At 51.5% G+C, this 56,335-nt stretch carries 60 protein-coding genes and 2 tRNA genes (2 of these 62 only partly in view); 9 read left to right on the top strand and 53 right to left on the bottom strand.

The annotated features are described in order from the left end of the window. Window positions 1-598, bottom strand: partial view of a M23 family metallopeptidase gene (locus HGA34_02500; protein NTW22396.1) — the beginning only. Its footprint begins 632 nt before the window's first position; 598 of the gene's 1,230 nt are visible here — the first part of the coding sequence; the start codon lies at window positions 596-598; its stop codon lies beyond the left edge, outside the window. A gap of 246 nt (window positions 599-844) precedes the next feature. On the opposite strand from HGA34_02500, the gene HGA34_02495 reads away from it, so the two are divergent. Continuing rightward, the gene (locus HGA34_02495; protein NTW22395.1) at window positions 845-1,342 is read left to right on the top strand and encodes a hypothetical protein; all 498 of its coding nucleotides are present in this window, start codon (window positions 845-847) and stop codon (window positions 1,340-1,342) included. Window positions 1,343-1,452: 110 nt separating this feature from the next. On the opposite strand, the gene HGA34_02490 is transcribed toward HGA34_02495, so the two are convergent. From HGA34_02490 to HGA34_02465, 6 genes are all read right to left on the bottom strand, one after another. After that, window positions 1,453-2,949 carry an adenylosuccinate synthase gene (locus HGA34_02490; protein NTW22394.1) on the bottom strand — a complete coding sequence of 499 codons (1,497 nt, stop codon included), beginning with the start codon at window positions 2,947-2,949 and terminating at the stop codon, window positions 1,453-1,455. Between the two features lie 24 nt (window positions 2,950-2,973). Further along, window positions 2,974-4,488 (bottom strand): IMP dehydrogenase, encoded by a 1,515-nt coding sequence (locus HGA34_02485; protein NTW22393.1) that lies wholly within the window; start codon window positions 4,486-4,488, stop codon window positions 2,974-2,976. A gap of 166 nt (window positions 4,489-4,654) precedes the next feature. Beyond that, on the bottom strand, window positions 4,655-5,392 hold the full coding sequence (locus tag HGA34_02480) for a hypothetical protein (GenBank protein NTW22392.1): 738 nt from the start codon (window positions 5,390-5,392) through the stop codon (window positions 4,655-4,657). A gap of 1 nt (window position 5,393) precedes the next feature. Further along, window positions 5,394-6,326: an FAD:protein FMN transferase gene (locus HGA34_02475; protein NTW22391.1), complete on the bottom strand. Its 933-nt coding sequence runs from the start codon at window positions 6,324-6,326 to the stop codon at window positions 5,394-5,396. 73 nt (window positions 6,327-6,399) lie between these two features. Next, window positions 6,400-6,804, bottom strand: a complete 405-nt coding sequence (locus tag HGA34_02470) for a hypothetical protein (protein ID NTW22390.1) — start codon at window positions 6,802-6,804, stop codon at window positions 6,400-6,402. A 12-nt stretch (window positions 6,805-6,816) separates the two neighbouring features. Continuing rightward, entirely contained in the window at window positions 6,817-8,367 is a 1,551-nt protein-coding gene (locus tag HGA34_02465) for a hypothetical protein (GenBank protein ID NTW22389.1), read from the bottom strand. A gap of 261 nt (window positions 8,368-8,628) precedes the next feature. On the opposite strand from HGA34_02465, the gene HGA34_02460 reads away from it, so the two are divergent. Next, window positions 8,629-9,948 (top strand): hypothetical protein, encoded by a 1,320-nt coding sequence (locus HGA34_02460; protein ID NTW22388.1) that lies wholly within the window; start codon window positions 8,629-8,631, stop codon window positions 9,946-9,948. Between the two features lie 106 nt (window positions 9,949-10,054). Continuing rightward, window positions 10,055-10,555: a transcription elongation factor GreB gene (locus HGA34_02455; protein NTW22387.1), complete on the top strand. Its 501-nt coding sequence runs from the start codon at window positions 10,055-10,057 to the stop codon at window positions 10,553-10,555. A gap of 53 nt (window positions 10,556-10,608) precedes the next feature. Here the strand turns inward: HGA34_02455 and HGA34_02450 are convergent, their stop codons facing one another. From HGA34_02450 to HGA34_02440, 3 genes are all read right to left on the bottom strand, one after another. Next, window positions 10,609-11,121: a PAS domain-containing protein gene (locus HGA34_02450; GenBank protein ID NTW22386.1), complete on the bottom strand. Its 513-nt coding sequence runs from the start codon at window positions 11,119-11,121 to the stop codon at window positions 10,609-10,611. A gap of 119 nt (window positions 11,122-11,240) precedes the next feature. Continuing rightward, window positions 11,241-14,108: a hypothetical protein gene (locus HGA34_02445; GenBank protein NTW22385.1), complete on the bottom strand. Its 2,868-nt coding sequence runs from the start codon at window positions 14,106-14,108 to the stop codon at window positions 11,241-11,243. A gap of 163 nt (window positions 14,109-14,271) precedes the next feature. Next, window positions 14,272-14,574 (bottom strand): DUF1905 domain-containing protein, encoded by a 303-nt coding sequence (locus HGA34_02440; GenBank protein NTW22384.1) that lies wholly within the window; start codon window positions 14,572-14,574, stop codon window positions 14,272-14,274. 192 nt (window positions 14,575-14,766) lie between these two features. Here HGA34_02440 and HGA34_02435 point away from each other — a divergent pair, with 192 nt between their 5' ends. The 3 genes from HGA34_02435 to hypE are packed head-to-tail and all read left to right on the top strand — an operon-like array spanning window position 14,767 to window position 16,993. Continuing rightward, entirely contained in the window at window positions 14,767-14,967 is a 201-nt protein-coding gene (locus tag HGA34_02435) for a HypC/HybG/HupF family hydrogenase formation chaperone (protein ID NTW22383.1), read from the top strand. Next, on the top strand, window positions 14,964-16,001 hold the full coding sequence (gene hypD / locus HGA34_02430) for a hydrogenase formation protein HypD (GenBank protein NTW22382.1): 1,038 nt from the start codon (window positions 14,964-14,966) through the stop codon (window positions 15,999-16,001). The genes HGA34_02435 and hypD overlap by 4 nt, the downstream gene beginning before the upstream one ends. A gap of 5 nt (window positions 16,002-16,006) precedes the next feature. Beyond that, window positions 16,007-16,993 carry a hydrogenase expression/formation protein HypE gene (gene hypE / locus HGA34_02425; GenBank protein NTW22381.1) on the top strand — a complete coding sequence of 329 codons (987 nt, stop codon included), beginning with the start codon at window positions 16,007-16,009 and terminating at the stop codon, window positions 16,991-16,993. Here hypE and HGA34_02420 read toward each other — a convergent pair. From HGA34_02420 to HGA34_02370, 11 genes are all read right to left on the bottom strand, one after another. Beyond that, complete coding sequence (locus tag HGA34_02420) at window positions 16,973-18,076, bottom strand: hypothetical protein (protein ID NTW22380.1); 1,104 nt, start codon at window positions 18,074-18,076, stop codon at window positions 16,973-16,975. The genes hypE and HGA34_02420 overlap by 21 nt on opposite strands. A gap of 105 nt (window positions 18,077-18,181) precedes the next feature. After that, window positions 18,182-18,751, bottom strand: a complete 570-nt coding sequence (locus tag HGA34_02415; GenBank protein NTW22379.1) for an exonuclease — start codon at window positions 18,749-18,751, stop codon at window positions 18,182-18,184. A gap of 53 nt (window positions 18,752-18,804) precedes the next feature. After that, a complete protein-coding gene (locus HGA34_02410; GenBank protein ID NTW22378.1) occupies window positions 18,805-19,215 on the bottom strand; it encodes a hypothetical protein in 411 nt (136 codons plus the stop codon). A gap of 149 nt (window positions 19,216-19,364) precedes the next feature. Further along, a complete protein-coding gene (locus HGA34_02405; GenBank protein NTW22377.1) occupies window positions 19,365-19,733 on the bottom strand; it encodes a DUF1428 domain-containing protein in 369 nt (122 codons plus the stop codon). A 61-nt stretch (window positions 19,734-19,794) separates the two neighbouring features. After that, a complete protein-coding gene (locus tag HGA34_02400; protein ID NTW22376.1) occupies window positions 19,795-20,685 on the bottom strand; it encodes a VOC family protein in 891 nt (296 codons plus the stop codon). A gap of 101 nt (window positions 20,686-20,786) precedes the next feature. After that, the gene (locus tag HGA34_02395) at window positions 20,787-20,963 is read right to left on the bottom strand and encodes a hypothetical protein (GenBank protein ID NTW22375.1); all 177 of its coding nucleotides are present in this window, start codon (window positions 20,961-20,963) and stop codon (window positions 20,787-20,789) included. Beyond that, a complete protein-coding gene (locus HGA34_02390) occupies window positions 20,956-21,285 on the bottom strand; it encodes a hypothetical protein (protein ID NTW22374.1) in 330 nt (109 codons plus the stop codon). The genes HGA34_02395 and HGA34_02390 overlap by 8 nt, the downstream gene beginning before the upstream one ends. A 157-nt stretch (window positions 21,286-21,442) precedes the next feature. Beyond that, on the bottom strand, window positions 21,443-21,808 hold the full coding sequence (locus HGA34_02385; protein ID NTW22373.1) for a hypothetical protein: 366 nt from the start codon (window positions 21,806-21,808) through the stop codon (window positions 21,443-21,445). 73 nt (window positions 21,809-21,881) lie between these two features. After that, window positions 21,882-22,478 (bottom strand): isoprenylcysteine carboxylmethyltransferase family protein, encoded by a 597-nt coding sequence (locus HGA34_02380; protein ID NTW22372.1) that lies wholly within the window; start codon window positions 22,476-22,478, stop codon window positions 21,882-21,884. A 317-nt stretch (window positions 22,479-22,795) separates the two neighbouring features. Continuing rightward, window positions 22,796-23,569: a DUF3592 domain-containing protein gene (locus HGA34_02375; protein NTW22371.1), complete on the bottom strand. Its 774-nt coding sequence runs from the start codon at window positions 23,567-23,569 to the stop codon at window positions 22,796-22,798. A gap of 143 nt (window positions 23,570-23,712) precedes the next feature. Further along, a tRNA-Asn gene (locus tag HGA34_02370) sits at window positions 23,713-23,787 on the bottom strand. Between the two features lie 178 nt (window positions 23,788-23,965). Between HGA34_02370 and HGA34_02365 the strand changes: the two genes are divergently transcribed. After that, window positions 23,966-25,237 carry a hypothetical protein gene (locus HGA34_02365; protein ID NTW22370.1) on the top strand — a complete coding sequence of 424 codons (1,272 nt, stop codon included), beginning with the start codon at window positions 23,966-23,968 and terminating at the stop codon, window positions 25,235-25,237. 52 nt (window positions 25,238-25,289) lie between these two features. Here HGA34_02365 and HGA34_02360 read toward each other — a convergent pair whose 3' ends face one another. Genes HGA34_02360 through HGA34_02350 form a run of 3 tightly spaced genes read right to left on the bottom strand, consistent with a single transcriptional unit; the run spans window position 25,290 to window position 29,049 of the window. After that, window positions 25,290-26,636 (bottom strand): sigma-70 family RNA polymerase sigma factor, encoded by a 1,347-nt coding sequence (locus HGA34_02360; protein NTW22369.1) that lies wholly within the window; start codon window positions 26,634-26,636, stop codon window positions 25,290-25,292. 12 nt (window positions 26,637-26,648) lie between these two features. After that, complete coding sequence (locus tag HGA34_02355; protein NTW22368.1) at window positions 26,649-28,649, bottom strand: DNA primase; 2,001 nt, start codon at window positions 28,647-28,649, stop codon at window positions 26,649-26,651. Between the two features lie 34 nt (window positions 28,650-28,683). Further along, window positions 28,684-29,049 carry a hypothetical protein gene (locus tag HGA34_02350; protein ID NTW22367.1) on the bottom strand — a complete coding sequence of 122 codons (366 nt, stop codon included), beginning with the start codon at window positions 29,047-29,049 and terminating at the stop codon, window positions 28,684-28,686. 99 nt (window positions 29,050-29,148) lie between these two features. On the opposite strand from HGA34_02350, the gene HGA34_02345 reads away from it, so the two are divergent. After that, the gene (locus tag HGA34_02345) at window positions 29,149-29,895 is read left to right on the top strand and encodes a ZIP family metal transporter (GenBank protein NTW22366.1); all 747 of its coding nucleotides are present in this window, start codon (window positions 29,149-29,151) and stop codon (window positions 29,893-29,895) included. Window positions 29,896-29,965: 70 nt separating this feature from the next. Here the strand turns inward: HGA34_02345 and HGA34_02340 are convergent, their stop codons facing one another. Continuing rightward, a complete protein-coding gene (locus HGA34_02340; protein ID NTW22365.1) occupies window positions 29,966-30,304 on the bottom strand; it encodes an RNA-binding protein in 339 nt (112 codons plus the stop codon). Window positions 30,305-30,566: 262 nt separating this feature from the next. On the opposite strand from HGA34_02340, the gene HGA34_02335 reads away from it, so the two are divergent. Further along, complete coding sequence (locus tag HGA34_02335; protein NTW22364.1) at window positions 30,567-31,109, top strand: hypothetical protein; 543 nt, start codon at window positions 30,567-30,569, stop codon at window positions 31,107-31,109. Window positions 31,110-31,236: 127 nt separating this feature from the next. Here HGA34_02335 and HGA34_02330 read toward each other — a convergent pair whose 3' ends face one another. The 28 genes from HGA34_02330 to tadA form a co-directional block, all read right to left on the bottom strand. Next, window positions 31,237-31,962 (bottom strand): SDR family oxidoreductase, encoded by a 726-nt coding sequence (locus tag HGA34_02330; protein NTW22363.1) that lies wholly within the window; start codon window positions 31,960-31,962, stop codon window positions 31,237-31,239. 101 nt (window positions 31,963-32,063) lie between these two features. Continuing rightward, a complete protein-coding gene (locus tag HGA34_02325) occupies window positions 32,064-32,660 on the bottom strand; it encodes a dihydrofolate reductase family protein (protein NTW22362.1) in 597 nt (198 codons plus the stop codon). A gap of 289 nt (window positions 32,661-32,949) precedes the next feature. Beyond that, a tRNA-Ser gene (locus tag HGA34_02320) sits at window positions 32,950-33,039 on the bottom strand. Between the two features lie 44 nt (window positions 33,040-33,083). Further along, entirely contained in the window at window positions 33,084-33,878 is a 795-nt protein-coding gene (locus HGA34_02315) for a thioredoxin domain-containing protein (protein NTW22361.1), read from the bottom strand. A gap of 9 nt (window positions 33,879-33,887) precedes the next feature. Continuing rightward, window positions 33,888-35,345, bottom strand: a complete 1,458-nt coding sequence (gene gatA / locus HGA34_02310) for an Asp-tRNA(Asn)/Glu-tRNA(Gln) amidotransferase subunit GatA (protein NTW22360.1) — start codon at window positions 35,343-35,345, stop codon at window positions 33,888-33,890. A 12-nt stretch (window positions 35,346-35,357) separates the two neighbouring features. Next, the gene (gatC, locus tag HGA34_02305) at window positions 35,358-35,651 is read right to left on the bottom strand and encodes an Asp-tRNA(Asn)/Glu-tRNA(Gln) amidotransferase subunit GatC (protein NTW22359.1); all 294 of its coding nucleotides are present in this window, start codon (window positions 35,649-35,651) and stop codon (window positions 35,358-35,360) included. An 11-nt stretch (window positions 35,652-35,662) separates the two neighbouring features. After that, the gene (ligA, locus tag HGA34_02300) at window positions 35,663-37,765 is read right to left on the bottom strand and encodes an NAD-dependent DNA ligase LigA (GenBank protein ID NTW22358.1); all 2,103 of its coding nucleotides are present in this window, start codon (window positions 37,763-37,765) and stop codon (window positions 35,663-35,665) included. Window position 37,766: 1 nt separating this feature from the next. Next, window positions 37,767-38,162, bottom strand: a complete 396-nt coding sequence (locus HGA34_02295) for a hypothetical protein (protein NTW22357.1) — start codon at window positions 38,160-38,162, stop codon at window positions 37,767-37,769. Beyond that, the gene (locus HGA34_02290; protein NTW22356.1) at window positions 38,149-38,754 is read right to left on the bottom strand and encodes a hypothetical protein; all 606 of its coding nucleotides are present in this window, start codon (window positions 38,752-38,754) and stop codon (window positions 38,149-38,151) included. The genes HGA34_02295 and HGA34_02290 overlap by 14 nt, the downstream gene beginning before the upstream one ends. Next, on the bottom strand, window positions 38,741-39,262 hold the full coding sequence (locus HGA34_02285) for a hypothetical protein (GenBank protein ID NTW22355.1): 522 nt from the start codon (window positions 39,260-39,262) through the stop codon (window positions 38,741-38,743). Before HGA34_02285 ends, HGA34_02290 begins: the two co-directional genes overlap by 14 nt. Window position 39,263: 1 nt before the next feature. Further along, window positions 39,264-39,842, bottom strand: coding sequence for a prepilin-type N-terminal cleavage/methylation domain-containing protein (locus tag HGA34_02280; GenBank protein NTW22354.1), 579 nt, complete (start codon window positions 39,840-39,842; stop codon window positions 39,264-39,266). A gap of 80 nt (window positions 39,843-39,922) precedes the next feature. After that, a complete protein-coding gene (locus tag HGA34_02275; protein NTW22353.1) occupies window positions 39,923-41,443 on the bottom strand; it encodes a hypothetical protein in 1,521 nt (506 codons plus the stop codon). Window positions 41,444-41,447: 4 nt separating this feature from the next. Next, window positions 41,448-42,254, bottom strand: a complete 807-nt coding sequence (locus tag HGA34_02270; protein ID NTW22352.1) for a prepilin peptidase — start codon at window positions 42,252-42,254, stop codon at window positions 41,448-41,450. Between the two features lie 8 nt (window positions 42,255-42,262). Then, window positions 42,263-43,129: a class I SAM-dependent methyltransferase gene (locus HGA34_02265; GenBank protein ID NTW22351.1), complete on the bottom strand. Its 867-nt coding sequence runs from the start codon at window positions 43,127-43,129 to the stop codon at window positions 42,263-42,265. Continuing rightward, window positions 43,122-44,264 carry a glycosyltransferase family 4 protein gene (locus HGA34_02260; GenBank protein NTW22350.1) on the bottom strand — a complete coding sequence of 381 codons (1,143 nt, stop codon included), beginning with the start codon at window positions 44,262-44,264 and terminating at the stop codon, window positions 43,122-43,124. The genes HGA34_02265 and HGA34_02260 overlap by 8 nt, the downstream gene beginning before the upstream one ends. Then, window positions 44,261-45,442 (bottom strand): glycosyltransferase family 4 protein, encoded by a 1,182-nt coding sequence (locus tag HGA34_02255; protein NTW22349.1) that lies wholly within the window; start codon window positions 45,440-45,442, stop codon window positions 44,261-44,263. Before HGA34_02255 ends, HGA34_02260 begins: the two co-directional genes overlap by 4 nt. Window position 45,443: 1 nt before the next feature. Next, entirely contained in the window at window positions 45,444-46,277 is an 834-nt protein-coding gene (locus HGA34_02250) for a glycosyltransferase (protein ID NTW22348.1), read from the bottom strand. Beyond that, window positions 46,277-46,726: a GNAT family N-acetyltransferase gene (locus HGA34_02245; protein ID NTW22347.1), complete on the bottom strand. Its 450-nt coding sequence runs from the start codon at window positions 46,724-46,726 to the stop codon at window positions 46,277-46,279. Before HGA34_02245 ends, HGA34_02250 begins: the two co-directional genes overlap by 1 nt. 10 nt (window positions 46,727-46,736) lie before the next feature. Then, window positions 46,737-47,486 (bottom strand): class I SAM-dependent methyltransferase, encoded by a 750-nt coding sequence (locus HGA34_02240; protein ID NTW22346.1) that lies wholly within the window; start codon window positions 47,484-47,486, stop codon window positions 46,737-46,739. A gap of 13 nt (window positions 47,487-47,499) precedes the next feature. Beyond that, window positions 47,500-48,459: a hypothetical protein gene (locus tag HGA34_02235; protein NTW22345.1), complete on the bottom strand. Its 960-nt coding sequence runs from the start codon at window positions 48,457-48,459 to the stop codon at window positions 47,500-47,502. 1 nt (window position 48,460) lies between these two features. After that, entirely contained in the window at window positions 48,461-49,423 is a 963-nt protein-coding gene (locus tag HGA34_02230; protein ID NTW22344.1) for a glycosylase, read from the bottom strand. Window positions 49,424-49,426: 3 nt separating this feature from the next. Beyond that, on the bottom strand, window positions 49,427-50,134 hold the full coding sequence (locus HGA34_02225) for a WbqC family protein (GenBank protein ID NTW22343.1): 708 nt from the start codon (window positions 50,132-50,134) through the stop codon (window positions 49,427-49,429). Further along, window positions 50,128-51,204: a DegT/DnrJ/EryC1/StrS family aminotransferase gene (locus HGA34_02220; GenBank protein NTW22342.1), complete on the bottom strand. Its 1,077-nt coding sequence runs from the start codon at window positions 51,202-51,204 to the stop codon at window positions 50,128-50,130. The genes HGA34_02225 and HGA34_02220 overlap by 7 nt, the downstream gene beginning before the upstream one ends. Further along, window positions 51,201-51,995, bottom strand: coding sequence for a class I SAM-dependent methyltransferase (locus tag HGA34_02215; protein ID NTW22341.1), 795 nt, complete (start codon window positions 51,993-51,995; stop codon window positions 51,201-51,203). The genes HGA34_02220 and HGA34_02215 overlap by 4 nt, the downstream gene beginning before the upstream one ends. Window positions 51,996-52,015: 20 nt before the next feature. Beyond that, window positions 52,016-54,307, bottom strand: coding sequence for a tetratricopeptide repeat protein (locus HGA34_02210; GenBank protein NTW22340.1), 2,292 nt, complete (start codon window positions 54,305-54,307; stop codon window positions 52,016-52,018). 115 nt (window positions 54,308-54,422) lie between these two features. After that, window positions 54,423-54,890: a type II secretion system protein gene (locus HGA34_02205; protein NTW22339.1), complete on the bottom strand. Its 468-nt coding sequence runs from the start codon at window positions 54,888-54,890 to the stop codon at window positions 54,423-54,425. Between the two features lie 127 nt (window positions 54,891-55,017). Then, entirely contained in the window at window positions 55,018-56,220 is a 1,203-nt protein-coding gene (locus tag HGA34_02200) for a type II secretion system F family protein (protein NTW22338.1), read from the bottom strand. Window positions 56,221-56,222: 2 nt separating this feature from the next. Continuing rightward, window positions 56,223-56,335 carry the 3' end of a Flp pilus assembly complex ATPase component TadA gene (gene tadA, locus HGA34_02195; protein NTW22337.1) on the bottom strand. Its footprint extends 937 nt past the window's final position, so 113 of the gene's 1,050 nt are visible here — the last part of the coding sequence; its start codon lies off the right edge, out of view; the stop codon is at window positions 56,223-56,225.

Below are 56,335 nucleotides of genomic sequence, written 5' to 3'. Positions count from 1 at the left end.
CGAACTTATACTTATCGCCGACACGGGGGTCATTCGCGAAATCAATGCTCCACTCCAGTCCTTCGGCGAATTGCAACACGGCTCGCTCATCAGCACCGGCCGCCATGGCCGATTCGTAAAGCGAAGAGTCGATCGTCCCTTCGACGGTTTTTTCCCGCACTTCATAAACGATGTTCTGCATCTTGCCCGACCATCGCCCATCAGCACCCTTCTCGATGAAAAGCTCTCGGTCATTATCGACAGCGTACATCAGCTTATTGATCGATCCGTTATTATCAGAGTAAAAATAAAGTTTGTTGCCGACTCGCAACTTGGCCAAGTCATAGACCTCTTTGACGTCGTCATAAATCGCGTAGCAGGCTGACGCATCCAATCCGCCCCTGGCACCGATCTTGTTGAAAACGTCGCCCTCCTCAACTTCCACCTCGGTCATTTTTTCATCCTTTTTAGCTTCATCTGCATTGACGGCCTGACCGACCGTCATTTTAGAATCTGTTCCATTCTGCGTTACATGCTTGTTGCGCAGATTGAAAAATAAAAAGGCAAAAATCAAGGCTAAAAACGCTAAAATTATGTATTTATAAATTGTTTTATTCATAAAAATATCACTTTTAACCATACCAAAAGCTGAAGAATATGGCAACGCTAACAGCACAGATATAAATATTAGAAGAGCCGCTACTGTCAGTAACAATTTAATCTTATTCTTAATAATTGCCTAATAATTGGCATTTATAGTGACCGAATAAAATCTAAGCAAGCTCGTATTTCACGAATGCCCGACTTCGTTGAGTCGACAACGTAACGGGGCAAGCCGCTAACAAGCTCTAACTTTAATAAACATATGAAAACGCAATTTAAAACTCTTTTTAAAAGGTCTGAATCGAACGGATTATTTTTTAATAAAAATATTCGTAAATCGATCAGGACTATAACTCCCGTTTTTTTAACATTAGCTTTGCTGACAAGCATGCTTGTCGTTCCGATCAGCTCAGCGAACACGGCCAGCTCTAAAGGACCGAAAATAAAGAGCCACGATGCTGCTGCCATCCAGCAAAAAAGAAAAAATCGCATCACCGCGGCCCAGCGAGAAGCTGCTGCAAAACGCTCTGCTGCCGAAAGACAAAAAAAACAGGGCAAACCCGTTAAATCTTCGGCAAAAAATATCGCGCCTTCCGTCAAGCTAGGCGTGGCCGCGCCGCAAACGAGCGCGGCTGTTAAATTGGCCGCGATGCCGGCACCAGGCGGAACGCCGAATTATTTCGGCCCAGAGCCCAATTGGGCGTATAGTCCGATTCTAAGAAAATTCGTTGACACCCTGCCAGGCCTACCTCTCGCTTAAAAACCGCCCGAGTAACCGGGCGGTTTTTTTTACTGGCCAATTTTCGGATAAAAAAAGCCGCCGAGTCAGACTCAGCGGCACTGCATTAGCAGTATGGGTTGAAAGAGCAGTTACAGAATGATCGTAGCATCGCGATCGGCGCCTACCGAGATGATCCTGACACGAACGTCGGTTTGCTTCTCGATGAACGCGACAATCTCCTTGAGGGCGATTGGAAGTTCGTCATATTCCCTGATGGCGCTAATATCGCAGCACCAGCCAGGAAACTCGGCATAGACCGGCTCGCACTTATCCATAACTTCAGCGAACGGAATAGCCACCTTGACCTCATAACCCGTGTCGATGGTGTCGGCGCCGTAGTTAAAGGGCTCGCCGACATATTGATAATGCGAACAGATCTTGATCGTCTCACAGCCAGAGAGAACATCCAGCTTGGTCAGGATCACGTCTCTGCCGCATTGCCTCGTGGCATAGCGCAGCACCGGAAGGTCGAGCCAGCCCACCCGCCGTGGACGGCCGGTGGTAGCTCCGTATTCATCACCCGCCATCCTGATGGCGATTCCCTGCAAGAAGCCTTGCTGCGAATTAACGGTGGCGAACGGATAATTGTCCTTTTCTATCCTTCTGTTAACTCCGCTTTCGGCGCACCAGTCAGCCGAGGCATGGCCGCCGATTTCGGTCGGGAACGGTCCGCCGCCGACGCGCGTCATGTAACACGCCTTGGCGATGTTCAGCACCAAGTCGATGTGCTTGTCCTTCAAGCCGACACCATGGGCCAAACCCTGGTCGGTGCAATCGGATGAGGTGACGTAGGGATAGCTTCCGTGGTCCACCGAGAGCATCGTTCCTTGGGCTCCCTCAAGCAAAACCTTCTTTGTGCCGACGATACGCTTCAGCAGCGTATCGGTATCGCTGATCAGGTCTCTCAGCAAGCGCCCGTACTCGACGTAACGCTCGACAATGGCATCAACATCAAAAATTCCGATGCCGTCCGAAAAGAAAAGCCCTTTTTCCAGATGTTCATGATGCATCAGTTCCTGGATGAGCACCGGATCATACTCCTTGAGCAGGACCATCTTTTCCCGAAGATTCCGCTTGAACTTCTCGCGGAAAGAGGCGGGATTCAGCATGTCGTTGACGATCAGCCCCATCCTGGCGTAATGATCGGCGTAGACCGGTCCGACGCCGCGTCCGGTCGTGCCGATCTTGCCAGTCTTGCTCTCGCGCAAGCGATCAAGCAGGATGTGCTGCGGCAGGATCAGCTTGGCATTCAAAGCGATCATCAGATGATCATAGGACAAGCCAGCTTCGCTGATCATAGCCATCTCCTCGAGAACTACTCGGGGATTGACCGCTACGCCGCTGCCGATGATATTGATCTTGCCCTCACCGTCGTGCAGGATGCCCGACGGGATGAGGTGCATGACATACTTCTTGCCTTGCACCCAGATCGTGTGCCCGGCATTGTCGGCGCCGGTGCCGCGTGCTATGACATCGGCCCACTCGGCCAGAAGATCGACGATCTTCCCTTTGCCGGTGTCGCCCCACTGGCTGCAGATTACCGCTGCCGTATTCACCCCTTGCAACATTCTTTCCAGTTTGTTCATTATTCTGCCTCCTTGTCCTTGATTTTAACGCTGCTGCTTATAGTTGGGCGCTTCTTCAGTGATGATGATGCCATGCGGATGGGACTCTTTGAGACCCGACCCGGAGATGCGGTGGAAATCAGCCTTCTCCTGGAGCTCTTCGACGTTTCTGGCGCCGCAATAACCCATGCCGGCGCGCAGGCCTCCGAGACACTGGACGATGACCTTTTCGACGTCGCCCTTGTATGGCACGACGCCTTCGACGCCTTCAGGCACCAGTTTGTCTTTGAGGCTCATCCCTTGGCCATAGCGCTTGCGCGACTCCATGCTCGATTGCATGGCGCCGAGCGAGCCCATGCCGCGATAGCGCTTCATGGGCATGCCGCTGACCTGGATGATGTCCCCAGGCGCCTGGTCCGTACCCGCCAGCATGCTGCCGAGCATGACCGAGTGGGCGCCGGCCGCCATGGCTATGGTTATATCGCCGGTGTCTTCGATCCCGCCGTCGGCGCAAACAGGCACGTGTATGCCCCTGACCGCCTTGGCGCAGTTATAGACCGCCGTCACTTGCGGACAGCCGATACCGGCCACGACCCGCGTCGTGCAGATCGAGCCCGGACCTTGTCCGATGCGCAGCCCGTCAGCTCCGGCTTCGGCTAAGCGCCGGGCCGATTCTCCTTCGGAGATATTGCCGACTACTACGTCGAGGCCTGGATATAGGCGCTTCAGCTCCTTCAAGGTGGTGACTGCTCCCAGAGTGTCGCCATGGGCCGTATCGATTACGACCACGTCGACCCCCTTGTTGTAAAGCAGCTCCGCCCGTTGCAGGGCCTCTTCGCCTACGCCGATGGCTGCACCGACGCGCAGGTTGCCGTTGGGATCCAGATTATAGATCGGGTCCCCTCCGGTCATGATGCGCTTGACGTCCTTGTAGACATACATGCCGGCGATTTGGCCCTCGCCGTCGACTACGGGTATCACCTTCTTCTTGTTTCCGACCATCATGCGGAAGACTTCCTCGAGGCCGATGCCTTGCTGCGCTTTGATCAGCTCGTGCGACATCACCTGTCTGGCCGTCAACTCGGGATTCAGACAGAACTCGAAGTCGTTGTGCGTCAGGAGTCCGACCAGCTTGCCATCGCTATCAAGGATGGGGAAACTCTGGAAACGTTCCTTGTACCCCTTCTCCTCCATGATGCGTTCGATCTCGCCGATGGTCGCCTCCTCTTGGAAGCAGATCGGCTTCTTGATCAGTCCGTTCAGATAGAACTTGACGCTGGCGACTTCGGCGGCCTGATCCTTGGGATTCAGGCCTTTGTGGATGATGCCGAGCCCGCCCAGCTTGGCCATCTGGATGGCCATCTTGCGTTCGGTGACCGTGTCCATGGGCGAACTGATGATCGGGCAGTTGAGGGGGACGTTCCGTGAAAACAGCGAATTGACTAGGACATCGGACGGCAATACTTCGGAGTAGCCGGTCCGCATCCTGACATCGCCATAAGACAAGGCCAAGCCTTGCGCCTCCATCCTTCTGAAAAACCTGTCCTTGGGCATCTTCATAAGCAGTTTCTCCTTTCGTGGGTTGCGAGCAGCTGTCAACTGTCTCTGTGTGATAGTCAATGAGATACGATTAGATTTCGATCATTCCGTTGTCAAAAAAACAAAAAATAGCCTTCCAAACGAAAGACTAAATTGTCCTTTAAATTAGCATTTTTTGGCCAAAAAGTCAAGGCGTTTTCGGGGCCCTGGCTTTAAGCGGATAAACGGCGAACCTATAGGCCAGCAGGATGGCGAAAATAGCTCCCGTCACCCAGTAAACCAGCTTCATAGCCAATGTGCCCGAGTCGCTGCCGATGAACAGGCCATGGACCAGGGACAGGGCGAACATCGGATACACCAAGAAATGCGTCGCCCGCCAGAATTTAGGCGATTTGAGCCTTAAGAAGATCGAAAATAATACGGTCAGAATCAGAATGTAAAAACCGATGATGCCAAGCCCCAGATAAACCGTCTTGTAATCAGAAACGAACGGCACCAGCAAGTCGGACACCGAAAAATTAATGAACTCATCGAAATAGATAGAGATGACGTGCACGGCCAAAGTCACCCCCAAGGATATGGCCAGATACTGGTGCGTGCTCCAAGCGATGACCGGGTCAAGCAAGCGATAAGCGAAGCCGGTCGTCATGCCGGTCCCGAGAAGGATGACCAGGAACATCACCAAGTAGGAAACAACGGCTGCCGATCGTGAGACATACCAAGGGATGCTAGCGACCTTGTCGGCTGGCACTAGCCCCCAAAGACGCTTCTCGCCCGAGTTCGACTGGCTGACGACTACCGTCGAGGACGGAACGCCTGATCCGCCGCGCACGACGTACTCGACTTCACGGTTCTTGGTCCCGAACATGAAGCCGGCCGACCCTATCAGCAGCAAGAAAATGATTGTGGCAAATACCTTGTACATATCAGAAATAATTAAATGCTCTCTCGGAGAATTTCAATCCCCTGTCTTTGAAAAAAATGATGCAAGCGGAGTCTGGCTGCCCGTCGATGAAACGGAGACCCTCTTCTTCCCCCAGGATTAATACGGTCTTCGCGAGGACGTCAGCCCTGGCCGCGCTCGAGGCGATAGCCGTAACCGCTTGGATATTATTATCGGCTGGCAAGCCTGTCCGCGGGTCGATCAAGTGGTGCCAATCCACACCGCCGCGCTGTCCTCGGCGCTTGAATATGCCGGAGGTGGCGACACCGACCTTTTCCCCTTTGGTAACGACCGAAAAAATCTCCTTCTCCGGCTTGTTCGGGTTCTGGACGCCGACCTTCCAGCCTTTACTCCCTTCGGCGTTGCCCTTGATTACCAAATCTCCACCGGCCGATATCCAGAAATCCTCGACATCCTTAAAGATGCCGTCGGCCAAGCGGTCCACTATATAGCCTTTGCCTAAGCCGCCCAAATCGATTCTCAGGCCGGCTGGTTTTCTTACCAAATTACCGTCGATTACCAGTTCGGACATCCGTGGACGGGCGGCGAACCGTTTGCTGATTTTGCCAGCATCAACCGGCTCAGTCTCCTCATCCTGGGCTCCAGCCACGAAGCTGCGGTCATAACCTATATCTTCGAGGCTGCCGATGATGGTCGGATCGAACAGACCGCCGGTCTCTTCATGGAGGCCTTTCGCCTCACGCAACAAATCAGACATAACCGGACTGGCCTCGAACTCTCCGGCCGCCGAACTGTTCAATTTATAGAGCTCGTTGCCGACAATGAAGCGGCTGAATCTCTTTTCGAAATCATTGATCTCTTTTTCAGCCGAGTCGATCTTATTCTCTTCCCCCGGCTTCAAGGCGGCGCTGATGATTATTTCCGTGCCCAACGCGCTGAATTTTTTCCAAGTCATATGGATTTCATCTTATCTGTTTATTCTGATTATGGGCTCAAAATCATTAGGATTTGATTAAGAAGGCGTGGTTCTAAGAAACCTTGGTTGTCGGCTGCGGTTCGGCGGCTGGCTGTTGTGCCACAGCCGGAACAGACGGCTGGACCGCTGGTGCAGCCGGTACGACAGGGGCTGGGGTCTTGGTCACTTTGCTGCCCAAAACTTGGGTGGTCGCCGGCTTAGCTGGCGGGACGGCTGCTGCCTGGGCTGGTTTTAACGCAACATCTTGAGGAACCGTTGGGGCGCTTGAAGTTGCCGCCTCAGTATTGGCTGTCTGAACCTCGCCCGCTTGAGGCAACCCGCTTTCCCGTGGGGCGGCGGCTGGCGGGATGGCGGCAAACACCTCGATCCGCTCCTTCTTGGAACCGAGCTTGTAACCGCCGATCCCGAAAACCGCGACCAACGCTGTCAATAATAATGTGTCTAATGTTTTTCTCATATGCAAGTTTGTTTAATCGTCGTCATCGTCATTGCTTCTACTCCTGCTGCTGACTGGCGTGGTAGGTGTAGGCGTCGAAGTATTCACGGTGGTAGGCGTCGTGTTTGATGAGGACCCGGAAGCGGCCGGAGCTGACGCCGAGGTAGTTGGAGCCGGCGCTGGCGCAGTAGGCTGGCTGGCCGTAGTCGGGGTGCTCGGAGTGCTCGGCGCAGCGGGAGTACTGGCCGGAGCAGAGGCCGAGGTGACCGGGGTTGGCGCCGTACTTGGGGCAGTCGCTGTAGTCGGTGTGGCAGGTGTGGGGGCTGTGACGGTCGGGGTGGTGTGCGCAGGGGCCGAGGCCGAGGTGACCGGGGTTGGAGCGGACGCTGTTTTGCTGGCGGTTGCGGCTGGCGTAGCCGACTTAGAAACTGCAGCAGCTTCCTTGACCGGCGAGGCATGAGTCACCGGGGCTGGAGTTGGAGCCGTGGTTGCCGTAGCAGCTTTTTTTACCGCTGGCAACTGAACAGCAGCTGCCGTTGTGTTGGCGGCATTTGCTTCCTGGGCAACTTCGGCCAAGGCCAATATTCCGGACCCAGTGCTTGTGCCGGCGGCATCGGCTGCAGCCAAAACATCAGAAACCGGGAGACCGGACTCTGCCATCACCACCGGAACTTCTGCTGCTTGCGCCTCGGGCGACGAATCACTGTTTAACAAGTAGTTGGACAAGCCAAGCTTTTCCAGACTATCGAGCGATGGCGTAGTGCCTGGATTGGCGATCAGATAGAAAGAGCCTAGCATCAAGGCGCCGGAAAAGCCCATGGCATAAGCCACGTTTTTGGTGCCTGCCAAGGCGCCGCTGCCGGTCATCATCGAAAAGCCCTCCATTTCGATCTGGGACGGCTTGACGCCGAGACCGAGCAAATCGCCTTTCATCGCCTTCATGAAAGGCGCCGGGCCGCAGATGAAAAAAGTCTTGCCTTCATGGCCACCGACGAATTCGTTTATAACCTGACCGTCCAGGCGTTTGTTCACCACCCTGCCGGCAACTGGCAGGATGTTCTTGTCAGTTACCGAGAACAGCGCTCGCAAATTCTTATTCTTGGTTTCGAGCGCCTTGATCTCCCGGTAATATAGTGTCCGCTCCAGTGTCCTGTTGCTATATAGCAAAGTCATCCTGTTATCGAGTTTCCTGTCGGTGGCATATTTGAGGGCGCTGTAGAAAGGCGTGATGCCGATGCCGCCAGCCAAGAAGACCGCATTCTTGTGCTTGGCCTCATCGAAGACGAAGTTGCCGAACGGGCCATTGACGATGACCTGGTCACCTGGCTTAAGGCCTAACAACCCTTGGGTGAATTTCCCGCCAACTTTAATGCCAAGCTTGATGTGGTCGGTTTCAGTGGGTGAGCTGGCCAAAGAAAAGGCATGTTTGCGCTCAAGCAAGCCCTTCGCGTTTGTATAGGCAATCATCACATACTGCCCTGGCCTGAACGCAAAAACCGGCCGGCCCAGCCTGTCGGCTAATTCCAAAGCTACGATCTCAGGGGTCGGCTGATGGATTTTACGGACAAAATACCTATATTCCATATATAGTACCGTTAATAATAATGAATAATGCATATATATTACCCCTTGAACCGCCTTTTGTTACATCATTTTTCCTGTGATAACCTTAGCCAAAATAACCCGACAAGGGGCCGTTTGTTCTGGCCCGGGGCAATAAATATGTTGACAAATTAGGCAAAATATGCTAATATAAAATATTGTTTTTTTGAAAATTGCACAATTCAGCCCTGTCAGCTTTCTGCCAACCCCAAGAAGTCCAACCCCCAAGAGGAGAAAAACGCCATGATGAAAACGCTCAAGATGTACCGGAAGAAGAAGGCCCTTGAGAAACAGATCCGAAGCTTAAACCTCTTCCGTCTCAAGGTCGCCCCCTTGGCCATCCACGGCTTCATCCAGGAGTGCATGCAGCTCAAAGTGTCGAATATCTTCGTCGAAAAATGGTTCCGTGAACTGACCGACTGCTACGTCGCCAAGACCATGCTGTTGGTCCACGGGATCGATGATCTCATCGAGATGTTCGAGACAATCACCATGGGACACATCCGGTCCCGCCTGATCGAGAGCTACGCCGCTCGTACCCGTGACCTGCGGAGCATCATCCTGCTCCTGAACCACGTCTGCAAAGGTATCAAAAGCGGAAACGCCAACGAGGACGCCGCCCGCGTCCGAGACCTTCTCCGCAGCCGCGGCGAAGAACTGGCAGCCCAATCCGGCCGCACCATGACGCCCACCAGCATCAAGATGCTCGCCGAAATCGTCGATGACAGCTCGAAAGACGGCACCGATTCCCGTATCGCCGAAGACCTCATCATCAGCTTGGCTATACCCAAGGTTAAGCACGACGTGATTTCGGCCACCGAGATCGCCGACGCCTTCACCCTCCAGACCGCGAAACACCGTTTCCTCCTGGCCTTCCTCGAAGACAACGGCCTCGCCAACACCTGGCAGGCCGGCCGAATCGCCGAATCCATCAGGTCGTCCCACTTCGGCGGCAAAGACGTGGCCCAGAAAATCCTGGACATCGCCGATGAGACCGGACTTGATCTCAATTTCCGGCTCCGGGCCAAGCTCGAGCAGCTGCTCCGTGAGGAAAAACCCGGTCATGGCTCCATGATCGGCGGCCTCCTAGGCAGCCTGCTGCACAGCATCATGGATGATGACTTCGACGGAACCTCCCTGGAGATGATGGGTGCGCTTGCCGGCATGCCAGGCATGCCGTTCGGCTCCATCCACGACCTCATGGAAGACGGCGAAGACACTGACTCTTCCAAGTGCCTTGAATGCCCGGGACTGCCTTCGTGCCCCGACCTTAAAGCGGTCATGATCCGCGAATCCCTGGGCATGGATGCCCTGGAAACCGGCCACCTCCGCCAGCCGAAGATGACCAACATCACCGAAGGCAGCGAGGAAGAAAAGCTCCAGCAGCTCGAAACCGAACTGCGCCGCATCTGCACCGAAAAAACGATCGACGCGACCATCGTCAACGGCATGCCGGCCGAAATCTTCATGATGATGAACTTGGAAAAGTTCTCCCCTGAAACCCAGGGCATTATCATGACCGCCGTCATGAGCGACGACCGGATCGAACGTCTGGCCGACTGAATTGCGCAACCCGCCTGACCGAGGGAAGACTGGAAACGATAACGTTTCGGGTCTTCCCTCTTTTTTTATCCTTGCCATTACCCATCTGAGCCAATATAATAAGCTTATGCAAGTACCAGTCAGAAAACCCGGGAAATACACCCACTTGAAGCCCGATCCTCACATGACAGAGGATAAGTTCAACGAGCTCAAAGCCAAGCTGGAACGCCTGAAAAAAGTCAGCCACCCGCGGGCAGCGGCCGAAGTCAAGAGGTTGGCCGAGATGGGCGATTTTTCAGATAACGCCGCCTACAGCATGGCCAAGGGCCGCTTGCGCGGTATCAACCAGCGAGTCATAGACATGGAAGAGCACCTCAAGCAGGCGGTCATCATCAAGCCTGGACCTAAGACCGGGCTAGTTGAGCTGGGCAGTAAAGTCACGGTCGAGGTCAATGGCAAAGAGAAGACCTTCCTGATCCTGGGCTCTTCCGAAACCGACCCGTTCTCCGACGTCATCTCCCGCAACTCCCCAGTCGGCCGTGCCCTGCTCGGCGGCTCGGTCGGCGAGGTCAAGCGCGTAATCACCGCCAGCAAGAACGTCGAATATAAGATTGTAAGAATCGAATAAGCCTCATATAACAAAACAAGCTCCTTTCGGAGCTTGTTTTGTTATAGGTATGATTATCGTTCTTCGCCGTACTTCTTTTTCAGCCGCTCGATCTCCTCTTTGAGTTCAATCATTTTCTTTTCACGTCCCGACATCATGATGTTCAACTCTTCCAGCTCGGCGTTATCCTTGTTGGTCTTTTCAACGCTGAGCTTGAGTTCGTTCTCATCATAGCAGGAGCCGATGTAGCCCAAAAATGTGCCGTCGTCATCGAAGAATGGGCTGCCGAAATCCAAAAGCCAGTGATAGGTTCCGTCAGCATGCTTCAGCCGGTACTCGAGCTTGAAAGATCGGCGGGCATTGAAGGCTTCGAGATAGTCAGCTACGCAAGCCTGGAGCTCGTCCGGATGCACGCCCTCGACCCAACCATCGCCCATTTCCTGGTCCATGGTGCGTCCGGTAAATTGAAGCCAGGCCTTGTTGAAGAAATTACACTTGGCATCAGTGCCGGCCCGCCAGATCGGATTGGGGAAATTATCCAAAATTCTCAAATAAAGCTCGCTTGGTGTCTTTTTTTTGCCGAACATATAGTTGGTTTGAATTATATCCGCCCATGGTTTTCTTTATCCAAGGGCTGATTCTATTTTAGCACATAAGCCGCAAACAAAAAAAGGCCCCTAGTCGGAGCCTTTTCCATATTATCAAGCTACTTTTTGGAAATACAGGCCCCGTTGGCACAGCCGTCCGGACACTGGATCCTGACAAAGCCCATCAACCCGCCTTTGCAATAATACTCGGTTAAGGCGCTGCCGTTGCAGGTGTCAGCGTAACTGCGCTTGATAGTCTGACCGGTGTAAAGCAGCGAGCCTCGCTGGAATTGGTTCTTGCCGCTATCGGAATCGACGCACTGAGGCACTTGGAAATTCTTGGAAAATCTGACGATCTTCTCCTCCACTCCTTTGCCATTGGCCTGATCGTAAGCGAAAGAGATGATCAGGCTCTTTGAAAAATCACCGGCAAATTTCACATCGGTGGACGGGCTGAAGTTATAGACCGGGCCGTTGCCCCAGCGCCAAGTGCTGCGCTTAACGTTCTTGCCACACTCGATGAAGACATTGACCTCGCGGGTGAAGATGCCGCCTCCAGGAGAAATGTTACAGAACCTCTGGTTCGCGTCAAAAGCTTTGGCGATTTTGACTTGTTTTTCTGCCGCCGATCCTTGAGAATTGGGGCGGTAGCGGTATTTGAGGTTTAGGGTCCTTTTCTTGTCCGCGGCAAACCAGGTCGAGGTGCTGTTCTTGAATTCGATCACCGGTCCCTGGTCCCATTGATAGCTGGCGGCCACGACGTTCTGCCCGCAATTTATAGTGACGTTCCGGCCGCGGAAATGATTGCCTCCATCCGGAGACAGGATGCAGCTTGTCGGGTTGGCCGGAGCAGCGATGCTGAATCTGATATGATAATCGGAAGTGTTGGAAGCGCCGCCGCCGTTCTGGCATTTGACGAAATACTCATAAGACTTGCCCGGCTTCAAACCTGGCACGGTGACCGTATGGGTCACGCCATTAGCCGTGACGAAAGGCTGCCGCTCCATGGCAGGATAACTCTCGTTCGGTTTGAGGCTGTAGCGGCAGCTGGCCGGCTTGTCAGTATTTACCCGCAACGTCGCATGGTCAGCCGTCGCCGGCAAGATGCTGGCCGGATAGCCGCCGGAAATCAGCGGAGCCGTGACATTGAATTCGAAAGTGGTCACAGAGAACGGCTTGAAACTGTAATTGAAATCGCCGCTCACGGACAACGTCTTGTCCTGAGTCGTGATATTTTCCTTATACCCGTCGTCGCGATAAGGATGAGCCTCCATCGAAGACGGAGCAATTTCCGAAACCTTGACGGTGGTATAGTCGATATTGGTCCTGATCGTGGCCAAGATGGCGCTGTCCTGGCTCCGGTTGACCACATTGATATAATTTTTGGTTCCGTTCTTGCTGGAAATTATAGATAAATACGGGATATTCTCGCGCGCCTCGGTCTGGAATTTCTGGGCATTGTAGGTCGGCACGTTCTCGATCTTAGTTTCGACCAAGACATTACCGGTCTTTTCCGACAGCAGCTTGAAGACCGAGAAGATCGGCCAATAGTTCTGGCCCTTGATATCATCGGAAAAATACTTCCAATAGCCGGTCGACAAGTCTTTCCAGATATTGGCCTGAGGAATGGCCTCTTTGATCAATGACTGGATATGCAAGACATCGAACAAGGTGGAGCGCCAATCGTATTGCTGCCCCCAGTTCGGATAGGCCTCGACGCCGTAGCTCCAACCGTATTCGGTGATGAAAATAGGCATCTGGACCTTGTATTTGTCCATCAATGTCCTGATGCCCTTGATCGAGTCTTCAGTCGAAAGATTGGAGGCAAGGAAAGAATAGGTCCAGGCTTTGGTATCGACGAAATCGAGCTTGGTCTCGTCGGAAAAATTATTGACCAAGCTGATATTGGCCGCGAAGATGTTCTTGTCCTGGCGGCTGGTCCAGCCGTAATAATCATCGGCCAAACGGAAGGTTATGGTGTGTGCTCCGGCTTTTACCTCATGTTCCCTGCTTGAATACTTTACCCACTTGCCCCGTTCGGTGTTGGCGACATCGGTCCAGGAGCAGTCCTTGTCGAAACAGACCTGCATGGTCGGAACAGGATCGCTGTTTTCCGGGGCTTGGTCGCCTATGGCGTAGAAGGTGAAACGGTATTTGCCGGCCTTGAGGTTGACCTTCTTCTCGTATTTGTCGCTGTTCATGTACAGCGAGTAGTAATTATAATAACTTTCCGGCTCGTAGAAGTGCGCTACGAAAAAATCGAATTCGCCAGGCTTCAATTTCGAAAGCAGCTGGGCGTTGGTCCAGCTGACAGCCTTCTCGTCGCCGACCACGCCGCACTTGACCCTGCCGTCGACCGCCTTCATGGCAGCGCAGTGAGCCCGGGCATCGCGCAGATAATCATCGACGCTCGTATAGGCCAGGTACTCTTCGTTGCCCATCTCCCAGTTGATGATGTCATAGCCTTTTTCGATATTGGCATACCTGACCCAATCGGCCGAATCCTGGGGAGTCAGATGGATATTCGTGCAAATAGTCGGGGCCGGCAACTCGAGCAGTTTAGCGTACTGATACCACTGATCGATACCTTCCCAATAGATTTTCTGATATGGCCGATAACCCGTCATGGCTTCGTTCTTCCAGTTATAGGTGCGGCAAGTGGCGCCGCCGAAACGGAGATTGGTAAATTTGATGGCCTTGGCCACGTTCAGGGTGTTCTGATCGAAGCCAGCATTCTTGTCCCAAATGTTATCCAGAAAAGGCATCTCGACCCCCTCGCCGAAAATCTTGTCGCTGATCGTGCCCGAATCCTTGGAAAAATCGACCGAAATGATCGGCACTTGGCCAACATCGCCAGCCTTGGCCGGTCCGGCGTCTTTTTTGGACGCAAAAAAATCATCCAAACTGAGAACAACCTGGATAATCACGCTGGCGGCAAAGATCAATGTCGCCGTTATTACGATAACCTTGCTTTTCCAAAGCCTCATTGGTGATTTGCTAACGTTACTTAAAAAATCATAATAATATATCACGAATCCAATGTTTTGTCAATGCCCAGGAGATGAACAAATTTAGCTAAAAATAAACAAAAAAAAGCGCCTCAGCCATTGTGGCTGTGACCCTTCTTTATTATTCGTTTGATATTAGCAGTCAGATCATGATTTCCAGAGCTAGGACCAGCTCATCCCCGGCCTCGATACCTTCCTTTTTTCTGATTTCTGCCTTGAGCGGCAAGATGTAGGTCCCTTTCTTCTTGTCAGGGAAAATCGAAGTCCGCCAAACCGTCTTGCCGATCGTGGCATTGACCGGCAAAGAGCCCCAACCGCGGCTCATGCTACCGAACAGTTCCCTGATCTCATTAGAGATGGCTGGCGGCACTGAGACGAAATACCAGCTGCCCGCTCCTTGATACAACCAGACTTCAGCCTTTATTTCATAACGCAAACCCTTCATATGATTGCCGATTTAATAATCTTCAACTCTGCCGATACTTTCTCAGACAAAGATTAACGCCCCATCAATACTATAATCATAGCAGCAAAATCGCGGATTCCCCAGCTCCCGGAAAGGGCAACGTAAGCATTTGCAAATTAGCTATTTTTGCCTTTTTCCAGTACAATACAGGAATAATAATTTTCTTACCCTATGTGTTTAGCTGTTCCCGGTAAAATACTCGAAGTCACCGGCGAAATCGCCTTGGCCGATTTCAATGGCATCCAAAAGGAAATCAATGTTTCCTTGATAAAAGCCGCGGTCGGCGAATATGTCGTGGTTCACGCAGGCTTCGCTATCGAGAAGACCGATGAGAAATCGGCCAAAGAAGCTTATCAATTCCTGAACCAATGAGCCAGAATCCGCAGCAAATCATCTCCAGCATCGCCGCCAAGGCGCAGAAACTCGATCGGCCCGTCAAGCTGATGGAACTCTGCGGTACGCACTCCCAATCAATCGCGATACACGGCCTCAAGAAACTTTTGCCGGCCAATGTCTCTTTGGTCACCGGACCCGGCTGCCCAGTCTGCGTCACCGACCAATCAGATATCGACGTCATGGTCGAGCTTGCCCTCAACGATGTCCCGGTAGCCATTTACGGCGACACCCTGCGCGTGCCTGGCAACGTCATGAGCCTTGAGGAGGCCCGACGGCGCGGGGCTGACGTCAATATCGTCTACGACACGACACAGGCCCTGGAGCTGTCCAAGTCCAAGCCAAGGCTGGTATTTTTCGGGCTCGGCTTCGAAACTACTACTCCCATGACCGCCTGGGCCATTAAAAAGGGCCTGACCGTCTATTCGGCCCACAAGCTTTTCCCACCAGCCATGGCCGCTCTGTTGGCCAACAAAGATAATCGCCTCGACGGTTTCATCGACCCTGGTCACGTCAGCGCCATCATCGGCACCGCAGTATACAGCCAATTCAAAGTTCCTCAGGTAATCGCCGGCTTCTCGGCCGTGGACGTGCTCAAAGCCATCGACATGCTACTCAGCCAGATCTTGGCCAAAGAGCCGCGAGTTGAAAATGAATACACCCGAGTAGTACGAGCTGAGGGCAACAAACGCGCCCGTGATATCAGCGACGAAGTTTTCCAAGTGACCGATGCCCGGTGGCGCGGTCTAGGGCTGATACCCGGCAGCGGGCTCGAGATCCGGCCAGCCTTCAAGGATCGAGACGCTTCGCAGATATACAAAAAAATTGTCAGCGAAGTCAGACACCGACCAGCCAAACCGACTGCCTGCAAATGCGGCCTGGTGCTCCAGGGACTGATCGAGCCGACGGACTGTGCCCTGTTCGGCAAGGCCTGCAATCCGGACCAGCCCTACGGCGCTTGCATGGTTTCGGTCGAGGGGGCGTGCAATATCCGCTTCCGCTTCAATCAATAAAAAATATGCCAGAAAATATCAAAACTATCGAATTGGACCAGGGCGGCGGCGGCGAAAAGTCGTCGCAGCTGATAAGCATCATCCGCAAGACCCTGGCGGTCAAAGGCGCCTGGAAGAACACCGGCGATGACGGCGCCATATATGACTTGGGCGGCAAGAAGCTGGTCTTCACTACCGACGGTTTCATCGTCGATCCGATATTCTTCCCTGGCGGCGATATCGGCAAGATCGCCATGTGCGGCACCATCAACGACCTATGCGTCATGGGCGCTACGCCGATCGGCATCTCTCTGAGCTTGATCATCGAGGAAGGTTTTCCGGAAAAGGACCTGATTACCATCATCAAATCCATCAACGAAGTCTCGAAACAGACCGGCGTGCCGATCGTCACCGGCGACACCAAGGTTACGGAACGGGGCAAATTAGATAAGATCGAGATCACGACCGCCGGTGTCGGCTTGGCCAGCAAAGTCATCGACAACGCCGGCGCCCGTGTCGGCGACCTGATCATCGCCTCGGGCAATCTGGGCGACCACACCGTCGCCCTGCTGTCCAAGAGGTTCGATTACCGGACCAAGATCAAAAGCGATTGCCGGCCGTTCATCAAAGAACTCGCGAGCGTCGGCAAATATCTGACTTCAGCCAAAGACCCGACCAGAGGCGGCGTGGCCGCCGTCTTGAACGAGATGGCTGACAAGGCCAAAGCCCGATTCGTCCTGGACGAAGCCACTCTGCCTTTCGGCAAAGAAGCCGTCGCCTTGTCCGAGCTTTTAGGCATCGATAAATTCTCTTTTCCTTCAGAAGGCCGCTTCGTGGCGACGGTTAGCCAGCGCGATGCCGGCAAGGTCCTGACCCCCTTGAAGAAATTCAACAAGGAAGCCAAAGTGATCGGCCGCGTCGAGAAAGGCCGCGGTGTTTTCCTCAAGACCTCGCTCGGCAGTGAAAAAAGGATCGAAACGCCCAGAGGCAAATTAATCCCGAGAATCTGCTAGCAAAAAATAGATGACCTGACCGAAACTTATTCCCGCGTCCCCGCGCGGGATTTTCGTACTCAGATATGCGCCCTGGTCGGCCAGGACGGAAGAAATGATTTTGTTATTAGCCATGCCGCCGGCAAAATAGATCGGTGCCTGTCCGGTCTTGGCGATTTCACCGAGGCCGTCGGCGATATACTTTTGCGCGGTGGCGGCCAGGCGGCGCTTGTCCCCATCCAGGCGAGCCGCCAGATAAGCGAACAGCTCGGTAGTTTTCAATATGAGCATGCCATCGTCTTCGGTTACGGCGGGTTTGAGCAGATATGGCGTCGAGGAATTCTCCTCCAGGCAGGCGATTGGTCCATGCTTGCGTTTCCGCTCGTTGGGCGAAAAGCCCAATAGGACGGCGGCGGCATCGAGGATACGGCCGGTGCTTGAAGTCTCATAGCAGTTGAATCGCTGTGATGCTTGGGCAACAAGAAGATCGAATGTCTTTTTAGGATAATATTGCTTGATCAGGCTAAAAACTTCGGCTGGACCAAGAAACTTGCCCAGGACACTGACCAAGACACGGGCCGGTTCCCTGATGGCCAGGTCGCCGCCGATCAGAGTCTGATTCTCCAGATGGCCGATCCGCGTGATTGAAGCCTGTTTTTTAGAGATATTGATTTTAAAGATTTCCCCGCCCCAGATCAGCCCGTCATCGCCCAGGCCTGTACCGTCAGCGGCAATACCGACGAACGAATCCGGATGCGTCTGCCCATCGATCAGCCGATCACCCACCGCCGAAAAGACGTGGGCCAAGTGGTGCTGGACCGTTGCCAGTCGCGCCTTGTTTTTCTTAGCCAGCTCCCTGCCGTATATCGTCGTCAGGAAATCCGGGTGCAGGTCGGTCAAGACGACTGTCGGCACAAGCCCCTCTCGCTTGAGGTATTTCTGCAGGGCTGATTTGAAACTGCGGAAATTTTTTTCTTCAAGTAGGTCGCCGAATGACTCCGAATGATATATCTTGCCATTCGTGCAAACTGAAAAATTGCCATCCGACTCCGGACCCATGGCAACGATGACTTCTGCGGTTTTTAGCGGCAGGCGGTATTCCATAATCTCATGCTATTCAGTCCCTAAAATATAGCCCACTCCGCCCCTGCCGTCAAAATGGCAAAAAAAAGAAGCCCGGTTCACGTCCGGGCTTCGCTTCGGGCCACCTTAGCGGCCGATGACGTTGTCATAATAAAGGGCGGCGAATATCTGTGCTTGCTCGATCGAGTCGTTCAAGGGCGTATGGTCGTGCGGGTGGGCAGAAAGATACTTTTCCGGAATCAATTTGCGCTCGAACTTGAGCCACGACGGATGCTTGAGCATCGACATGGCGTAAGTCTTGACACAGAGGGCTGCGGCGGTGAATGGCCGCTGCCGGGTCAAGGCATAGAGATACCAGTAAATGAACATGAAGTCGAACGACCCCGGATAAGCGACCAGGCCGGCGGGGCCGGGCAAAGACTTGATCCAGGCGAGATACCGACGCATGACATCCTCGGGCGGCTGGGCATTGAGCCGGCATCTCTCCCAGGCGTCCGGGAATTTCTGCCACCAAGCCATTACCTCCTCGTCCTGCACCGCGCCTTCCAGTTCCAGCAGATTAGCTTCGAACGTGCTGATCTGCTCGTAGCCTGAAGCGCCGACCCGGAAAGCCACCGAACCCAGGGAAATCATGGAATTGATACCTGGCACCCGTCCGTCGGCTTCGATATCGGCGCTGATGAATATCTCCGACATGATCTACCTCCTTCGAATTGGGAATGGACTTCTTGCTTCTCTTTTCGCAAGGACTAGGCAGCCAGTGCCTTGATTGTCTTGCGCTTGAGCGTCAGCGAGTTGAGCAGGGCCGAAAAATGCCTGTCATCCATGGCGCTGAACGATTCGATGATCTTCTTGAAAAACCCCGTCCGCGTTCCAAGGTCCTTCGAACAATACAGCCACAGCAGATCAAGCAGTGCGGCCATCAGATCATGGTCCGGAGCCTCTTCGTCGTCCCGGCAGATGAGGTCGACCCACAGGCCAGGCTTGTCTTTGCAGCCGAAAGCGTGGATGCGGTCCAATTTCGGCGCCTTCTCGTTCAGCACGCCAGCACTGACAAGCATCTCGCGCACGGTCATGCCTGGCATCTTGACCAGGTGGGCGCAGAAGTCGCTCCCCGCTACCCGGACGATTACCAATTCATCTCTCAGTCGATGGTCCATTTTCTCCTCCTCGTCGATTGATAGGTCCCGAAGGCCTTAAAACTTTGCCAAACAGCAATAAAAACTGATAATTAATCAGTTTTTATCATCAAAACTTAGCAATATTCGACATTTTAGTCAACTTGCAAGAAACTTGTCCAAAATTCGCACTAACCCTCGACTATGGTTTTGAATCCGCCGTAAACCATGCGCTTCTCATCGAACGGCATCAGCTCGCCCATATAAGTCGGGTCGCTCATGTCCGGGTCCTTCATCACCTTCGCATTGATGCGATCACGATCGGCCCGTGACTTGAAGACCACGAACGAGAATATCACCGTCTCGCTCGGTTTGGCGCCAATCAGGCGCGGAAATTTGACTCCGGGCCACTTCGGGTTAAGGTCATCGCCGGCGCACTCGAAATATTCTAAAGCGCCGTATTTCTTCCAAATCTTGGCCCCCTTTTTGGCCATTTTTAGATAAGCAGGGAGATTCTTCTTTTGAATCGGAAGGACATATCCATCTACATACTTTGCCATATTTTTAACTTAATTATTATATAGTCAACATAATAAGCCGAGATGAATAAATTATTAAGCGTTATTTGCCTTCATATGCTTCTTGCAATTTAGCGATGTCGAACTTCTTCATCTTAAGAAAGGCTTGGGTCACGCGCGCCATCTTTTCCCCGTCACCGCTTTTCATCATCTCCTCCATGGCTGTTGGCACGATCTGCCACGAGAAGCCATACTTATCCTTGAGCCAACCGCATTGCTCCGCCTCCGGAACCGCCGAGAGCTTGTTCCAATAATGATCTATCTCCTCTTGCGTCTCGCAGTGGACGACGAATGAAATCGCTTCGCTAAAATTGAACTCATGCTTCCAGGCGCTGTCCATCGCGGCGAAGTCCAGGCCCGCAAGTTCGAAAGACGCATGTTTTATCGTCCCTTCCTTGTCCGGTTCCTCGCCCTTTCCATAGCGCATGATCCCCCCGATCTTCGAATCGCTGAAAATTGAAGCGTAGAAATTTATCGCCTCCTCCGCCTTGCCAGCTACGTCACCGACGAACATCATGGTCGGAGTTATCTTTCTCGCGGCCTTCATCTCGCCCATGAGCATGATCTGCCACGAGAGTCCGTATTTGTCCTGCAGCCAGCCATACCAGTCGCTGAACGGGTACTTGCCTAACTCCATCAAAGCCGAACCGCCTTCATAAAGCTTGCCCCACAAAGCGTCGACCTCCTCTTTCGTATCGCAGGCGACCAGCAATGAGACCGCCGGCGTGAATTTGAAATACGGACCGGCACTAATCAGGTTGAATACCTGGCCAGCAAGCTCAATATCGACGATATCGGCATCGCCAGAAGGCGTATCATGTATCGTCGTTACGTTATTGATTTTCGAGTCCTTGAAAATCGAGACGTAAAACTCAGCCGCCTCCTTGGCCTCTTTGTCGTACCACAGGTGCGTGGTTATTTTTTGTGTTTTCATATTATTAGTTTATATATCTACCTATATACTAGTATACCTAGCTGATTAAAAATTCATTAACCCCGTAAAATAAGAAAAGTCCCGGCTTGGCAGGACTTTTCTTATTGCCATTCGGCGCTGCTTTCTTTCTTGGCTTTGAGTTTTTTTATCCTGCTTTCCGCCAAAGAAGTCCAGCTAAGGATACCGATGGCCGATTTGATAGCCTCTTTTTCTTCTTCACTAAGAGGATGCTTATCCAATATCCCCATTAAAATGCTGGCTGCCTTTTTGTCATCCATATATTTTGTGCTTAATGAAAACTATCACTATCTCGATGATGATGAGGATGGAAAAGATCCTGACATTGTACTTGGCCAGCCATTCCGGAAGATAAATGTCAAAATTAGCCTTCCGTTCAGAAGTATATTTTTCCGCGATCGTGGTGACTGGGCATTTCCAGCTATTGAAGAGGATGACCAGAATCTCCACGGATAGCAAAGCTGCGGGGACATAGAACCAAGCATCGAACCTGCCCATAAAAGCGAAATAAAAGGCGACGAAGTTAGAGCCGGACATTATCACCCAGATCAAGGTGTGGATTGTTTTTATCAGCTTGAGCATAAATTAATCATATTCCAGCATTGATGGCATACCAGATACTTAAATTATAACAATTTTCGGCATAAAATTCGACTCTGGGCTCGGCCGCAAAGTATAAAAAAACGGCAGACGTTTAGTCTGCCGCGGTGCGATATACGCGTGATTGTCGGTTGTGCCTTTACGGAAGGGCGGCCGATGGGCAGATTGCCTCCATCTCAGCCAGCCGTTCGAAAGCCAGATTCTGCAACCAGACGCTAAGCCTGGTCATGGATTCTCCATCGGACCTGTCCGTAGCCCTGCCCGTAATCGGGGCGGCCACGATTTTCAGGAGCAGAAACATGAAGTCGCCCTTGAGTTCTTCCGGAGAAGACTCGAACTCTTCGATAATCTGCCGCTCCAGTGGGCGTTTGTCGTCTTCATCGCCCATGCGTGAATTGTAATTCTGGCAGACCATACCCCTGTAGCTCTTGAGCGTTTCGGTGAATTTCGCGATCAGCCTGTTTTCTGCTTCGACATCACTACTACTTCTGACTGTACGTGACATGGGCTAGCCCTCCTGTTGTGGTCTGATAAATCGTTGATAATAGTTGCTCTGCTTTTGCTTAATTCCTCCCTGTTCAGTTTGATAGTGTCTGCCATAATCGATAACCCCAGTCGAAGGTGAATGAGTTGCCGGTCAGAGGCCAGTAAATCATTTCATCGATGATGCCGAGGAGATTGCAGATGATGACTAGCACCGCTACGGGCGCCGTGGCGTACATGCTGGTTTCTTGCAGGTAGCGCCGATACTGCCCGCCGAATCTGGCCAGCAGCATTTTTTCTTCCTGCTTGGCTCGAATCAAGTTGAGCGAATGATAGGCGACGGCGTAAAAGATAAACAGCAGATTGCCACTCAGCATTCCGAAGCCAGCAAAAGTCAGGAGATAGCTTGCATAAACGGGGTGGCGGATAACTTTGTATGGACCTGAGGTTATCAACTGGTGGTCGTCATAGACGTTTGCCTTGGCCGACCAATTGCGTCCGAGCGTGCGGTAGGCCAATAATTTCAAAACGAAACCCGTGACGATAATGACACCGCCGATAATTTTCAGCGCGTCGCTAGGTGCAAAAGTTACTGCCGTCCAGACTCGTGCCTGGCCGAAAAATAAGTACGCCAACGCCGACAAAAGCATCAGGGGCGTAAGCAGCCAATCCTTAAGCCAGATTACAGACATTCGCTGCCTTGTAGAACTGCGCTCAGCCTTGGGCCGTCCGTGCTTGAGATGCACATTTAGTATCAACAAATAATGTAAAAGGACAAACAATATTAAGATCAACTTCTCCATGTCAGGACCTCCTTGTCTGATTTAATATAGTTCAAATCAGCCTACTTTAAATGACATCCCTTGTCAATTTGAACAAAAAACTGATTTCATTGTTCAGAATCATTAATTATCTCCAAAAACAAAACGCTGGTTAATAATAACCAGCGCCCAGTAATCTTAGGGGTGCTTGAGGTAATTAAATTTGCTTTATTATCAATTATCGATAATTAATTGGTTGAAACAAAAGTATTGATTATTTTTTTCGGGAGGAATGAAATATCAACAAAATAATTTTCATAATTTGAGCCATCTAAATACACGTCTATTTTTCCGCCCACTTTAATATACTCTTTGGGGTTGCTGCAAATATCATCACTTCTAAATTCATAAGTCTTTCCCGTGGCCTGATCCTGAAACACGCACCAAATAACAAATGGGTTTTTTTTATTAATTCTCACGAGGCTATTAATTACAATTTTTGTCACGGTGCAACTGATTTTATTGCCATTTTGGATGAGCTTCATTCTTGTAAAGATTTTTCTTAGTTGATGAAATGACATGCGCCCACCCACTACTCCGAATATCAAACTAAAAACGATTAAAAACACGCTTGCAAACCAGTTGTCCCAGAAGCTATCGATTCTTGCATTTTGGGGATTATCAGAATCATACAACACGACCACCTTATCGCCAACCGCATACGGAGGGTCGCTCAACCCCGATTTAGATACAAAAACACGCTCATTGCCAATGCCATCAACGAAAGACACCTTGGTGTAATACGACATTGTACTAGGCGATGCATTATTGCGATTACTGGTCGATTTAGACATACGAGCGTCAAAACCAATTACTTTCCCCTCGACTTTTTTGCCAATTTTATTCAAGTTAATAGTTTCCCTCAGCTCTGGCAAGGAAAAAGACCAAAAAACAATAACTCCAACCATAAAAACCAATAAGCCGGCGAACCCCATAGCTTTATCTGATCTTGTAATAATCATAAAACAGCCTATTTAAATTTAATTTAGTGACCGAAGCAAATAATAGAATGTATTTAATTATATTATACCAACATACAGCATAAAATTCGAATTCCACTTTTGGGTACAAAAAAAATAACACCAATGTAAGGCGTTATTTTTCGTGGCTCCCGGGGTCGGATTCGAACCGACGACCAATTCGTTAACAGCGAACTGCGCTACCGCTGCGCTACCCGGGAATATTCTGTTTTTCAAACTAAAACTGCCCTCAGGCAGGTTATTGCTATTTTATGATATTTATAGCTTAGAGTCAATAGTATTTCATATTAGCTAAAATTATTGACAAATAAGCCTGAATATGGCAATAATTAACGATTGCCTGTTCATTCCCAATAACCTTAAAGGAGGGCTTATAGCATGAGGCATCAGATAATTTCAGTCCACCGGGAAACCGACCACGTTGTCGAAGTAGTTGCCACCTATGGCCTGGTACAGATCACTTTCCGCAAAGACGCTTCTGGCACAGTCACTCAGACCAAGAAAAGCCTGGCCTCTCCGGAAAAGACGCTGATCGGCCTTAATCTGCCGAAAGAGGTTTATGCCGAACTCCGAAAGCAGGTCAGTGCCATCTTTTCCGGACACGCCGCCAAGACTCAAGCAAAAACTACTCCCCCTAACCTGCCTCAGCCCAACACTGACAAGGAGCTGAAAATCGCTTGGCCGTACCATCGCCAAGTTTTGGCTTTTGCGGCCTCACAACGGTTGACAGCAGCCGAAGCCGAAAAGCAGCTGTTTCTGGATTCGATTAAGGACCCGGCCTATCGCCTGCCCGATTTTCCCTACTTGCACCCCCGGGAGCAGGCCTGTTTCGAATTGTTGCGCCAAACCGGCATCAAGCCGCTGGTCCAGGGAGTCCTGGGTTTCAGCCGGACCGACCGTTTAGCGGACAAAGAAATAAAGGTAGAATTCAAATCTGCCGACCTCAACGCCGCCATCAGGATGCAACAGCATATCTTGGACCGATATTTAGGGACGGTAGAGAAACTAGCCGGAGAAACCGACCGTCTCGACGACCTCAAGCTGTTGGCCGGACAGATTCACGGCTTGGTCTTGTCCTGGAAAGAACTTACCATCAAAGGCAGACTGACACCGGAAGAGCTGACCGAGCACATCAAGAACTTGGCCGAGGAGATCGGCAGAAATCTGGCTCGCAGCCGCAACCCTCGCAAGAGCTCGGCTCGCAGCCAAGCCAAACATCTGACCGAGCCGCATGACTCGCTCGACAGGACCAATCCTGGTGCCCAAGCTGCCAGAACCGCCGCCCTGCTTAACCGCTTGGCTGAACGCCTCGAAGAGATCGCCTCTATCGTGCCGTTCATCCTCAGGCGCAAGCAAGCACTCGAAACGAAGAAAAAAAACGTTCTCGACGGGCTCAGCGAATCCTTGGACCAACTGAGCGTGGTGATGCAAAGCTGGACCATGAAACAGCTGTCGCCTGAAGCCTTGCGCCTTCTGCTCGGTCAAGTGCTGTTCTCACTGGCCCAAGCTTCGGTCCTGCCCTATCGCGCTCAGGGCATCCAAGCCGAGTTCTATCTCAAAGCCGCCCGACGCCACGCCGAAGACCGCAAGCTGGCCACTAGCCTGATGTCATCGGCCAAAAAAATCCTGGATTGCCGCCCTTTCGACTAACAAAAAGCCCCTCGTACTGAGGGGCGTTTTTTTATCTGAAAAATATTTCTGTTTAGTAGTCGCGCAGCTTCTTGATACCTTCGTGTTTCTGGATGCGCTCGAGAGCCTTGGCCTCGATCTGGCGGATACGCTCGCGGGTAACGTCGAATTCACGGCCGACCTCTTCCAAGGTGTGGGCCACGCCATCGACTAAGCCGAAGCGCATTTCGAGAATCTTCTGCTCGCGCGGGCTCAAGTGCGAGATGACCTCGCGGACATAGTCCTTCAAGAGCTGCAAAGCGGCGGCCCGGTCCGGGGTGACGTTCTTGACGTCCTCGATGAAGTCTTCCAGGGTCGAATCCTCTTCGTCTTCACCGATGGAGGTTTCCAAGGAAATGGTATCCTGGGAGATCTTGATGACGTGCCTGACCTTCTCGATGTCTTCGCCCATTTCCGAAGCGATCTCCTCGGGCATCGGTTCGCGGCCCAGGTCCTGAATCAGCTGGCGCTGGATCTGCTGGAATTTATTGATAGTCTCGACCATGTGGACCGGGATGCGGATGGTGCGGGATTGGTCGGCCAAGGCGCGGGTGATGGCCTGGCGAATCCACCAAGTTGCGTAGGTCGAGAACTTATAGCCTTTGCGATATTCGAATTTTTCGACGGCGCGGAACAGGCCGATGTTGCCTTCTTGGATCAGGTCCAGCAAGGACAAACCCTTGGCGCCGGTGAATTTCTTGGCGATAGATACGACCAAGCGCAGGTTGGCTTCAATCAGGCGGCGCTCGGCCTCCTTATCGCCCTTCTCTTTGCGCTTAGCCAGCTCGATTTCTTCCGAGTTGGTCAAGAGCGGCACTTTGCCGATTTCCTTCAAGTACATCTGGATCGAGTCGGCAGACAGTTCGGAAATATCGAATTTCTTTTTGTCTTTGGCGGTGCCGGTGATTTCGGCGACGCGCTGCTTCTTCTTCTCGTCCAGCTCGAAATCCAAAAATCCTCCCGAATCCTCGATGATCTGGATGCCGTTCTTCTGCAAATCCTCGAGCATGAGCTCGTAGTCGAAGAGGTATTCCTCGACCTGAGGGAAGACAAACAAAATCTCCGTTTCCGTGACGAAGCCGCGGGAACGTCCTTTGACGATCAGGCTCTTGACCTTGACATCGTCCGGTATGATGATCTCGGCCTCGACGGGCTTGGCCGCTTTGGCTGCCGGCTTCTTCGGCTCAGGCTTTTTCACAGCCTTCTTCACCGGAGCAGGCGCTTTCTTGACCGGCTTCTTCGGCTCAGGCTTTTTCACAGCCTTCTTCACCGGAGCAGGCGCTTTCTTGACCGGCTTCTTCGGCTCAGGCTTTTTCACAGCCTTCTTCACCGGAGCAGCCTTCTGAGTTTTTGGAGTTGGCTTGGCTTTTTTGTTTGCCATTATCGTGATTTGCTAATTAATATGATTAAACTCCTTTAGTTCTTCGGACAGGAACTTGAACTCCTCGAGCAGGGGTTGTAGGCGACTGAGGTTGTTCTCGGCCTCAACCTGCTTGATCAGCTGGCTGACGTCCTTCAGCCGTGATTGTAAATACTGCTTCTTGAGCCAGGCGGTCAGGCGAATGATTTCGGCCCGCGCTTCTTCCAGCTCCAGCTGGAAAAATTCCTTTTCTCCCAGCAACGTCAATTCATCCAGCTTGCGCTTGATCCGATCGATTGCCGGTTGGTCAGCCAACAAAGCATGAGCGGCTTCAGGTAAGTTTAGCCACTCTCTAATGATTTGATAACTGAATTGGTTGCTTTCTGGGGCGTTTTGTGGCCTATTTTGGCCATCGCCGATGTCTTCGGCCAAGGTCCCCGAAAGCCAGGTTTCAGTGTTTTTATTATAATAGATTATCAGCCCCTTGTAAAGACCCTGATTGGCCGAACCGATGACCTGATCGAGCTGCAGATTGTTCGCCAAATAACTGAAATAATTGGGCTGGCGCAACGCCAAAGCCAGGAGCAGCTCGGACAATTGCTCGCCTCGGCTCTTGGGGGCCAGCGGTGCCGCCTCTTTTGGCCGCGGTCTCGGGTTGTTCTGCGGGCGGAACTGCGCCTCGGCGGCCGCCAAGTCCTCGCGCAAGGCCGTCTCGGAGATATCCAACCGCTGCGACAAGCGCTTGAGCCAGAAATCCTGTTCACTGCGGTTTTCCCTGCCCAGCTCGACGAGCTTGGGCAAGAGGACTTTCAAGGCCGCCCGCCGATGCTCGATATTGCGGACATCGAGCGTAGCCAGCGCCTTGTCGAAGTAGAATTCCATCACTTGCTTGCCGGAGGCGACCGCTTGCCGCCACTCTTCGGGATTGTTGCGGATGCAATCGTCCGGGTCCTTGCCGTTCGGTATTTCAACCACTTTCAAATGGAAGGTATAGCTCTGTTCCGGATCGACGTAACGGCGCAAGCGGCCGCGCGCGTCTTCCGCCTCCATTTCTTGATAGTCGATGGAGCGGGCCATCTGCTCTCCGCGCTGGATCGCTTCTTGCCCGGCGGAATCGGCGTCGAGCGCCAAGGAAATGTTGGTCGTGTAGCGCTTAATCATGTCCAGCTGATCGGCGGTCAAGGCCGTGCCCGAAGTTGCGATCACGTTCTTGAAGCCATGCTGGTGAGCGGTAATGACATCCATCTGCCCTTCGACCAGGACGGCCGCGTTCTCCTGCCGGATTGCCTGCTTGGCCCGGTTCAACCCGAAAAGTATTTTGCTCTTGTCATATATCGAAGTCTGTGGGCTATTGATGTATTTGCCCATCTTCTCGGTCGCTTCTTTTTCCGGGCTGACGCGGGCCGTAAAAGCGACGACGTCGCCGTTGGCATCGGCGATCGGGAACATGATGCGTCCGCGAAAACGGTTATAGAAACGATTAGCGCCTTCTTTCTTAGTACTTAGTCCGGCTGCGAATATCTCGTTTGGCGTGAAACCGCGGCTGCCTAGAAAATTAACCAGGTCATCCCAGCTGTCCGGACTGTAGCCGATGCGCCACTCGCTGATTGTCTCTTCGCTCAGACCGCGCTGGGCCAGATAATCGCGAGCCGGCTGGGCTTGCTTCGAGGTGGTGAGAATGTGATGATAATATTTGGTGGCGAGTTCCATGGCGTCGAGCGAGCGGCTTCTTTGTGAAGCCAGCTTCGGGTCGGCTTGCTTGAGCTCGACGCCTGCCTTGGGCGCCAGCAGACGCAGCGTCTCGATGAAAGACAGGCCCTCGATGTCCATGACAAAGGTGAACAGGTCGCCGCCCTTGCCGCAACCGAAACAGTGCCAGATCTGCTTGTCCGGACTGACGATGAATGAAGGAGACTTCTCGCGATGGAACGGGCAATTGGCGCGAAAATTCACACCGGCCGGTTTGAGGTCGATGTAGCCGCGGATGACATCCACGAGGTCGAGTTTGGCTTTTACTTCATCTGAGGGATTCATTGTCTATTTGAAACTTGGGATTTAAATTTAAAACCTACCAGAACTTATACCATTTCTTCTCTGATTCCGGCTGCGCCCCTGGAGCTGGCTGGGACAACAATCCCATAACCACCTGCTTCAGCCGCTCTACTTCCCCGGCCACGATCGGTCCGTCATATTCGGCATTGTGCATGTGGCTGCCTTGGTAGCTAGCCCGCTTCTGATCCAGATGCAGGCTGAAAACGACGCTTTGCTGGTCTTCCTTGACGTACATATGTAGGCGCGGGTAGAAATCCCGGGTCATGCGTCGGACATAACTGTCCTTGCCGGTTTTACTGTCATGGATAAAGCCATAACCGGCTCGCCGCAAAATAACATCACCAGACAGATTTATCTTATTTTTGTCAAGAGAAAAGTCCATATTGCCAAATCAGTTATTAGTGCTACCATTATATGGCATTAAACCCCTTAGGTCAAAAGGGGTTTTGTGCTACAATTAAAGTAATTATCAATATAACGAATGTCACTTTACCTCTACATTTTCGGCAGCGTCTTTTTGGTTTCGGCCGCTTCCTTGATTGGGATCTTCTTCCTCTTCTTTTCCGAATCCAAGACCGAACGCGTAATCATGTTTCTGGTCAGCCTGTCAGCCGGCACGATGCTAGGCGACGCCGCCATCCATCTTTTGCCCGAAGCCGCCGAGAAGGCCGACGGCAAACTCCTGATCTGGTACCTCTTCCTGGTTGGCGTTTTGATGTTCTTCGTCTTAGAAAAAATCGTCCACTGGCACCACTGCCACAACCACGAAGAATGCGAGCATAACAAAACCTTGGGCGTAATGAATCTGGTCGGCGACGCCTTGCATAACTTCATCGACGGCGCAGTCATCGCTGGCGCTTTCCTGGTCAGTATCCCTTTGGGGCTGGCCACCTTGATCGCCGTCCTGGCACACGAAGTCCCACAAGAGATTGGCGACCTCGGCGTCCTAATCCACTCCGGCTACACGCGCGCCAAGGCCCTGACATATAATTTTCTTTCTTCTTTGCTTTCAGTCATCGGCGCGGCCCTGACCCTGCTCTTGAGCACCAGGATTCCGAATCTGACCGATTATATCCTGCCGATAACCGCCGGCGGCTTCATTTACATCGCCACTGCCGACCTGATTCCAGAGTTGAAGAAGCACACCGCCCTCTCCAAGACCCTGCAGCAGTTCTGCGGCATCATCTTGGGCATCGTCATCATGTCATTGCTCAAGAATCTCGGCTAGCGCCAATATTTCCGACATACAAAAAAGTCCCGGATTATCCGGGACTTTTTTTATCGTTAACTACTGATGTTTACCAGCTGGAACGACGTTCACGATTGCCGCCGCCGAAACCTCCGCGATCACCGCCACCGCGATTGAAATCACGGCGAGGTGGGCGCTCAGTCATTGGACGAGCCTCGTTAACGGTCAGGGTGCGGCCATCGACTTCTTTGCCGTTCATAGCATCGATTGCCTGCTGTGCCTCGTCGTCATTATCCATTTCGACGAAACCAAAACCCTTAGAGCGGCCAGTCATCTTATCAGTGATGATGCTCACTGAAGTGATAGCACCGAACGGAGCGAAAGCCTCGCGAAGAGACTGCTCAGTGGAGCTATAAGACAAGTTGCCGACGTATAACTTCTTTGCCATACAAGTTTGCAAACTTATATTTTATAAAATGTAAGGCGACCTTCTCTTCGCCTCTACTCTCGCATTTGTATGACAAGAAATAGAAAACTTACTGAGAAACACTTACGCGGGTAATCATAGCAAAAATCAGCCAAAATGTCAATACAAGCGGGAGGCCGATGGATATTGGTGATTTTAATTGACAATAAGGCTATTTTATAGTATGGTGAAGAATCTTTGCTTAGCAAAAACACCAAAAAAACGCCCGAAAGGAGGCTTTGCCATGCATAATGCACTTTATCAATTGCCCATCTGGGGGTTAGCACTCCTGCTCTATCTCTTGACCGGCTTCGTCATCGACGCCGGACGGGAGACGCTCGAAGGCTTTTCCTACAACGTCTCGCACGCCGCCCGCTATGGCGACATCGGTCTGATCGTCATCATCCTGATCGCCGTGACCGTCCTGAAACGGGTGCACATCCTGCCCTCTTGGCTGACCTCCGACCTCTTGCATCTGGCCCTGGCGTTCGTCTGCCTGGGGCTCGGCGTTATTATCGAAGTCGGCGTTCTGGCCAACTCGAACTGGCAGCTCGGCCAAGCAGTGGACATCTACCACAACCTGGCAATCGTGCCGCTGTTTCTCTACCTCCTGGCCATCCTGTTGCCGGTCACCTACCTTTATGGCAGGTCTGGCGAAAAGACGGCCACTATTCTGCTGCTCCTGCTCTGGCTGGCGCTCGTCATCTATGACGCTAGCTCCGGCCGGCTGAACCAGCGCGAATGGCTGGAGAAAAACGGATACTCCGATATCCTCAAGAACCGCTGATTGCGAACGGACTGGACGTCTACGTCTACGACTGGTCGCAATGATCAACACTCTATGCAACACAAGCCACTGGGTAACCGGTGGCTGTTTTTTATTTGAAGAAATTATTGATTTTTTACGACAATGGCTATTCGATCAGAAAATCCTGGCCATTGATTGCGCTAGCTTCGTCTGACGCCAGATATGCTATCTTTTGGGCAACCTCCGCTGGCTCGACCAAGCGATGATTCGGAGTCCGGGCGATGCGCTCTTCCAACTCCTCTTTCGGCGCCGTCAGCCAATAGCCGACGTTGGCTGCGCCGGGAGAAACCGAATTAGCGCGGCCATTCGATGAAGATAATAATTTAGCGTAGGCTTTAGTGACATTCACGATGCCGGCCTTGGCTGCGCCATAGGAAATGGCATCTGCGCTGCCGGAGTGTCCGAGTTCGGAAGCGACATTCACTATCACGCCCCTGCCTTGCCGCTTGAATGCCTCCGCGGCATATTTCGACATATTCATTACTGAGACCAAATTTTGACCCAACGACTCTATCCAGACTTTCGATTCGCCATCCCATTCGTCGCCGTCGATATACCGCCCGGCATTATTAACCAGGACGTCGATTTTGCCGAATTTTTCAAGCGCCTTCTCCGCTACCCGCTTGGCATTGCCTTCTTTGATTAGGTCCGCCTTGATAGCAATGGCCTTTCTTTTCAATTTCCTTATTTCCTTGACTGTGTCTTTGGCGCCCTCCTTATTACTCTTGTACGTAATCACGACGTCCGCTCCTTGCTGAGCGAACAAAATCGCAGCGACTTTGCCGATACCGCTCGAACCGCCGGTTACTAGGACAGTCTTTTCTTTGAACATAGATATTTTGATAAATGCTAACAATTTAAAGTTAGCATGACTTGGCGCGAAACTCAATTTTCATAGCACAAAAGAATCTCAGAGGACAAATTGCTTCTGCATTAAAACGAGCCGGTTTTTACTTCGCCTGCTCGTTTATAAGAAGCGATGATGACTCCGCTGGGTGATGCTTGAGACTCCACGAGAGTGAAGGCCGCGGGGATGACGCCCTCAGCGAACAAACGTTTTCCCGAACCGAGCGTGATGGGAAATATTTTGAGCCACAATTCATCGACCAAATCGTTCTTCAAAAGCGTTTGGATCAAGTTACCGCTCCCATGCACTTGCAACGCCGGCCCGTCCTGCTCTTTGAGCTTTCTTATCTCATTCACGACATCGTCTTTGATAACCACGGTATTCTCCCAGGCAGGGTTCTTAAGGGTTTTAGTGACAACATATTTTGTGATTTGATTGACTTGAGGCCACTCTTCCGTATGCTGCGGCCAATAGCCTGCAAATATTTCGAAAGTTTTTCTTCCAAGAAGAAGGTCGTACTTCCCTTTCATTTGTTCACTCATGACTTTGCCTGCGAACTCATCAAAATATGGGACTGTCCACCCGCCGAATTTGAAACCGCCCGAAGTATCTTCCTTGGGGCCGCCAGGCGCCTGCATGACGCCATCGAGCGTTATAAAAGTCAGAACAATGATTTTTCTCATATGATTATATTAGTTTATGTTTCATCATAAACCACCTGCATTAACAAAATATTAAAAACAGCCCGACAATTTCCGGGCTGCTTTATGTGCGGAGAGAGAGGGATTTGAACCTACCTGCCGGCAGGCAGGCAGGGCGGAAGCCCCTTTGATCATTTCAAAAACCTTTCATTTAATATCTAGACTATCACTATTATTATTTCTGATTGACATCCGCCTATTATCAAGCGAGAATTCTTACCCTCCCGTCTTCACAAAATAAATCAGACCCCATAATGGGGTCTGATTTATTTGGCGGAGAGAGAGGGATTTGAACCCTCGAAGCCTTTTACAGCTTACCCGCTTTCCAAGCGAGCGCACTCGACCACTATGCGATCTCTCCAAATGAAAACGCCCGCCAGAAGCAGGCGTTTTCTATGATACTAATTATTTCTGCAGTTGTCTAGTGATGATATTTTTGAGCCCTTCGATCTTCCGGCCATCGCTGGCAACCAAATCCTCGTAAGGATTAGCTCCCACCACTATCTCGCCATTAATGAAGGTCGTCGGCGTGCCGTTGACGTTAAAGGTCTTGGCCTCTATCATCTCATTTATCACCTTGTCCTTATACTTGCCGGTGTCCAAACACTGGTTGAATTTAGCCTGATCCAGGCCGATCGCCTTGGCATCGTCCTTGAACTGCTTGTCGTACATCCGGCCAGCCTTGTTGTCAGCGAACAGCTTGCCATACATCTCCCAGAACTTGCCCTGTTCGGCCGCGCACTCGCTAGCCTCAGCTGCCTTCAGGGCGTAAGCGTGGATATTTATAAGAGGCGCGTGCCGGAAGACTACGGCCAGCTTGTCGCCGAATTCGGCCTTGGCCTTCTCGACGGTATCATAATAATCCGCGCAGAACGGGCACTCGAAATCATCATAGATGATCATCACCACTTTGGCGCTCAAACTGCCCCAGACGTGATCTTTGTCATCGGCAAGCCGCACTGGCAAAACCTTGCCCAACTTCGACTCATCGAAACTGCCGGTCTTCTGCAGCTCGGCTTCTTTTGCCTGGTCAAGCTGTCCATTATCGGCGGTCGAGGTAGCTATCTGCTCGATCGGGGTGATTGACGGAATCTTCTTCTGGGCGATCCATAGCCCGACAGCCGTGACCAAGACGAGTGCCAAGACGACAATCGTCAGTTTGGCAGTGGCCTGGCCGAGTGGCTTTTCTCCTTGATTCATACTCTTATTTTAAAGTTTAGGTTTGTTCTTGTGCCATGCGGTCGCCTGCTGGTAGTGATGAGCGGCGGACAGCAGGGTCGATTCCTCGAAAGCCCGGCCGATCAGCTGCAAGCCAACCGGCAAGCCGTGAGCCGTGCCGCACGGGATGGCCAAGGCGGGCAACCCGGCCAAAGATGCGCCGGTGACAAAAATATCTTCGAGGTACATTTTCAATGGATCAGCCGCCTGTTCCCCGATCTTGAAAGCCGGGTGGGGCGAAGTCGGGGTCAGCAGGAAGTCGACCTCGGCCAGGACTTTGTCAAACTCTTCTTTTATCTTAGTACGCACCTTCTGTGCCTGGAGATAGTAAGCATCGAAATAGCCGGCCGAGAGCGCGTAGGTGCCGAGCATGATGCGGCGCTTGGCCTCTTGGCCGAAGCCCTGGCCGCGGCTGTTGGTATAGACCTTGTCCAAGCTGTTCTCGTTGGCATGGGTGGAATAACCGTAACGGATGCCGTCATGGCGGGCCAGGTTCGAGCTGACCTCGGATGGGGTAATAATATAATAGACCGGCACCCCGTATTTGGTGTGCGGCAAACTGACTTCGACGACCTCGGCGCCGAGCTTCTTGTATTCCTCGATCGCTTCCTTCACGGCGACGCTGACTTCCGGTTCGATACCGTCGGTAAAATATTCCTTAGGCAAACCGATTTTCTTGCCTTTAAGCGGCGAGCTTAATTCATCTCGATATTCCGGAACCGGGCGATCGACGGTCGTGGCATCATAGCGGTCAAGCCCGGCGATTACCTGTTCGACGATGGCAGCATCCTCGGCCGTCTTGGTCATCGGCCCCGGCACGTCGGTCGAGCTGGTCATGGCGACCAGTCCGAAACGTGAGCTGCGGCCGTAGGTCGGCTTGAGGCCGGTAATGCCGCAGAAGCTGGCCGGGCAGCGGATCGAGCCGCCGGTGTCGGTGCCCAAAGCGAACAGGCACATATCAGCGGCAACAGCCGCGGCTGAGCCCCCTGAGGAACCACCAGGCACGCGCTCCAGGTCATAAGGATTGTGGGTGGTTCCGAAGGCGCTGTTCTCGGTCGAAGCACCATGAGCGAACTCGTCCAGATTGGTCTTGCCCAAGAGCACGGCTCCAGCCTCTTTCAGCCGCACGACTATGGTCGCGTCGTAAGGAGCGATATAGTTTTCCAAAATTTTTGAAGCGGCCGTCGTTTTAATGCCGGCGGTCATTATATTATCCTTGCAAAGGAAAGGGATGCCTAAAAGCGGGCCGGTCTCTCCGGAGGCGCGGCGTTCGTCAGCAGCGCGAGCTGCGGCTAAAGCCTCGTCGGCAGCTACAGTCAGGCAGGCTTTGACCTCGCCATCGACCTCTTCGATGCGGGCCAGGCAAGCCTCAGTCAATTCGACTGATGTCACCTCTCCAGCCTCCAACTTGGTTTGCGCTTCCGCTATTGTCAGTTCGTTCAATTTCATAAAAATTATTGTTTACTCAAGAATCCGCTTTACCTTGATCTGGCCATCTTCCAGTTCCGGGGCCAGTTCAAGAGCGTTCCTAGTCTGAGTCTCGTCCCAGACCTCGACTTGGTCTTCGCGCCAGACGTTTTCCAGGCCGGTGACCTGAGCGGTCGGCTCGACGCCGGCCGTGTCGACCTCGGAAAGCTGATCGATATACGACAAGACGGCGGACAACTGTTCGCCGTATTTAGTAACTTCCTCTTCGGTTAGTTCCAATCTCGCCAACTTGGCGACATGTTCGATTTCCTGTTTGGTTAAATGCATATTTTATAAGACTATGAATTGGCTATTTTCAAAAATTCTTCTTCTGTCAGGATTTTGACGTCAAGTTTTTTTGCGTCTTCCAACTTGCTGCCGGCCTCGACACCAGCGACCACGAAGTCGGTCTTTTTGCTAACGCTACTGCTAATTTTGCCGCCTAATTCTCTTATCTTAGCTTTTGCCTCGTCTCTTGTCAAACTGGACAAGGTGCCGGTCAAGACCAGAGTTTTGCCGCTGAATGCGGCATTTGAGACGATTGATTTTTGATTATTTTTATTTAATTTTAGCCCATTTTTTGCTAATTTTTTCAACAATTCGATATTGTGCTTGGCGTGGAACCATTCGTAGATGCTCTGCCCCACGATCGGTCCGATATCGGGCAGTTCCTGCAGCTCTTCCAGGCTGTAACCGTCCATTATCTCAATCAATCCGCCTATCGATAGCTCGTCGTCTGGTTCTTTGCTTTTGGCAATTTCCTTGGCCAAAAGCAATGCCGTCTCCTCGCCGACGTGCCTGATGCCCAGGGCGACCAGCAGGCGTTCAAGCGGCACGGCCTTCCGTTCGTTGATCGAGTCGATCAGGTTCTCGGCCGATTTCTCGGCGAAACGCTCGAGCGGCAAGAGGTCGCCGACCGTCAAGGCATAAAAATCTGACGGATCGGCCACCAATCCCTCTTTAACCAGCTGATCGATGATTTTCGGTCCCAGTCCGGGGATATCCATGGCGACTTTTGAGGTCCAATGATAAAAGCCCCGCAGATTGGCGGCGTAGCAGCTCTTGTTCGAGCAGCGATAAGCCACCTCGCCTTCAAGGCGGACGACCGGGCTGTCACACATCGGGCACTCTTTAGGCGGCGCGATTTTCTTTTCCTTGCCATTGCGTAGATTTACAAGCGCTTGGATAATTTTGGGTATGACATCGCCGGCCCGCTCTAGAATCACCGTATCGCCCAAGCGCAAGTCCAGCCGCTCAATCTCGTCCATATTATGCAGCGTCGAGCGGCTGACGGTAACGCCGCCGACCCGCACCGGCTCGAGGACAGCAGTCGGAGTCAGGGCGCCGGTACGGCCGACCTGCCAGATCACATCCAAAAGCTTGGTCGTTACTTGCTCGGCCGCAAACTTGTAGGCCATGACGTAACGCGGGCCTTTGCCGACGACGCCCAACTTGGGCCACAGCGTGGTGTCATCCACCAGGATTACCGCGCCGTCACACTCGAACGGCATCTCGTGCTTATGCGCTTCCCAATGGTCATGGAATTTGATGGCCTCATCAAGATTTTTGCAAAGCTTGTTCTCTTTCAGAATTTTAAAACCTAGCAGCTTGGCTAGCTCATGCTCTTCTTCGTGTTTGGTCAGACCGAGTTCGGTCACCAAGGCATAGACATGGAAATCAAGCTGTCGCTCAGCCGTCACCGACGTATCCAGCTGCCGGATCGATCCGGCCGCGCCGTTTCTCGGGTTGGCCAGCAAAGGCTTGCCCTCCTTGGCGTATTTCTTGTTCAGGTTCGCGAAGGTCTTCAGGTTCATGATCGCTTCTCCGCGAACCTCGACCTCGCCATTATTGATCTTATCAAACAACGTATTTATCGAAGCCTGGGTCAGGCCGATCTTTTTCAATTCAGCCAAGGTCGGGACGCGCAAACGTAACGGAATAGACTCGATGGTCCGCAGATTCTGGGTAACGTTTTCCCCGACCCGGCCGTCTCCCCGGGTCGCTCCCTGGACAAAGACACCCTGGCGATAGACCAAGCTCATGGCCAGGCCGTCCATCTTCAGTTCGCAGTAATAGCTGAATTTCTGGCCCGGCAGTATGCGTTCCATCCTAGCCTCCCAGTCCCTCATGTCTTCAGGTGAAAAGGCGTCATACAGCGACAGCATCGGCTGGCTGTGCTCGACCTTGGCGAACTTGGCCAGGACCTCGCCGGCTACGCGCTGGGTCGGCGAATCAGGAGTTATTAATTCGGGATGGGCTTGCTCAAGCCTGAATAGCTCGTGCTTCAAGGAATCAAGCGCCGCCTCGCTGATTTCCTGTTGGTCCAGGACATGATAAAGATAGCGGTGATGGTCTATCTCCGCTTTCAGCTTATCTATCCTTTGCTTGATTTCTTGGCTCATATCAGAATTGGAGTTCGATGCGCCGGCGCGTCTCCTTGAAGTCGCCGTCGCTAAAAAATGAATTAGTTGACGACCCGGTCAGGATATCGGTCGATGAGGCGTAGTCGACGGTGTAAAAACCGCCGTTAGACAAAGTCGAGGTGCCAAAGACATTAGCGCTCGAAGAAGCCACAGGCAAGACCCAGCCGTTCTTTCTGGCCTGGTATAAGGCCTCCTCCGCTCCGGTCTCGGCCACATACAAGGCCACGGTCGAACGTTGCTGCACGCCGCTGATCAGGACGCCGGACAAAGCGACGCTGGCGGCCGACAATCCGACCACCATCAAGCTGCTCAGCACCAGGATGGTCATGAGCAAAGCCGAGCCTCGCTGATTTCTGATCTTATCAATTATGTTCATAGAATCTTGATGAGACTGTAGTCTGTAGTTTGACCACCTGTTTGCCGACCGCCTTGTTCTTGCCTTGCGCCTCGATCACCAAGGTGACGCGCGGCTGGCTCGTGTCGTTGTCATTAATCAGGAAGTCAAACCGGTTGATGGCGATCTGATTGGCTGTGGTTGAGGCGACCATCGTGCCCAAACCGGAGACCCGCTCGACCATCAGCGTATCGCCGCTCAGATAATATTTGACGCATTCGCCGTTTTTGTTCTGGAAGGTCAGCTCTCCAGCCGTAGTCGAAGTCGAATAGATGCGGCCATCGGCCACTTCGACTCCGTCAACCGCCTCGGTACAATCCCTTGTGCCCATAAAATTTTCACGCCGGGCTGAACGCAGTTCTTTCGCCATCACTTCCATGGTGTATGACATATTCTCTCCTATATTCTTGCCGACGATGGCCGCACGCTGGCCATCGACCATCTGAGTGAAGATGCCGCCGATGGCCAGAATCATCAGGTTGAAGACCAGCATGGACATCAGGATCTCCAAAAGGCTGAAGCCCTCCTCGGATTTGAGCCGCGCTGGCAGCTTGATTGTCCTATTTCCAGTCATAAAGGATGGTTTCAACTTTGTAATTCCTGGCCGTCACTCCATCGCTGAACCGCACTTCGCTGGTCACGGTTGTCGAGGCAATGCCGGCAGCGAAGATCGATATGGCTCGCCTGAACTTGGTAGAGGTGCCGGTACTGTCATGGGAATAATAGCCCTGGGTATCCGTATACAGTTTGGAGGCGTCGTCAGTCAGCCCGCCGGTCAGCGGCACGGCCGCGCCTAAAGTATAGTCCATGGCATAGACGCCGTCATTCGCCGAATTGAAGATCGAACTCGGCGTAACCCCTGCCTGCCAATCATTGTCCCGGATATTACGCACCAGCTCGATGCCCTCCTGGGCCAGCTGAGCGGCTATCAGGACGTTACGATTAAACCTCTCTGTCTGGATCGCCTGCAGCGACATGCTGATCAGGGCGACCAGAGCCACATTCACGATGAACATGACGGCCAGAAGCTCGATGAAAGAAAAGCCGTCATTGCTTCGGATTTTTTTTAGCCACTTTCTCATATCAGCGCAGGTCTATCAAACCGAAATAATTAACATCCACCTCTTTGGTCCGTCCGGTCATGGAGTCCATCAGGACGACATTCAAGGATTGGCCGGTCAGGTTGATGCTGGTCTTGGGATCTGGCGGGAAAAACAGCAGACTGACATCGTTGACCGAGACGCTGTCGACCATAAGGCCGTTGACGGGATTGATCCGGACGTCCCTGGGCAGCTTGCCAGTCTTAATAATCGCATCCGGCGTACCGGTGGCGCAAGCAACCTCGTAAGTGCCGATTCCTGAGGCGCAAGTGTCGGCATACAAAGAGTAATTTGCCGGATCGGTCGCGTCCAAATGAACCCCCCAGCCGCCCAACGGTACCTGGCCCTCGTGCTTCTTGGCGCCCAGGGCGTAGCTTTGCATCAGGCGGATATCGCTGACCAGCTGGTCGGCCGCCGTATACAGCCGCTGCTGCCTTTCAGCCGAGCGATAATTAGTCACGAACAAGGTAGCCAACAGGCCGATTATGGTAACGCTGACCGACATTTCTATGAAGGTGAAGCCTGCACCGGACCTTATCGATTTTAAACGATTTTTTATCATATATTCAACTAAATCATAGCACAGGAAATGCCTTTTTTCCAACCAAAAACTGCCCCTCGAGGGGCAGTTTTCATAGTAAGCTATTTGGGATTTTTTTCTTTCCAATCAGGGAGTTTGAGATTGGCATTGAAGGTCTTGGGCGAAGTCGTGCATCGGTAACCGTCGCTGTCGGTCAAAGCCAGGGTTATGGCCGTCAAGCCGTTATTGACCATCTGCACCTTGGGCCGCTCTTCGGTCGAAGCTGCCGGGTTGCCATTGTTGAATATCCAGCTCCAAGCATCACCCGCCGAGGTATCTGGCCTGATGCCGATAGTTTCCTCGCCTGCCGTATCACGATAAACCGCCGTAGTCGATGTCGAGTCTGTCGGCTCGAAGGTCACGATCTCCTCTTTGCTGGGGTTGTCCGGAGTCCAGGTGAAATCGACTCTAGGCACATTATGCCTCGGCATGGTGAAGGTGGTCTGATCGCCGTCCTCGACGATCCAGCCGCCGTCATCCAAACGATTCATCGAAACCCAGCCGGCGGTCTGATCTTTTTCATCCCAAACCCTGACCCAGACATGATATTTCGTTCCCCAAGCAATCTGGCTATCGAAAGTCGCATCATTGCTGCTATAAAAACTGATGCCGGCAGCATTATCAGCCACGCGGAAGGTGGTGGTGCCAACCTCATCAGCGCTCGCCCCAGGCCAACTCGGCTCATCGCCAGCCACGTCAGCTTTCAGCACGAAATCATATTTGGCCATGCGTCCTGGTTTGCAGATCGGGAAACCGGCGAAACGGCTCGAGCAATGATCGTCGTCGCGGCAAGTCCGTAAATTGGTCGCGGTGCCCGCACCGTCATAACAATATTTATAATTATTCTCGTAGTTGAAACTAACTCCGATGGTCTTGGAATCGCCGGAGGCGCAGGCGGCATCATTAGTCCTGAGCGGAGCGACTAAATTGATGGGCATCGGTCCGGTTAGACCGGTGGCATAAACATAGCCTGGGCGTGCCGTGTCGAATTCAAGCCAGCCGACCCCGACCGTGTTCGTGGTATCGCCATCCCAGGCCCAACCGTCGAACCGGACTTGTTTGGTAGCGTCATCAATCGTGCCCCTGATTCCCGGCTGATGGTTGAGCACGCTTCTGGTAAAATCGATCCAGCCCTCATCAACACCCATAGAAATCACCTTGGCCCAGCCGCTGACCCGCCTGTCGCTAAAGTCATAGACCGGCCATTGTCGAGGTGCTGCCGGAGCCGAGCTCGAAGCGATGGCCTCTGGCATCTCCTCGGGCGGTCCGAAATAAATCCAGCCTACATTGCTCGACCAGGCGTAACCGGAGAATTGGCCGGTCACCGCATCGATGCTGACGCCATAACTGTTGCTCGCACAAGTATTGCCATCCGTCTGATTGCAGTTGAAGCTGACCCAGCCGAAGTTGCTCGACCAAGCGTAGCCATGGACATTGCCGCCGTTAGTGGATGATTGGGCACGCACCAGCTCATAGCCGGGGCCGAAAAGATAAAAATAAAGCTGACCCAGAGCAGCCAGCGTCGCCATGCCTAAAAATAATCTTATTGCCAAATCAGTCCCTGTATTCTTTGTTTTTGCCATGATATTAATATAACCAACGCGAAAACCACTGCCAAAGCGGCTGCCCCCAGAATAGGGCGACGATAGTGGCGGGGGCCAAGAAAACTCCGAACGGCAATTTTGAGCCCCACTGCTTCTTGCCAGCCGCGATAAGCGATAGGCCGACGATCGACCCGGAGAAATAAGCTGCAAAAAAAGCGACGATTAAGCCTTGCCAACCGAGGATCAAGCCCATCAGCAGCCCTAGGCGCAAATCTCCTCCGCCTATGCCCCTGCCCTTGGTTGCGATAAATTGCAATAAAAAGAAACTACCACCTATTATACCAGAAATCACCCAATTGCGCCAACTTAAGACTTGGCCGCTACCACCAGCGCCGAACTCAGCTACAAGGTTGAAGATCGCCACCGCTGCCATCGCCGGGAAAGTGACCTTGTCCAAAATCAGATACCAGCGCAAATCATAAATGAAGATTATGACCATTACCGACACGACCAGCCAATCGCGTAAAACGCGAACTGCAAACAGCTGGTCCAGGGCAGGCGCTGCTTGGAGATTAAAAATGAAGGAACCCAGGAAAAGCAGGCCGGTTACCAGCTCGACTGCCGGATACTGCCAAGATATCGACTTGCCGCAGTAGCGGCACTTCCCCTTCAGGGCGACATAGCTTAGGATCGGCACGTTGTCATACCAGGCCAACTGATGGCGGCAATGGGGACAATACGAGCGGCCGAGCACTGTCTCGTCCTTGTGTAAACGCCAAATCAGGCAATTTAAAAACGAACCGATGATCAAACCGAAAAAAAAGATAAAAAATAATAGGGGGTAAACCATATGATGCATTATGACCTTTTAACCGTGGCAACGGCAAACAGGTTGTCGATATTAACCCGGCCGAATGAAGCTTTGAACAAGAACACCGCGAAATAATAATATAGGTTCTTAATCAGCTTCATTGCCGGAGTCCTGCTGCCGGCCACGCTTTGGATCGGCGGCAGATGGACGAATTCCACCTTTGCAAAACCCGCACCGAGGAGCAGACGTGACAAAGAACCTGGCGTATAAATATTAACATGATCCGAAGCTTCGAGGTAGTGACCTTTGGGCCTGACGCCGCGATGGATCAGCCGCTTCAGCCTGGCCTTCAAGAGCTGCATGCCGGCATTCGGCGTATGGACGAAAATGATACCATCTTCAGCCAGCAACGATTTTATGGAATCAAGCATCGGTTTCGGATTGGGCAGGTGTTCGATGACGTCGAACAGGGTCACGATTTCAAAACTGCCATTTTCGAATCCATTATCCTCGACCCGGCCCTTGAATACATGCTTCAAGCGCAAGATATTAGAAGCGTAGTTGGCCGCCGGCTCGGATATTTCGTAACCATAGGCTTCCCAGCCCGGGACGCCCTGGACTGCCTGAAGGAAAAAACCCAGCCCGCAACCCACATCAAGAATCTTGCCCGAGCGTCCTTGCATATACTGCGAGATGAACTTCTGGTACATCAGATGGTGGGACTCACGCCACCAAAAAACATCGAAGTCATCGACATTCTCATTGCCGAAATAGCCATCATAGTCGTCACGGGAACCGGCATCGGAAAAAAGATGTCCGCATTCGCACTTGAAAACGGAGACTCCGAATTCTTCAAAGACTTTCCCGTTCTGGCCACTGCCGCAGACTATGCATTTTGATAATTGATTATTCACAATTTTCCACAAACAACTGCTCAAGCCTTCTGGCTGCCGAAACGGCAGTGTTGTTCTCGCTGGCATAGCTAAGCCCGTTGTCGATTAACCTGTTTCTAAGCTCTTGATCATCCATAATTTTAATTATTGCTTCGGCCAGGCCTTCAGCATCATCGGGTCTGACAAGCAAACCCGTCCGCTCATGTTTGATCGCCTCCGGTGTGCCTCCCAGGTCGGTGCCGATAGTCGGCACTCGAGCCAGCATAGCTTCAACAACCACGGTCGAATAGGGTTCCGGCTCGATCGAGGTCAAACAAAGCAAGTCCAGAGACTTCACTAACGGTGCCACCAGCTTCACGTGTCCTGTGAAGACGACAGTTTCTCCGAGATCAAGATCGGCAACCAGGTCATGCACTGCCGCCTCGTTATTCGGCTCGCTCTGCCCCGAACCGATTATGACGCACTTGATATTGCTCGCGCCCCTATCCTTGAGAAGCTTGATTGCCTTCACTAGGACCTGAGCGCCTTTCCACTCGACCAGCCGGCCGACAAAGCCGACAACAAAATTGTTCGGACCAGCCTTCCAACCTTCCCTGATCTTCTGGATGTCTTCGATACTGACATTTGACAGCCTTTCATCGAACCGGCTCCAGGGATGGATGACCTGGAATTTATTTTTTTTCAAATCGCAACCATAATAACCAGCCACAGCGGCGGAAACGAAAATGATCTTCCGTGGAATTATCTGCAATAATCTGAAAACCGGACGAGGAAATGTATAATCATTAACGTACCAGATTGCCTTGGTTTTTGTCATAAGGCTGACGATAGCGGCCACCAGATCTGCCCGGACAGTATTGCAGAAAATGACGCAGGGCTTTTCTTGGACGACTATCCGTCGCAATTCTTTGACACTGGACCAATACCGCGCAACGGCACGCCAATCAAGCACCTTCATCCTTTCGAAAGGAATCAGGCGATAGGCCACGCCGAGCCGCTCGTATTCAGAGACAAAGCCGAGTTCTTCAGCCTTGTTTGAGTTTACTACGACCGGCTCAAATCTTTCGCGATCAATCTTTTCAAGAAGATCGATGATCGCTAGCTGGGCGCCGCCGACAAAGGGCGTGTGATTCAATATCAATACCTTGTGTTTCATGATTTTGATCTGATAGCTTCTGTATATAGGTCAAAAATTTTCTTCGCCACTGCCTCCTCAGAAAATTCCTTCGACTTGGCAAGATTGACCGCCCCCATCTTTTTAATCAACTCAGGCTGGCTGGCCAACGAAACGATTTTCTGAGCGCAAGCTTCGAAATCAAGCGGATCAACCAGGTAGCCGCCCTGGCCGTCTTCAATCACCTCTTTGGTCCCGCCAAGATTCGAAGCGATGACCGGCTTGCCTTGCTGCATCATCTCAATGATGCCGCGGCTGAAGGGTTCGGCCAGCAAAGAGGGGAAAAAATAAATATCAGCCCCTGCCTGGAGCTTGGCCATCTCAAGATGCTTCACATGGCCCAGGAACTCGACGTTCTTCAAGCCGTGCTGCTCGGCATATCGCTTGGCGAAATCAAGCATCTCTCCGTCGCCGGCGATTTTAAAAAATATCTCCTGATTCAGCACGCCCACTCTTTCAGCAACCTTCATCAAGGTTTCGATGCCTCTGTGGTAGATCATCTTTCCTGCAAACAGCACCGTAAACATGCCGGGGCGCTTGTCGATCGCCGCCATCTCGTTACTGGCTTCGGGAAATAAGTCATAAACTACCGCAACGTTCTTTTCTATGCCCGCGGACAGCATCTTTTCCTTGACGGCACAGCTTACCGCCATATTGGCCTGCACCTCAGCCAAGCGAGTGATTCGTTTTTTAAAATAGCCGTATTTGTAAGCCTCCCAGGGTGCGCGATAAAGGCCGTTGCATTTCAGGCACTTCCCCAAACGCATGCCCTCGCATTGGGTCTTGTTCTGATACAGCAGGTCGCCCTTGAGGCAGCCGAACCAATAATCGCGGTAATGGACCGCGCAAGGAATTTTATTACTCTTGGCCGCCGCCATGGCGCCGTTGCCCGTGAACCGCAAATCGGAGCTATGGATTATATCGATATCATATCTCTTGATCAAGCGCGAAAAGAAACCCGTCAGATAGGCGTCCCTCGCTTGAAGGATCGGCAAATATCTGACTGGCTTAAAAACATGAGTTTCAAAATCAGGATAGGCCTCGGTCGAAGCGATTATGACCTTATTACCCATTTTTTCCAGTGCACGCGCCAAGTGGTAGGTCGACGTCCCGACGCCACCGCTTTCAAAGGGATAATAGCTGATCAGCAGTATGTTCATATTAGACTTTGATCCTGAGCAAATGCTTGATTAGCTCTTTGAATATAAAATAGTAAGTGCGGACCATGCCGCCCATGATGACGCCTCTGTGCTTTTTCCCAAAATAAATCCCCATCCTTCTATACGCTTCGATTATAGATTTGAACTGATATATTTTCGTCCGCGCAGAGTGAGTGCCCCCGGCATGGACCCGGTATGACGACATTTTTTCCGGCAAATACCCGATCAGGCCGAATTCGGATCGTAGGACATTCATGGGCCAGTCGGTTATCTTCATATCAAGCAACCAATCGGGATAAGACACGCGGCTGTCGTTGCGGAAGACGGTCGAACAGGCGCCGATGAAATTTTTGGACAAGAGATCGACCGTATCGGACTTCGGTTTGATCGGCCAATCAGGAAAAGTCTGGCTTTGATCATGGTCTGTCTCACGATATATCGCCACCGGATGACAGCAGATGGCGCAGTCGTCATTTTCATCCAGAAAAGCGACCTGCTTCGCCAGCTTTCTCTTATCCGTCCAAAAATCATCACCCTCGCAAACAGCGACATATCGCCCCTTACAAGCCGCTAAGGTCCGAAGATAATTCAGGTGCCCGCCCATATTCTTTTCTGTTGTCAGCATGGTAATCTTGTCGGGAAATTTGTCGACGTATGCTTTGACGATTTCCCTAGTGCTATCAGTCGAGGCGTCGTCCCCCACAAACAAGTGCACGCCGAAACCGGCCTCTTGAGCCAGCACTCCCTCGATTGCTTGAGCAATATACTTTGCATGGTTATAAGTAACCATGCAAACGCTGATTGTTATATCTTCCTTCATTTTTTCTTTTTGCATCAGATGAGCTTCATTTCCATAAATATCTTATCGGATTCAGCGATTGACTCGATAAATCCTAGCTTGCCATACAATTTTCTGGCGGGCTGGTTGAGCTTGCTCACTTCCAATTTTGCCAACCTCAAACCAGCCTGTCTGGCCTCATCAAGAAACTGGCCCACCAGGGACTTGGCCAAGCCCAAGCCCCTAAAATCGCTACCAACGCTTACATTTGAGATATAGGCCTCGGCCGTATCGAGGTTAAGATAAGCAGCCAACAAGCCGACCAAGCCGTCATCAGTCCAAGCTTCGAAAGTAGTCGCCTTGTCTGCCAGCTTCTGAGCATAACCTTCGATATCGACCGTCTCGTTCAACGGCGGAATGAAATCGTTCTGGCAAGCCAGCAGATGTTCAGCAATAGCTTGCGCCGAAGCTGTTCCCTTAGCATACCTGACTTGGGCCTTGTCCATATATTTACGCTTATTTTTTATTCCCTTTTTCGCAAAGCAAGAAGATGCTTGAGCAGAGGTCAGGATATTCCAGGCCAAGCTCGTAGCAGCCGTCCAAATACTCCGGCGAGATGATATCGGTCTTAAGTAGCTTGTCCCACTGGAAGTTAGCCAAAGCCTTGAAAAAGATGCCGGAGCGATGGACGATTTCCAAACCGGCAGCGCGCGCATCGCGCTCAAGCGTATCCAGAGAATAGGTCCGCCGATGGCCATGTTCCTGCTCGGCTGGCGTAACGGCCTCATTATGGCTGATCAAACCCATCTTCACTGCCACGCGCCTTGAAGCGGCATTGGCATTAGGGCAGACCAGGAATAACCTGCCTTTGTCAGATAGCCACTCCCGCCTTATCTTCTCAAGCAGCTGCACCGGTTCATCGACATGCTCCAAGACATGGGTCAGGACGATATTATCATACTTGGCCGGCAACGACGCGTCCTCGAAGGTAGAGTTGATGAATTTGACTCGGCTGCCTAGCACCTGCTTCGCTTCGGCCAACGCCTGATCCGAAGCCTCGACGCAGGTTATATCGTCGAACAGAGGGAGAAGCCGCTTCGTGAAATCACCCTTGAAACTGCCCAATTCCAAGAGGTTGCCCTGGATCCAAAACGGAGCGAAGGCACGCAACATGAATGGGTGCATCACGTCGAAATCGAAACCGTAAGCATACTTGTGACTCTCGGCATCGTTCGTCTCGGAGTTATAGTCTCTTTGTGTTTCCATATGTTTTTTGATATTAATCCTCGTTTTCCAGGATGGCCAGACCGAACCCGTATTTGCCGAACTCATTTCCATTATACAGTATGTACACCTGGCCGCCACTTTCGAAAAGGTGCGGATAACACATCATGTCCGAATCCCAGCCCGTAGCTGAAACATCGATTCCCGCCTTGCCGTCGTCCCTAGTCCAGCTTGCGAGATCATCCGAATACGCATAGCCCAGGCGATAGCCTCGGTCGCGGTTCTTTCTGAAATCAGCAGCCTGTCGATAACAGAAATACATATGATACCGGCCAGACAGCTTAATAACAGTCGGCAAGGCCTGGCATTCGTCTGGCCCCAACACGTCCGCAATCAGCTGTCTCCCCTCTTTCTGCCAGTTGATGCCATTGCCGGAAACCGCGTGGCCGATCTTATAAACCCGTTGCGCTCCCTGGTCATGGTCGTAATCGGCCCACTGCGTGCCATAAATATACCACATGTGGTACTGCCCAGCATGGAAAGCGACAAACGGGTCACCAACCAAGAAAGGCTCGTCAAGCGAAGCCGCCAATATCGGCCCCGCGCCGATACGCTCAAAGGTTAAACCGCCATCATGGCTCTCGGAAAGACCGATTGCCGTCTCAACAGACACCGACACTCTCCGACTCCAGCCGCTGATATATCCGAACACCCGACCCTCGTGCTTGAACACGTTCAAAGGGAAAATTCCGTGCTCATCAAAACTACCCAACCCGCCCAGATCCAGTACTGTCTTGTCGGAAACTCTTAGCACTTTGGAAAAGTCCTTGGCCATTTCAACAAAAGCCGGGTGGCTTAGATATTTCCCGGTCTTGTCGACCTGGCGGGTAGAAAAATAAATCCGTACAAAATCGTCAAAAACCAATGCCTGCGGTGATTGCGCAAATTCGCGGCAGCCGTTTGGCAAGACATGTTCTGTCGGATCGAAAATTTTACCCAGCTTTTTCCATTTCATATCAATCGGTTAATGATTCGAGACGGGCCAGGCCGAAACCATGGCGCCCGACCTGGTTACCCAAATAAAGCATATATACTTCCCCGTCCAGTTCGAACACGTGGGGATAGCTGATCATTTCTGAATCCCAGCCGTCATCGGAGATATCGATTCCGGCCGAGTCATCATCCCTTGTCCAATTCATGAGATCATCGGAATAGGCATAACCGATGCGATACCCCTTATCTTTGCCTCGATAACCCTCGCTATAGCGGTAACAGAAAAACATCCGGTATTTTCCCTTGTAAAAAATGACGTCAGGACTGGCCTGAGCCTCATCGGCTTCGATACGACTCTCGATCAAGTCCTTGTTTGCTGGCTGCCAGTTGATTCCATCGGGTGAAGTTGCCATCCTGATCTTGTAGACCGGCTCGGCGCGACCATCGGACACGATCCACTTCCTGCCAGCGATATAATAAAGATAACGCTGGCCGTCAAAATTCCTGATTTTCGGACCACTCAAAACAAAAGGTTCGTCGAGGCTACATGACAACACCGGGCCGGGGCCAGCTTTTTTGAAAGTGACGCCATTGTCGTCGCTCTTGGCCAGACCGATGGCTACGTTAAAGGGTACCGATTCGCACCTGGTCCAGCCGCCGTAATAGGCCCAAACTTGGCCGCCCTCACGAATGACCGACACCGGATAGGTGCCGAACTCATCGAAGGCTCCCAGCCCGCCAAGTTCCAGGATCGGCGCCTTGGCCACATCAAGCACCTTGGTCAGGTCTTTACGGTCAAGATCGACATAAGCAGAGTAGCTGATGTACTGCCCGTTCTGATCGGGCGAAGGCCGGCAGGAAAAATAGACTCTGACGCGGTCATCGAAAATCAGAGTCGCCGGCGCTTGAGCGAACTCCTTAAGCCACTCCCGCCCAGCGATGTCTTGGGGGTTGAAAATCCTGCCTAATTTTTTCCATTTGAACATAAATCAGATCAAGTTGAATTTTTTCTCCAGCATCTCCCGGATATTCTCCTTGGAATTGAACATCATCACGTCGATAATCGAAAGTGACGGCACGAATTCTTGGCCGAATTGGCGATAGCGCACATCATCCGTTTTAATGAAGCTCAGGCCGATGCCGTCATTTTCGAACCGCTCTTTGCAATACAGCTCCAAGCCGCCGATGGGGTTGATATAGGATTTAGCGCACCTTGCCGCGCAGATAGAAACGACTCGATCTTCGGCTTTGAGTTCGTGGTCTGCCTGAATGGTCGATGACACCACCAAGGGCGTCGTGATGCCAAGATAATCTTTGGTAACCAGCAAGGAATTATGAAGAAAGTTGAACAGATTGCGGTCATCATGACCCACGACTCTTTCGACTACGCCGTAAGACTCGTCAAAATGCGGGGCTTTGCCATAAGCGCCGTGAATACGGTTCAAAATCGTCTTCCTCTCGCTTTCCCAAGAATCGGCCAGATACCGATCCTTGACGTGGAGATGGTCCGAGTCTTTCCTGAGGGGCAAAGTGATCTGGGCATCGCTGCCATTGACCAAGATGCGGTTGCGATTGAACCAACCTCTCTTCGTATATTTAGCATTATCATAAACCACGAACTCGTCGACCAGGTCCATCAATTGGAAATAGCCGATATAGGGCATGAAATATGGCTGCATGATCGCGATTCTCATGATTTTCCGCAAATAATATTAGCGATCCGAATGACGTCGTCATCAGGCAAATCATAATAAAATGGCAAACACAGAATCCTTCTCGATATGTCTTCCGAAACCGGAGCTTCTTGCCGGGTGACATAATCCAAGGTATTCAATGACGGATAGAAGTACCTTCTCGTAAAAACACCTTCATCTGAAAGTCGCGACTGCAAATCAAGCAAGGCTTCTTCCGAAGGCAGAATGACCGGATAAAAGCTGAAGTTATATTCGGCACCTGCCCTTACTAAGGGCTTCGATATGCCAGGCGCTGAGTCAAGCAGGCTGTCATACAATTCGCTGATCACCCTGCGTCGGGCGATTATTCCGTCGATCTGCGGCAGGATGCACAACCCCATGGCTGCGTGGAATTCAGAATTCTTTGCATTGATTCCGACTCCCCAGAATTTCTCAGGGCCTTCTTGGCCGAAATTGCGCATATACGATATGCGGTGTGCCAAATCGTCGTCATTGGTTATTACTGCTCCGCCCTCGACCGTGTGGAAGACTTTGGTGGCATGGAAGCTCAAAGTTGAGATGTCGCCGTAATTCAAAAGTGACTCGCCCTTGTATTTCACCCCGAAGGCGTGGGCAGCATCATAAATCACTGGCAAATCATATTTCTCCGATAGCTCCTTGATCCTTTCAACCTCGCACGGATTGCCATAAACATGCACCCCGAGTATGGCGGAGGTGTTCGGAGTTATCCGTTTCTCTATTTCAATAGGATCGATAGTCAGAGAATTCTTCTGGATATCGGCAAATATCGGCTCGCAGCCCTCCCAAATCAGGCTGGTGGTGGTCGCCAAAAAAGTGAACGGCGAAGTTATGACCTCTCCCTTGAGCGCCAAGGCCTTGATGGCGATTTGCAAAGCGACCGTGCCATTGGCGACCAGGAACAAATGTTTGACCCCGAGATGCTTTTTCAGCTTGTCCTCAAGCTCTTGGACCAAGGGTCCATTGTTGGTCAGCTGATTGTTCTCCCAGATCCGCTTTAACAGTTTTTCATACTCTTCGGCGGGCGGCAGATAAGTTTTGTTTACATTTATCATTTGGTTACGATATAAAGCACCGACCCCGGAGTTATCCGGTTATTTTCAAACGTTTCCTTGCCGAAAAAATCCGCACCGAGCTGGCGCACCTTGAACCCTGATGCTTGAAGCTTTTCCAGATATCCGACCTTCGAATATACTCTGACGTGGTCTGCTTCGCCATAATAGCGCCAATGATCTTCAAGAGACCTGACCGACGGATTCTCATAGTCTTTCTCCAGGGTCGGCAGAACCGGCACCTGCAGGATCGCCTCGCCGCCCGATTTCATTATTCGATATAGCTCGCTCATGGCCGCTCGGTCATCTTCGATATGTTCCAGGACGTGAGTGCAGATAATCAGGTCAAAGGAATTGTCAGCATAAACCGGCATAGCGGTCAGGTCCACCTGGTCATCGACATCTGTTCTGGTCAAATCAGCGCTTCTGTAGTTGACATTCTCATGCTTCTTAATGAGTTTTGCCAAGGGGGCCGAAGGCGCGATGTCCAAAAGCCTTATTTCCCCGCTCAATTCCGGCAGCCTTTTTCCAAGGTAAAGCGCATAAAGCCTGGCCGAATCCGAGGCGTGGCAAAGAGGACACATAAAATCAATCGCATTGAAAGTTTCATAGGCGAACAACGGGTGGATGAAGCGGTGCCTGCTGTACATATCAAGATACCATTCCGGGAATCTTGCATACTTCACTATTTTGCCGCCGCACACTGGGCATCGCAGCTTTCCGAACATTCCGTGACCGATTGCCGATGACTCCATTAAAATATATTTGGCCGCTTTCTTCGTTTTTTTTATCATGGATGACAGCATAGACGCCTTTATTGCAATTTTTTTATAGCCTCCCCAAGCGATTTGTCATCGGGGTTCAGTTTCTGCGCCGACTTGAAATACTCCAATGCTTCCTTGTTCTTTTTCTCTTCAAGATAGATGTTGCCTAGCTGCAATGGCAGCTGATAGTTGCCCCGATTGAACGAGATTGCCCGCTTGTAATACCAGATAGCCTTAGCGGCCTCTTTTTGCTTGTAGTAATTCCAACCGACGTACTGATAGACATTGGCCGCGAAAGGACTCACCTTGAGAATCTTCAAAAAGGCCTCGTTGCTCTTCTTGTAGTCTGAGATGTTCAAATAGGCCATGCCCAGCATAAAATAACGCTGCTCGGAATATTTCATGATCGCTGTCCGATGCTCAAGATTGGCAACTGCGCTATTCGCGTCGGGCAGCAGAGGAAATACTTTCTCAATCTCCCGAGCGGCGTCAGCATAGCGCTTATCATAATAGTACAACAATCCCAGATAATACTGCGGATCGGGCAGCATCGGATACTGCTTTATCAGCTCCTTAGAGGCCTTCTCTGCTTGGGCCAGATACTCGCTACGGCCTTGGCGGACGAAATAGACATAAGCGTTCAGCAGTCTCATCTTTCTGAAATAATTATCAGGCAGTTCCTGATCTTTATCGATTATCGATTTCACCAAATCCATACTGCTGATATTGAAGCGCTCATTCAGCTTGATCCTGTCGGATTCGTAGCTTGTCAATTCCGATAAGTAATAATCGCGATAATATTCCTCGGCCGGATTCAGGGCGATGGCCCGCTGATAATAGTCTAGGGACCCCAGCCTGTCTCCTTTGGCGCCGGCGAATTTCGATTTCACGGCATAATAATCAGCCTGAACTTTGAAGATTTCGCTGACAATCTGTCCCGAAGCGATGGCCGCCACCAGCGCTAGCATCAAGAAGCCGATGGCACGGAACCGGCCGATACGCTCGAACGAGAACTCATTCGCCTTGAAGCCGCTCTGAAGAGCCATGACCAGGACTGCATAAAACCAAAAAAGTGCCTGGGTTTCGGTAATCGAAAAACTGAAAAATATCGCTGCCCCATACCCGAACAAGCTAGCCAGCAAAGCGATAGCTAACAACCGATCCGTGCGGTCCTCAATCGACGGCAGACCCTTAAGAGAAGTCCAAAACAGGTATCCGAAAATCAGCAGCAACCCCAGCAGGGCTGGCACCCCACCGGCCAACGATACATCAAGGTACTCGTTGTGCGCCCGATCAGAAAAGGCATTGATATTTTCTTGCTCGCCCCAAGCCGGGTTGTAATAATCCAAAAAGAGTATGCGTTGCGTTTCGGGACCGTATCCGACAACCGGGCTCTTTTTGATCAAGTCCAAGGCCCCTTGCCAATACTGAAAACGCAGGAATACGCTACCGACCGAAAAATTGAAGCTGCTTTTAAGCCTATCGAATAGCAGATAGTCGGAATTCCGGTTGATAAAAATCGTGCTCGCCCCAAGAATAAAAAAAATGGACAAAGCCGCGATTCCGGCCCTGGCCAGGTTCTTTCTTTTCAAGATGTTCATGCCTCTGTCTCTCAGTAGCAGTGCGGCTCCGGCCATCGCGCCAACCAAAAAGCCGATCCAGGCCCCGCGGCTATACGTCAGGACCAGACACGCAAACTGAGATAGTATCAAGAAGCCGTAAAATATCTTTAGCTTGCTATTTTTAGCAGCATATATCTTATAAGCTGCTAAAAATGTGGTCAGAACCAGGAAATTGCCCAAAAAAACCGGCTGTCCCAGAGTCGAACCAGGCCTGAAGTGTTCCACTTTCTGCAATTTCAAGAAATCCAGATTCAACCAATGAAGAATCCCTATTACGCTGACAAAAAAACTGCCAAGCAACAAACCGGTAATTATTTTTTCCGCCCTGGCCCGCTTGTTGATAGCAAAAACAAGCAATATGGCGAATAAAAGATAAAAAGCATAGGTAATCAACCCTTGCTGGCGCCAATAAAACCCATCAATGCTTGTCGGCTGATCAACCGAGAAGATAGTGCCTACCCCCAAAGCCAAAAAGAACGGTAAGAACAGTAGATACTGCTTCATTGAGCCATATATGACCGCCTTTTTTTCTAAGAATACCTTTATCAAAGTCAGAAGCAGCAGCAGGATAACGAAAATCTTGAATATCACCACCTTATCGATCGCCAAGTTGATAATGAAGCCTGGGGCAGTCTTACTGATGGGCGTAAAGTAGAGCGGCAGCAAAAAAAGCAATCCGCAGAGGACGTATGTTATGATATTATCAATATATTTAGCCATTTTTTCCATATTTACCATAACCAAACTTTACCCTAAATGCTTAAAAAAATAAATAGGGGCGAGTTTCGCCCCTATTTATATATAAAACCCTTAATTGGATCCATTAAGAATTCTACTACTGAGTCATACCGCCAGGAGTGGCAGTGTGGACGTCTTTAGTGATGCCGCCAGTCTCTCCGCCAAGACAATAAGTCAAGGTATAAGAAGTGTAAACCGGGGTAGTACCATCAGATCCCAAAGCTGACGGACCGACAGTAGCGTAGATGTACGGAACGTTCGCAGTGGTGCAAGGCGTATCGAGCTGGGTAGGAGCTGTCGGTACCTGGTTCATGTACTTGGTAGTACCGAACTGGATGGCAGTTCCTGCGCCTACAGCGCTTGCCTCTGGATAACCATTAGCGTCGTTATAATACAGCTCTAATGCGTTCTGCATCTGTTTGACGTCGCCAACGCGCTTGGAGTCACGGGACTTCTGACGAGCATTGTTCAATGAAACTACAGCTAAGGTCGACAAGACGCCGATAATAGCGATAACCACCAACAACTCGATCAAAGTAAAGCCCTTTTCTTTGTTTAATTTCATTTATTCACCCCCTTCCCTGGTGTATGCCTGCCCGGCCGAAAACGGCTTGGCAAACAGACGGATTAATTGCAAATTAACTTATCCACATTATACCACAAAAAACCTAAATATTATATATTTTGTCAATTTATACGCCGGCCGACATGTTATACATCGGCTGCATGATTGCCATAATCACTCCGACTACCGCTACGCCCATAATTATGAGGATGAATGGCTCCATCAAGGTCATGAGGTTGGCGATGATATTGTTTATCTCCCGGCCATAAAAATAAGTTATTCTTTCTAGGACCACGTCCAATTTACCGGTCTTTTCTCCGACCGACATCATCTGCCCCACCATCTTGGGCACCTCGGGGCTCTGGACAAAAACCGAGGATATGGAATTACCGTCTTCGACCTGTTTGACCGTTTCTTCGATCAGCTCTCTATATATCTCATTACCGACCACATCGGCCGATATCTTCAAACTCTTAGTAATAGTGACTCCTCCCAAAAGCAATGTCTGCATCGAACGGGTAAACCTGACCAGATAGATCCGCCGGAAAAGCGTACCGAAAACCGGCAGGTTCAATTTCATTAGATCGATGCTGCGTTTGCCAAAGGGCGTAACCGAATAAAAACGATACCCTATTCCAAGAACTACGGAGCCGACCAGCAGCACCCACCAATAGCTTACCAAAAAGGCGGACAGACCGATCAGCATCTTAGTGGCTAAAGGCAGCTCGGTACCGGTTTCAGTCAGGATGCTCGTCAGTTTCGGCACGACCACGACCATCATCACGATACCTACCACGACCAAAAGCACGAAAATGATTGCCGGATAGATCATGGCGCCCTTGATTTTTGACATCATGTCATAATCCTTCTCCATTTCGTCCGCGAGGTAATTCAAAACTTCTTCAAGCTTGCCCGAGGTTTCTCCGGAGCGGATGACGCTGATAAAAAAATTAGTGAAAACTTTGGGGTGTTTTGCCAAGGCTTCGGACAATCTGGTGCCCGCCTCGACGTCGTCCGCGACTTCATTAAGTATGCTCTTGAGCTTAGGGTTTTCCGTCTGATCAAGCACTATTTTCAAGGATTGGACCATGGCGACATTAGCCGAAATAAGCACGGCGAATTGCCGAGAAAAAATCACGACATCCTTGATCTTGATCCTATTTAAAAAAGGCAAGCTGCTTAGCCGGCTTTGTTTCTCCTCTTTGATGTACAAGACTGACAGGTTTTTTTCGCGCAACAAATCGACGGCCACTTCTTCGCTTGGCGCCTCAACTAGGCCACTGACCGAATTCCTGTTCTTGTCTTGAGCTCGATATTGGAAAATTGGCATATTTAACCGAGTTGAATCTTAATATCCTCGACCTTGATCTCGCCTAGACGCACCAGGTCTTCGATCGCACGATCCATATTGATCATGCCATCTTTCCTGGAAGTCTGGATGGCGC

It is taken from the genome of Candidatus Falkowbacteria bacterium, from assembly GCA_013336275.1.
GTDB lineage: Bacteria > Patescibacteriota > Patescibacteriia > Patescibacteriales > GWE2-39-37 > JAAXUA01.
Note: the sequence above shows the minus strand (reverse complement) of the source record. Positions and strands in the feature narration are given on the sequence as shown.

Excerpts from the sequence above, each read along its gene's own strand:
- HGA34_02485 (NTW22393.1), bottom strand. The coding sequence starts at position 4,488 with ATGAAGATGCCCAAGGACAGGTTTTTCAGAAGGATGGAGGCGCAAGGC.
- HGA34_02260 (NTW22350.1), bottom strand. The coding sequence starts at position 44,264 with ATGAAACACAAGGTATTGATATTGAATCACACGCCCTTTGTCGGCGGC.
- HGA34_02360 (NTW22369.1), bottom strand. The coding sequence starts at position 26,636 with ATGGCAAACAAAAAAGCCAAGCCAACTCCAAAAACTCAGAAGGCTGCT.
- HGA34_02270 (NTW22352.1), bottom strand. The coding sequence starts at position 42,254 with ATGGTTTACCCCCTATTATTTTTTATCTTTTTTTTCGGTTTGATCATC.
- HGA34_02420 (NTW22380.1), bottom strand. The coding sequence starts at position 18,076 with ATGGAATACCGCCTGCCGCTAAAAACCGCAGAAGTCATCGTTGCCATG.
- HGA34_02445 (NTW22385.1), bottom strand. The coding sequence starts at position 14,108 with ATGAGGCTTTGGAAAAGCAAGGTTATCGTAATAACGGCGACATTGATC.
- HGA34_02295 (NTW22357.1), bottom strand. The coding sequence starts at position 38,162 with ATGAACATAATTGATAAGATCAGAAATCAGCGAGGCTCGGCTTTGCTC.
- HGA34_02405 (NTW22377.1), bottom strand. The coding sequence starts at position 19,733 with ATGGCAAAGTATGTAGATGGATATGTCCTTCCGATTCAAAAGAAGAAT.
- HGA34_02325 (NTW22362.1), bottom strand. The coding sequence starts at position 32,660 with ATGAGAAAAATCATTGTTCTGACTTTTATAACGCTCGATGGCGTCATG.
- HGA34_02220 (NTW22342.1), bottom strand. The coding sequence starts at position 51,204 with ATGATAAATGTAAACAAAACTTATCTGCCGCCCGCCGAAGAGTATGAA.
- HGA34_02435 (NTW22383.1), top strand. The coding sequence starts at position 14,767 with ATGTGTTTAGCTGTTCCCGGTAAAATACTCGAAGTCACCGGCGAAATC.
- HGA34_02465 (NTW22389.1), bottom strand. The coding sequence starts at position 8,367 with ATGGAATATAGGTATTTTGTCCGTAAAATCCATCAGCCGACCCCTGAG.
- HGA34_02335 (NTW22364.1), top strand. The coding sequence starts at position 30,567 with ATGCATAATGCACTTTATCAATTGCCCATCTGGGGGTTAGCACTCCTG.
- gatA (NTW22360.1), bottom strand. The coding sequence starts at position 35,345 with ATGAAATTGAACGAACTGACAATAGCGGAAGCGCAAACCAAGTTGGAG.
- HGA34_02200 (NTW22338.1), bottom strand. The coding sequence starts at position 56,220 with ATGCCAATTTTCCAATATCGAGCTCAAGACAAGAACAGGAATTCGGTC.
- HGA34_02250 (NTW22348.1), bottom strand. The coding sequence starts at position 46,277 with ATGCAAAAAGAAAAAATGAAGGAAGATATAACAATCAGCGTTTGCATG.
- HGA34_02400 (NTW22376.1), bottom strand. The coding sequence starts at position 20,685 with ATGAAAACACAAAAAATAACCACGCACCTGTGGTACGACAAAGAGGCC.
- HGA34_02285 (NTW22355.1), bottom strand. The coding sequence starts at position 39,262 with ATGAGAAAGTGGCTAAAAAAAATCCGAAGCAATGACGGCTTTTCTTTC.
- HGA34_02240 (NTW22346.1), bottom strand. The coding sequence starts at position 47,486 with ATGGAAACACAAAGAGACTATAACTCCGAGACGAACGATGCCGAGAGT.
- HGA34_02390 (NTW22374.1), bottom strand. The coding sequence starts at position 21,285 with ATGCTCAAGCTGATAAAAACAATCCACACCTTGATCTGGGTGATAATG.
- HGA34_02215 (NTW22341.1), bottom strand. The coding sequence starts at position 51,995 with ATGATAAAAAAAACGAAGAAAGCGGCCAAATATATTTTAATGGAGTCA.
- HGA34_02345 (NTW22366.1), top strand. The coding sequence starts at position 29,149 with ATGTCACTTTACCTCTACATTTTCGGCAGCGTCTTTTTGGTTTCGGCC.
- HGA34_02365 (NTW22370.1), top strand. The coding sequence starts at position 23,966 with ATGAGGCATCAGATAATTTCAGTCCACCGGGAAACCGACCACGTTGTC.
- HGA34_02315 (NTW22361.1), bottom strand. The coding sequence starts at position 33,878 with ATGAATCAAGGAGAAAAGCCACTCGGCCAGGCCACTGCCAAACTGACG.
- HGA34_02350 (NTW22367.1), bottom strand. The coding sequence starts at position 29,049 with ATGGACTTTTCTCTTGACAAAAATAAGATAAATCTGTCTGGTGATGTT.
- HGA34_02455 (NTW22387.1), top strand. The coding sequence starts at position 10,055 with ATGCAAGTACCAGTCAGAAAACCCGGGAAATACACCCACTTGAAGCCC.
- HGA34_02340 (NTW22365.1), bottom strand. The coding sequence starts at position 30,304 with ATGGCAAAGAAGTTATACGTCGGCAACTTGTCTTATAGCTCCACTGAG.
- HGA34_02290 (NTW22356.1), bottom strand. The coding sequence starts at position 38,754 with ATGACTGGAAATAGGACAATCAAGCTGCCAGCGCGGCTCAAATCCGAG.
- HGA34_02255 (NTW22349.1), bottom strand. The coding sequence starts at position 45,442 with ATGAACATACTGCTGATCAGCTATTATCCCTTTGAAAGCGGTGGCGTC.
- HGA34_02275 (NTW22353.1), bottom strand. The coding sequence starts at position 41,443 with ATGGCAAAAACAAAGAATACAGGGACTGATTTGGCAATAAGATTATTT.
- HGA34_02380 (NTW22372.1), bottom strand. The coding sequence starts at position 22,478 with ATGTCTGTAATCTGGCTTAAGGATTGGCTGCTTACGCCCCTGATGCTT.
- HGA34_02245 (NTW22347.1), bottom strand. The coding sequence starts at position 46,726 with ATGGACAAGGCCCAAGTCAGGTATGCTAAGGGAACAGCTTCGGCGCAA.
- HGA34_02235 (NTW22345.1), bottom strand. The coding sequence starts at position 48,459 with ATGAAATGGAAAAAGCTGGGTAAAATTTTCGATCCGACAGAACATGTC.
- hypD (NTW22382.1), top strand. The coding sequence starts at position 14,964 with ATGAGCCAGAATCCGCAGCAAATCATCTCCAGCATCGCCGCCAAGGCG.
- HGA34_02330 (NTW22363.1), bottom strand. The coding sequence starts at position 31,962 with ATGTTCAAAGAAAAGACTGTCCTAGTAACCGGCGGTTCGAGCGGTATC.
- ligA (NTW22358.1), bottom strand. The coding sequence starts at position 37,765 with ATGAGCCAAGAAATCAAGCAAAGGATAGATAAGCTGAAAGCGGAGATA.
- HGA34_02490 (NTW22394.1), bottom strand. The coding sequence starts at position 2,949 with ATGAACAAACTGGAAAGAATGTTGCAAGGGGTGAATACGGCAGCGGTA.
- HGA34_02450 (NTW22386.1), bottom strand. The coding sequence starts at position 11,121 with ATGTTCGGCAAAAAAAAGACACCAAGCGAGCTTTATTTGAGAATTTTG.
- HGA34_02375 (NTW22371.1), bottom strand. The coding sequence starts at position 23,569 with ATGATTATTACAAGATCAGATAAAGCTATGGGGTTCGCCGGCTTATTG.
- HGA34_02470 (NTW22390.1), bottom strand. The coding sequence starts at position 6,804 with ATGAGAAAAACATTAGACACATTATTATTGACAGCGTTGGTCGCGGTT.
- gatC (NTW22359.1), bottom strand. The coding sequence starts at position 35,651 with ATGCATTTAACCAAACAGGAAATCGAACATGTCGCCAAGTTGGCGAGA.
- HGA34_02495 (NTW22395.1), top strand. The coding sequence starts at position 845 with ATGAAAACGCAATTTAAAACTCTTTTTAAAAGGTCTGAATCGAACGGA.
- HGA34_02355 (NTW22368.1), bottom strand. The coding sequence starts at position 28,649 with ATGAATCCCTCAGATGAAGTAAAAGCCAAACTCGACCTCGTGGATGTC.
- HGA34_02395 (NTW22375.1), bottom strand. The coding sequence starts at position 20,963 with ATGGATGACAAAAAGGCAGCCAGCATTTTAATGGGGATATTGGATAAG.
- HGA34_02415 (NTW22379.1), bottom strand. The coding sequence starts at position 18,751 with ATGTCGGAGATATTCATCAGCGCCGATATCGAAGCCGACGGACGGGTG.
- HGA34_02480 (NTW22392.1), bottom strand. The coding sequence starts at position 5,392 with ATGTACAAGGTATTTGCCACAATCATTTTCTTGCTGCTGATAGGGTCG.
- HGA34_02475 (NTW22391.1), bottom strand. The coding sequence starts at position 6,326 with ATGACTTGGAAAAAATTCAGCGCGTTGGGCACGGAAATAATCATCAGC.
- HGA34_02410 (NTW22378.1), bottom strand. The coding sequence starts at position 19,215 with ATGGACCATCGACTGAGAGATGAATTGGTAATCGTCCGGGTAGCGGGG.
- HGA34_02230 (NTW22344.1), bottom strand. The coding sequence starts at position 49,423 with ATGTTCAAATGGAAAAAATTAGGCAGGATTTTCAACCCCCAAGACATC.
- hypE (NTW22381.1), top strand. The coding sequence starts at position 16,007 with ATGCCAGAAAATATCAAAACTATCGAATTGGACCAGGGCGGCGGCGGC.
- HGA34_02385 (NTW22373.1), bottom strand. The coding sequence starts at position 21,808 with ATGTCACGTACAGTCAGAAGTAGTAGTGATGTCGAAGCAGAAAACAGG.
- HGA34_02440 (NTW22384.1), bottom strand. The coding sequence starts at position 14,574 with ATGAAGGGTTTGCGTTATGAAATAAAGGCTGAAGTCTGGTTGTATCAA.
- HGA34_02460 (NTW22388.1), top strand. The coding sequence starts at position 8,629 with ATGATGAAAACGCTCAAGATGTACCGGAAGAAGAAGGCCCTTGAGAAA.
- HGA34_02205 (NTW22339.1), bottom strand. The coding sequence starts at position 54,890 with ATGAAATTAAACAAAGAAAAGGGCTTTACTTTGATCGAGTTGTTGGTG.
- HGA34_02280 (NTW22354.1), bottom strand. The coding sequence starts at position 39,842 with ATGATAAAAAATCGTTTAAAATCGATAAGGTCCGGTGCAGGCTTCACC.
- HGA34_02210 (NTW22340.1), bottom strand. The coding sequence starts at position 54,307 with ATGGCTAAATATATTGATAATATCATAACATACGTCCTCTGCGGATTG.